45 protein-coding genes, 1 pseudogene and 1 riboswitch are annotated in these 49,862 nt (G+C 62.6%); of the genes and pseudogenes, 18 read left to right on the forward strand and 28 right to left on the reverse strand.

From position 1 onward, the window contains the following. Window positions 1-236: 236 nt before the first annotated feature. From QYE47_RS22160 to gspG, 5 genes are all read right to left on the reverse strand, one after another. The gene (locus QYE47_RS22160; RefSeq protein ID WP_014590826.1) at window positions 237-1,652 is read right to left on the reverse strand and encodes an efflux transporter outer membrane subunit; all 1,416 of its coding nucleotides are present in this window, start codon (window positions 1,650-1,652) and stop codon (window positions 237-239) included. Further along, window positions 1,649-4,828 carry an efflux RND transporter permease subunit gene (locus QYE47_RS22165; RefSeq protein ID WP_003253849.1) on the reverse strand — a complete coding sequence of 1,060 codons (3,180 nt, stop codon included), beginning with the start codon at window positions 4,826-4,828 and terminating at the stop codon, window positions 1,649-1,651. The genes QYE47_RS22160 and QYE47_RS22165 overlap by 4 nt, the downstream gene beginning before the upstream one ends. A 12-nt stretch (window positions 4,829-4,840) precedes the next feature. Next, window positions 4,841-6,082, reverse strand: a complete 1,242-nt coding sequence (gene mexE, locus QYE47_RS22170) for a multidrug efflux RND transporter periplasmic adaptor subunit MexE (protein WP_003253847.1) — start codon at window positions 6,080-6,082, stop codon at window positions 4,841-4,843. 191 nt (window positions 6,083-6,273) lie between these two features. Next, a complete protein-coding gene (locus QYE47_RS22175) occupies window positions 6,274-7,464 on the reverse strand; it encodes a type II secretion system F family protein (RefSeq protein ID WP_014590827.1) in 1,191 nt (396 codons plus the stop codon). 11 nt (window positions 7,465-7,475) lie between these two features. Next, entirely contained in the window at window positions 7,476-7,901 is a 426-nt protein-coding gene (gspG, locus tag QYE47_RS22180) for a type II secretion system major pseudopilin GspG (protein ID WP_003253843.1), read from the reverse strand. Between the two features lie 185 nt (window positions 7,902-8,086). On the opposite strand from gspG, the gene QYE47_RS22185 reads away from it, so the two are divergent. The 4 genes from QYE47_RS22185 (at window position 8,087) to QYE47_RS22200 (ending at window position 13,502) form a co-directional block, all read left to right on the forward strand. Beyond that, a complete protein-coding gene (locus QYE47_RS22185; RefSeq protein WP_014590828.1) occupies window positions 8,087-8,680 on the forward strand; it encodes a lytic transglycosylase domain-containing protein in 594 nt (197 codons plus the stop codon). A 174-nt stretch (window positions 8,681-8,854) separates the two neighbouring features. Next, the gene (locus QYE47_RS22190) at window positions 8,855-10,306 is read left to right on the forward strand and encodes a HAMP domain-containing sensor histidine kinase (RefSeq protein ID WP_014590829.1); all 1,452 of its coding nucleotides are present in this window, start codon (window positions 8,855-8,857) and stop codon (window positions 10,304-10,306) included. A 306-nt stretch (window positions 10,307-10,612) separates the two neighbouring features. Then, complete coding sequence (locus QYE47_RS22195; protein ID WP_014590830.1) at window positions 10,613-12,106, forward strand: HAMP domain-containing sensor histidine kinase; 1,494 nt, start codon at window positions 10,613-10,615, stop codon at window positions 12,104-12,106. Then, window positions 12,075-13,502: a sigma-54 dependent transcriptional regulator gene (locus tag QYE47_RS22200; protein WP_014590831.1), complete on the forward strand. Its 1,428-nt coding sequence runs from the start codon at window positions 12,075-12,077 to the stop codon at window positions 13,500-13,502. Before QYE47_RS22195 ends, QYE47_RS22200 begins: the two co-directional genes overlap by 32 nt. 14 nt (window positions 13,503-13,516) lie before the next feature. Here the strand turns inward: QYE47_RS22200 and QYE47_RS22205 are convergent, their stop codons facing one another. The 3 genes from QYE47_RS22205 to QYE47_RS22215 form a co-directional block, all read right to left on the reverse strand. Next, window positions 13,517-13,819 carry a hypothetical protein gene (locus QYE47_RS22205; RefSeq protein WP_014590832.1) on the reverse strand — a complete coding sequence of 101 codons (303 nt, stop codon included), beginning with the start codon at window positions 13,817-13,819 and terminating at the stop codon, window positions 13,517-13,519. A gap of 87 nt (window positions 13,820-13,906) precedes the next feature. Then, on the reverse strand, window positions 13,907-15,259 hold the full coding sequence (locus tag QYE47_RS22210; RefSeq protein ID WP_014590833.1) for a GntP family permease: 1,353 nt from the start codon (window positions 15,257-15,259) through the stop codon (window positions 13,907-13,909). Between the two features lie 114 nt (window positions 15,260-15,373). Continuing rightward, the gene (locus QYE47_RS22215; protein ID WP_014590834.1) at window positions 15,374-15,913 is read right to left on the reverse strand and encodes a gluconokinase; all 540 of its coding nucleotides are present in this window, start codon (window positions 15,911-15,913) and stop codon (window positions 15,374-15,376) included. 206 nt (window positions 15,914-16,119) lie between these two features. Between QYE47_RS22215 and QYE47_RS22220 the strand changes: the two genes are divergently transcribed. Together QYE47_RS22220 and QYE47_RS22225 are read left to right on the forward strand one after the other, a co-directional pair. Then, window positions 16,120-17,139, forward strand: coding sequence for a LacI family DNA-binding transcriptional regulator (locus QYE47_RS22220; RefSeq protein ID WP_014590835.1), 1,020 nt, complete (start codon window positions 16,120-16,122; stop codon window positions 17,137-17,139). A gap of 234 nt (window positions 17,140-17,373) precedes the next feature. Further along, on the forward strand, window positions 17,374-18,693 hold the full coding sequence (locus QYE47_RS22225; RefSeq protein WP_014590836.1) for a PAS domain-containing methyl-accepting chemotaxis protein: 1,320 nt from the start codon (window positions 17,374-17,376) through the stop codon (window positions 18,691-18,693). Here the strand turns inward: QYE47_RS22225 and QYE47_RS22230 are convergent. The 8 genes from QYE47_RS22230 to QYE47_RS22265 all read right to left on the reverse strand — a co-directional run bounded on the left by QYE47_RS22230 (window position 18,659) and on the right by QYE47_RS22265 (window position 26,072). Then, window positions 18,659-21,940 (reverse strand): transporter substrate-binding domain-containing protein, encoded by a 3,282-nt coding sequence (locus QYE47_RS22230; RefSeq protein ID WP_014590837.1) that lies wholly within the window; start codon window positions 21,938-21,940, stop codon window positions 18,659-18,661. The genes QYE47_RS22225 and QYE47_RS22230 overlap by 35 nt on opposite strands. 13 nt (window positions 21,941-21,953) lie before the next feature. Next, window positions 21,954-22,568 carry a response regulator transcription factor gene (locus QYE47_RS22235; protein WP_014590838.1) on the reverse strand — a complete coding sequence of 205 codons (615 nt, stop codon included), beginning with the start codon at window positions 22,566-22,568 and terminating at the stop codon, window positions 21,954-21,956. A gap of 220 nt (window positions 22,569-22,788) precedes the next feature. Further along, entirely contained in the window at window positions 22,789-23,031 is a 243-nt protein-coding gene (locus QYE47_RS22240) for a DUF1272 domain-containing protein (RefSeq protein ID WP_019437528.1), read from the reverse strand. Window positions 23,032-23,097: 66 nt separating this feature from the next. Further along, window positions 23,098-23,850, reverse strand: coding sequence for a precorrin-4 C(11)-methyltransferase (cobM, locus tag QYE47_RS22245; RefSeq protein WP_014590839.1), 753 nt, complete (start codon window positions 23,848-23,850; stop codon window positions 23,098-23,100). Window positions 23,851-23,884: 34 nt separating this feature from the next. After that, entirely contained in the window at window positions 23,885-24,271 is a 387-nt protein-coding gene (locus QYE47_RS22250; protein WP_014590840.1) for a cobalamin biosynthesis protein, read from the reverse strand. Next, a complete protein-coding gene (locus QYE47_RS22255; protein WP_014590841.1) occupies window positions 24,271-24,957 on the reverse strand; it encodes a CbtA family protein in 687 nt (228 codons plus the stop codon). Before QYE47_RS22255 ends, QYE47_RS22250 begins: the two co-directional genes overlap by 1 nt. A 9-nt stretch (window positions 24,958-24,966) precedes the next feature. Beyond that, window positions 24,967-25,155, reverse strand: a complete 189-nt coding sequence (locus QYE47_RS22260) for a CbtB domain-containing protein (RefSeq protein ID WP_014590842.1) — start codon at window positions 25,153-25,155, stop codon at window positions 24,967-24,969. Window positions 25,156-25,247: 92 nt separating this feature from the next. After that, a riboswitch (cobalamin riboswitch) is annotated at window positions 25,248-25,471 on the reverse strand. Window positions 25,472-25,592: 121 nt separating this feature from the next. Then, window positions 25,593-26,072, reverse strand: coding sequence for a GNAT family N-acetyltransferase (locus QYE47_RS22265; RefSeq protein ID WP_014590843.1), 480 nt, complete (start codon window positions 26,070-26,072; stop codon window positions 25,593-25,595). 124 nt (window positions 26,073-26,196) lie between these two features. Here QYE47_RS22265 and QYE47_RS22270 point away from each other — a divergent pair, with 124 nt between their 5' ends. From QYE47_RS22270 to QYE47_RS22285, 4 genes are all read left to right on the forward strand, one after another. Beyond that, window positions 26,197-26,826, forward strand: a complete 630-nt coding sequence (locus QYE47_RS22270; RefSeq protein WP_012052198.1) for a LysE family translocator — start codon at window positions 26,197-26,199, stop codon at window positions 26,824-26,826. 21 nt (window positions 26,827-26,847) lie between these two features. Beyond that, window positions 26,848-27,720 (forward strand): alpha/beta hydrolase, encoded by an 873-nt coding sequence (locus QYE47_RS22275; protein ID WP_014590844.1) that lies wholly within the window; start codon window positions 26,848-26,850, stop codon window positions 27,718-27,720. 96 nt (window positions 27,721-27,816) lie between these two features. After that, window positions 27,817-28,704, forward strand: a complete 888-nt coding sequence (locus QYE47_RS22280; protein ID WP_014590845.1) for a pirin family protein — start codon at window positions 27,817-27,819, stop codon at window positions 28,702-28,704. A gap of 297 nt (window positions 28,705-29,001) precedes the next feature. Next, window positions 29,002-29,262, forward strand: coding sequence for a DUF1652 domain-containing protein (locus QYE47_RS22285; RefSeq protein ID WP_012052201.1), 261 nt, complete (start codon window positions 29,002-29,004; stop codon window positions 29,260-29,262). 20 nt (window positions 29,263-29,282) lie between these two features. Here QYE47_RS22285 and QYE47_RS22290 read toward each other — a convergent pair whose 3' ends face one another. From QYE47_RS22290 to QYE47_RS22330, 9 genes and pseudogenes are all read right to left on the reverse strand, one after another. Beyond that, window positions 29,283-29,897 (reverse strand): Yip1 family protein, encoded by a 615-nt coding sequence (locus tag QYE47_RS22290; RefSeq protein ID WP_014590847.1) that lies wholly within the window; start codon window positions 29,895-29,897, stop codon window positions 29,283-29,285. Between the two features lie 86 nt (window positions 29,898-29,983). Continuing rightward, the gene (locus tag QYE47_RS22295; protein ID WP_003253801.1) at window positions 29,984-30,271 is read right to left on the reverse strand and encodes a hypothetical protein; all 288 of its coding nucleotides are present in this window, start codon (window positions 30,269-30,271) and stop codon (window positions 29,984-29,986) included. A gap of 169 nt (window positions 30,272-30,440) precedes the next feature. Continuing rightward, window positions 30,441-31,100 carry a DNA oxidative demethylase AlkB gene (gene alkB / locus QYE47_RS22300; protein WP_019437533.1) on the reverse strand — a complete coding sequence of 220 codons (660 nt, stop codon included), beginning with the start codon at window positions 31,098-31,100 and terminating at the stop codon, window positions 30,441-30,443. 146 nt (window positions 31,101-31,246) lie between these two features. Beyond that, a complete protein-coding gene (locus QYE47_RS22305; protein WP_014590849.1) occupies window positions 31,247-32,692 on the reverse strand; it encodes a curlin in 1,446 nt (481 codons plus the stop codon). A gap of 16 nt (window positions 32,693-32,708) precedes the next feature. Next, window positions 32,709-33,182 carry a curlin gene (locus tag QYE47_RS22310; RefSeq protein WP_014590850.1) on the reverse strand — a complete coding sequence of 158 codons (474 nt, stop codon included), beginning with the start codon at window positions 33,180-33,182 and terminating at the stop codon, window positions 32,709-32,711. A gap of 15 nt (window positions 33,183-33,197) precedes the next feature. After that, a complete protein-coding gene (locus QYE47_RS22315) occupies window positions 33,198-35,429 on the reverse strand; it encodes an Ig-like domain-containing protein (protein ID WP_014590851.1) in 2,232 nt (743 codons plus the stop codon). Window positions 35,430-35,461: 32 nt separating this feature from the next. Continuing rightward, window positions 35,462-36,790: a hypothetical protein gene (locus tag QYE47_RS22320; RefSeq protein WP_014590852.1), complete on the reverse strand. Its 1,329-nt coding sequence runs from the start codon at window positions 36,788-36,790 to the stop codon at window positions 35,462-35,464. Window positions 36,791-37,019: 229 nt separating this feature from the next. After that, window positions 37,020-37,592: pseudogene (locus tag QYE47_RS22325) on the reverse strand (PAP2 family protein); the annotation flags it as partial. A gap of 2 nt (window positions 37,593-37,594) precedes the next feature. Then, window positions 37,595-37,756: a hypothetical protein gene (locus QYE47_RS22330; RefSeq protein WP_237141822.1), complete on the reverse strand. Its 162-nt coding sequence runs from the start codon at window positions 37,754-37,756 to the stop codon at window positions 37,595-37,597. 297 nt (window positions 37,757-38,053) lie between these two features. Between QYE47_RS22330 and QYE47_RS22335 the strand changes: the two genes are divergently transcribed. From QYE47_RS22335 to QYE47_RS22370, 8 genes are all read left to right on the forward strand, one after another. Beyond that, window positions 38,054-38,800, forward strand: coding sequence for a gluconate 2-dehydrogenase subunit 3 family protein (locus QYE47_RS22335; RefSeq protein WP_014590855.1), 747 nt, complete (start codon window positions 38,054-38,056; stop codon window positions 38,798-38,800). Between the two features lie 3 nt (window positions 38,801-38,803). Further along, window positions 38,804-40,588 carry a GMC family oxidoreductase gene (locus QYE47_RS22340; RefSeq protein ID WP_041166960.1) on the forward strand — a complete coding sequence of 595 codons (1,785 nt, stop codon included), beginning with the start codon at window positions 38,804-38,806 and terminating at the stop codon, window positions 40,586-40,588. A gap of 12 nt (window positions 40,589-40,600) precedes the next feature. Beyond that, the gene (locus tag QYE47_RS22345) at window positions 40,601-41,848 is read left to right on the forward strand and encodes a cytochrome c (RefSeq protein ID WP_014590857.1); all 1,248 of its coding nucleotides are present in this window, start codon (window positions 40,601-40,603) and stop codon (window positions 41,846-41,848) included. A gap of 264 nt (window positions 41,849-42,112) precedes the next feature. Next, window positions 42,113-43,132, forward strand: coding sequence for a transcriptional regulator PtxS (ptxS, locus tag QYE47_RS22350; protein ID WP_070383946.1), 1,020 nt, complete (start codon window positions 42,113-42,115; stop codon window positions 43,130-43,132). 64 nt (window positions 43,133-43,196) lie between these two features. Next, a complete protein-coding gene (locus QYE47_RS22355) occupies window positions 43,197-43,976 on the forward strand; it encodes a sugar phosphate isomerase/epimerase (protein WP_014590859.1) in 780 nt (259 codons plus the stop codon). Then, window positions 43,969-44,919 (forward strand): sugar kinase, encoded by a 951-nt coding sequence (locus QYE47_RS22360; protein ID WP_019437542.1) that lies wholly within the window; start codon window positions 43,969-43,971, stop codon window positions 44,917-44,919. Before QYE47_RS22355 ends, QYE47_RS22360 begins: the two co-directional genes overlap by 8 nt. Window positions 44,920-44,974: 55 nt before the next feature. Beyond that, entirely contained in the window at window positions 44,975-46,267 is a 1,293-nt protein-coding gene (locus QYE47_RS22365; RefSeq protein ID WP_010954250.1) for an MFS transporter, read from the forward strand. Window positions 46,268-46,277: 10 nt separating this feature from the next. Then, complete coding sequence (locus QYE47_RS22370; protein WP_014590861.1) at window positions 46,278-47,240, forward strand: D-glycerate dehydrogenase; 963 nt, start codon at window positions 46,278-46,280, stop codon at window positions 47,238-47,240. Between the two features lie 42 nt (window positions 47,241-47,282). Here QYE47_RS22370 and QYE47_RS22375 read toward each other — a convergent pair whose 3' ends face one another. From QYE47_RS22375 to bamA, 3 genes are all read right to left on the reverse strand, one after another. Beyond that, complete coding sequence (locus tag QYE47_RS22375; protein WP_014590862.1) at window positions 47,283-48,248, reverse strand: endonuclease; 966 nt, start codon at window positions 48,246-48,248, stop codon at window positions 47,283-47,285. 14 nt (window positions 48,249-48,262) lie between these two features. After that, window positions 48,263-48,646, reverse strand: a complete 384-nt coding sequence (locus QYE47_RS22380) for a hypothetical protein (RefSeq protein WP_014590863.1) — start codon at window positions 48,644-48,646, stop codon at window positions 48,263-48,265. Between the two features lie 127 nt (window positions 48,647-48,773). Beyond that, a partial coding sequence (gene bamA, locus QYE47_RS22385) for an outer membrane protein assembly factor BamA (protein WP_301159130.1) occupies window positions 48,774-49,862 on the reverse strand: 1,089 nt, incomplete at its 5' end.

Here is a 49,862-nt window from a genome sequence, read left to right on the forward strand (position 1 = left end):
GCGTCGGGGCATCGGACGATCCGTGGGGGCGGGAAGGGCAGAGCTTGGGCCAGCCGGGGGGTAAATGCAACCGAACCGGGCACGCCGCTCGCCTGGCGCCAGGCCTGAGGTGGCATTCCATGCACTGCGTATTGGGGTGAATACGATGGCAAACATAAAAAAGCCCCGCGGGCCATGGCCTGCGGGGCAAACGGTTGGGGGAGGAGCCAACCAAAGGAGTCGTTGAGACAGTGGAATCAGTGTGCGCTGGCCACTGTCTCCGGTTGCCAGCCGCCACCCAGGGCCTTGTAGATCGAAACGATGCCGCGATAAAGGTCGACTTCACCCTGAGCTTGTGCATCTTCAGCACTTAGCCGCTCACGTTCGGCATCGAGCAGTACCAGGTAGTCCACGGTACCCTCGCGATATCGAATCGAGGCCAGTTCTGCAGCCTTGCGGCTGGCGTCGCTCTGGCGCATCAGCGACAGCAGACGCTGCTGGGTCTTGTCGTAATCGCTGAAGGCGTTGGCCGACTCTTCCAGTGCCAGCAGCACCTGCTGTTCGTAGTTGGCCAGTGCCCCTTCGGCATCGGCCTTGGCGCCGCGCAGGCGGGCCCGCACGCTGCCCAGGTCGAAGGCCGCCCAGGTGATGCTCGGGCCCAGCGCCCAGGCGTTGGCCGCCGACGAGCCGATCTGCGAGCCGCGTGCGGCGGTAAAGCCGAGGAAGCCACTGAGGCTGACGCGGGGGAACAGGTCGGCGGTGGCCACGCCAACGTTGGCGGTGGCGGCCGCCAGCTGGCGCTCGGCGCTGCGGATGTCCGGGCGGCGGCGCAGCAGCTCACCCGGGTCACCGACCGGCAGCGCCTTGGCGATGGCCGGCAGGGCCTTGGGCGACAGGTCTACGCTGAGCGCGTCAGGGCGCTGGCCGAGCAGGGTGGCGATGCGATGCCGCGCTCGTGCCTGTTCGGCTTGCAGTTGCGGCACGGTGGCTTCGACCCCGGCCAGGCGCGCATCGGCGCGCACCACGTCGAGGTCATTGCCCACGCCCGCATCGCGCAGGGTTTCGGTGATGGTGCGCGATTCCTGCTGGGTCTTCAGGTTGGCCAGGGCGATCTTCTCGCGCAACTGGGCACCGCGCAGCTGCCCGTAGGCATCGACCAGTTCGGCGATCAGGCTGACCTGCAACTGTTGCAGGTCGGCGGCGGCCACTGCTTCCTGGGCTTCGCTGGCTTCGATCTGGCGCTGGATGCGCCCGAACAGGTCAAGTTCCCAGGCCATGTCCAGGCCCAGGTCGTAGCGCTCACTATTGACCCGTTCGGTGGTCTGGCCGGGGATCTGACCCTTACCGATGTCGCTGCTGGCACGGCTGGTAACCACCGGGAACGGGTCGTTCTCGGCATCTTCTCGAATCGAGCGAGCGGACTTCAGGCGGGCGAAAGCCACGCGCAAGTCACGGTTGCCGTCCAGCGAAGCCTGCACCAGCTGGTTCAGCACCGGGTCGTCGAACTGCTTCCACCACAGGCTCTCGAAGCGGCTACGGTCGTAGGCCTTGGCCTGCACATCGCTGCCCAGTTGTGCAGGTTCGGTGGCTGGCGCCTGGTAGTCCGGGCCTACCGCACAGGCCGCCAGGGCCAGTGCCAGCAGGCTTGGGGTCAAGGGTTTGAGCAGGTTCATGCATGGTTCTCCAGCACTTGAGCGTGTTCAGCCTTGCGGGCCTGGCGACGCTCGACGAAACGGCGGATCAGGAAGAAGAACACCGGGGTCAGGAACAGGCCGAACACGGTCACGCCGATCATCCCCGAGAACACCGCCACACCCATGGCATGGCGCATTTCCGAACCTGCACCGGAGCTGAACACCAGGGGCACCACACCCATGATGAAGGCGATCGAGGTCATCAGGATCGGCCGCAGACGCAGGCGGCAGGCTTCCAGCACCGCAGCCAGCGGATCGAGGCCCTTGGCCTGTTCGTCCTTGGCGAACTCGACGATCAGGATCGCGTTCTTGCACGCCAGGCCAACCAGTACGATCAGGCCGATCTGGGTGAAGATGTTGTTGTCGCCACCCGATACGATCACACCGGTGATGGCCGACAGCAGGGTCATCGGCACGATCAGGATCACCGCCAGCGGCAGGCTCCAGCTTTCGTACTGGGCGGCCAGCACCAGGAACGCCAGCAGCACGCACAGCGGGAACACCAGCAATGCGGTATTGCCCGAGAGGATCTGCTGGTAGGTCAGGTCGGTCCACTCGAAGGTCATGCCGTTGGGCAGTTCCTCTTTCAGCAACTTCTCGATCGCAGCTTCCGCCTGACCAGAGCTGTAGCCCGGGGCGGCAGCGCCGTTGATCTCGGCAGTGATGAAGCCGTTATAGTGCATGACCCGGTCCGGCCCGGAGGTGTCGCTGACCTTGAGGAAGGTCGCCAGCGGGATCATCTCGCCAAGGTTGTTGCGCACCTTCAGTTGGCCGATCTGCTCGGCATCAAGGCGGAACTGCTGCTCGGCCTGGACGTTGACCTGGTAAGTGCGGCCAAAGCGGTTGAAGTCGTTGGTGTACAGCGAGCCCAGGTAAACCTGCAGGGTGTCGAAGATGTCGGTGATCGCCACACCGTGGGTCTTGGCCTTTTCCCGGTCGATGGCGGCATCGACTTGTGGCACGTTGACCTGGTAGCTGGTGAACAGGCCTGCCAGCTCCGGGACATTGTGGCTCTTGGCGATGATGTTCTGGGTTTCCTTGTACAGCGCTTCGTAACCCAGGTTGCCACGGTCTTCGATTTGCAGACGGAAGCCGCCAATCGTGCCCAGGCCCTGTACCGGCGGCGGTGGGAAGATCGCGATGTAAGCGTCTTGGATGTCGGCGAACTGGGCATTCAGCGCGGCTGCGATGGCTGCCGCCGACTGGCTCGGGTCCTTGCGCTCATCGAATGGCTTGAGCGGGGTGAACACGATGCCGCTGTTAGGGCTGTTGGTGAAACCGTTGATCGACAGGCCCGGGAAGGCTACCGAGTCGGCCACGCCAGGCTGCTTGAGGGCGATTTCGCTCATGCGCTTGATCACCGCTTCGGTACGGTCGAGGCTGGCCGCGTCCGGCAGCTGGGCGAAGGCCACCAGGTACTGCTTGTCCTGGGCCGGCACGAAACCGGTCGGCGTGGACGAGAAGCCGAGGTAGGTCAGGCCCATCAGGCCGGCATACACGAACAGGGCGATGCCGCTGGAGCGGATGACGCGGCGCACGCCACCGACGTAGCTGTGGCTGGCCCGGTCGAAGAAGCGGTTGAAAGGGGAGAACAGCCAGCTGCCCAGCAGCTTGTCGAGGAACCGTGAGAAACGGTCCTTGGGGGCGTGATGGTCCTTGAGTAGCACCGCGGCCAAGGCTGGCGACAGGGTCAGCGAGTTGAACGCCGAAATGACGGTCGAGATGGCGATGGTCAGGGCGAACTGCTTGTAGAACTGCCCGGTCAGGCCGGAAATGAACGCTGCAGGTACGAACACCGCGCACAGCACCAGGGCGGTGGCGATGATCGGCCCGGTCACTTCGCTCATGGCTTTTTGCGTGGCTTCCAGCGGTTTGAGGCCCAGCCCGATGTTACGTTCGACGTTCTCCACCACGACGATGGCATCGTCCACCACAATACCGATGGCAAGCACCAGCCCGAATAACGACAGCGCGTTGAGGGAAAAACCGAACAGGTGCATGACCGCGAAGGTACCGATCAGCGAGACCGGCACAGCCAGCAGCGGGATGATCGAGGCGCGCCAGGTCTGCAGGAACAGGATCACCACCAGCACCACCAGCACCAGGGCTTCGAACAGGGTGTGCACCACCGCTTCGATGGAGCCGCGCACGAAGATGGTCGGGTCATAGACGATGCTGTAGTCCATCCCTTCCGGGAAGTCCTTTTTCAGCTCGGCCATTTTCGCCCGCACTTCGTCGGAGATCTCGATGGCGTTGGAGCCTGGGCGCTGGAAGATCGGGATGGCCACCGCCGGCTGGTTGTTCAGCAGCGAGCGCAGGGCGTACTGGCTGGAGCCGAGTTCGACCCGGGCGATATCTTTCAGGCGGGTGATCTCGCCATCGGCACCGGCGCGGATGATGATGTTTTCGAACTCTTCCTCGTTGACCAGACGGCCCTGGGTATTGATCGACAGCTGGAAACTGGTCGAGCCTGGGGCAGGCGGCGCGCCCAGCTGGCCGGCTGCCACCTGGCGGTTCTGCTCGCGGATTGCCGCGACCACATCACTGGCCGTCAGGTTGCGCGAAGCGGTCTTGTTCGGGTCCAGCCAGACGCGCAGCGAGTAGTCGCCCATGCCAAACAGCTGCACGTCGCCTACGCCGCCCAGGCGCGCCAGTTCGTCCTTGATGTTGAGGATGGCGTAGTTGGACAGGTAGAGCATGTCGTAGCGGTTGTCCGGCGAGGTCAGGTGCACGACCATGGTCAGGTCAGGCGAGGCCTTGTCGACGGTGATACCGATACGGGTCACTTCCTCGGGCAGCTTGGGCTGGGTGCGGGTCACGCGGTTCTGCACCTGCACCTGGGCGTTGTCCAGATCGGTACCCAGGGCGAAGGTGATAGTCAGCGTCAGCTTGCCGTCCGCAGTGGATTGGGAGGACATGTACAGCATGTTCTCCACACCGGTAATGGCCTGCTCCAGTGGCGCGGCAACGGTTTCACCGATGACCTTGGGGTTGGCGCCGGGGAAGTTGGCGCGCACCACCACGGTGGGCGGTACCACTTCGGGGTATTCGCTGATCGGCAGCTGGAACAGCGAGATAGAACCCGCGATCAGCAGCACCAGCGACAGCACCGCGGCAAAGATCGGCCGGGTAATGAAGAATTTCGAGAAGTTCATCGGTAGGGTCCCTTAACCGCGTGGCGCCTGGGCGCTGGCGACTTTCACGTTGTTGCCCGCCACCTTCGGCGCCGGGTTGCTGGCCTCCAGGGCCTGACGCTGCTGGGCGAGGGCGGCGAGGGTTTGCTCGCTGGCCATCTGTGTTTCTTCCGGGGTTACCGGCGAACCAGGGCGCACGCGCTGCAGGCCCTTGACCACGATGCGGTCGTCCTTGCCCAGGCCGCTGCGCACGATGCGCAAGCCTTCCAGCTTTGGCCCCAGTTCCACGGCGCGATAGGTGGCTTTGTTGTCCTTGTCCATGACCAGCACAAACTTCTTGCCAAGGTCGGTACCCACGGCTTCGTCGTTGATCAGCATGGCGTCGTACTGGGCGCTGCCGACCAGCTTCAGGCGCGCATACAGGCCCGGGGTGAACTGGCCGTTGCTGTTGTCGAATACCGCGCGGCCGCGGATGGTGCCGGTGCGCGGGTTGACCTGGTTGTCGACGAAGTTCATCTGGCCCAGATGCGGGTTGCCGCTTTCGTTGGTCAGGCCCAGGTATACCGGGGTGCTCTGGCTCCGCTGGCCTTCACGGGCCAGCTGGGTGTACTTGAGGTACACGCGCTCGTCGGCGTCGAAGTAGGCGTAGACCTTGTCGGTGGACACCACACTGGTCAGCGGGGTGACATCGGCGGTAACGATGTTGCCGGCGGTGAACTCGGCGCGGCTGACACGGCCGCTGATGGGCGCGGTGACGCGGGTGAAGCTGAGGTTCAGGCGTGCCAGGTCGAGCTGGGCCTGGATCGCATCGACGCCGGCACGGGCTTCGGCGGCGGCACTGCTGCGCGATTCGGCCAGTTCGGCGGAGATGGCGTTGCTATCACGCAGGCGCTCGCCACGGCGGGCTTCGTTGGCGCTGCGGATGGCGGTGGCCTTGGCCTGTTGCAGTTGGGCTTCGAGGCGGCGGACTTCAGCCTGGAACGGGCGCGGGTCGATCTGGAACAGCAGGTCGCCTTTCTTGACCTGGGCGCCTTCGGTGAAGGCGACCTGGTCGATCTGGCCGGAGACCCGCGGGCGCACTTCGACGGTTTCCGGGGCTTCGAGGCGGCCGGTGAACTCGTCCCATTCGGTGATCGGTTGTTCGATCACCTTAGCCACACTTACCTTGGGCGCGGCGGGAGCCTGCACGGCGTCGGGGGTTCGACCGCAAGCGCTGATCACCACCACTGCCAGGGCAGCGAGGGGGAAGCGCAAAGGTTTGAGTGATTGTTCCATGGAGAACTCCGCCAAAGTATTAGTAGTGGGCGGAGTGTGAGTGTGTTGCGCGCGAGGCACGAATCGAACGGGACGAAGGTTAATATCACGCTGAATGATAAGTGGGGATCAACTATCGATGGCGGCCAGGGTTGGGCGCAGAACACCGCCTGCGCGGGCTCCGGGTTACGCGAAAGCCTGGGCCTGGCCATTCAGTGAATACTTGAGGCCAGCTCGAATATCGGCATGTACATAAGGATCACGATCAGGCCGATCAGCAGGCCGATGAAGGTCATCAGCAGCGGTTCGAACAGTTTGACGAACCATTCCACCCAGCGGCCGATTTCCTGGTCATGGAAGTCGGCGCAGCGCTCCAGCATCTCGCCCAGGTTGCCAGACTGCTCGCCAGCGCGCAGCAGGCGCAGGGATACCGGCGTCACCAGGTGCCCAGCGGCCAGTGCATCGGAAAGGGGCAGCCCTTCGCCCACGCGCTGGCTGGCCTGCTCCAGGCCCTGCGCTGCTGCGTTGCCGAGCAGGCCGCGGGCCATGCCCATGGCGGTGAGGATGGGGATGCCGCCTTGCAGCAGAATGCCCAGCGAGCGATAGAAACGCGCCAGCTCGTACATCATCAGGCGCTGGTGCAGTGTGGGCAGACGCCGCAGTTGGCAGGAGGCCCAATAGCGTACACGCGGGTGCCGGCGTAGCAGCCAAAGCGCCGCGACCCCACCGACGGTGCCCAGCGCCAGTGGCGCTTGCTGGGCATGCAGAAACAGGCCGACCTGCATCAGCACCCGTGACAGCCAGGGTAGCTCGGTGCCCATGCCCTCGAACACCTGGCTGAAACGCGGCACCACATATCCGAGCAGGAACAGCACCACACCGCCTCCCACCAGCAACAGCAGTAACGGGTAGACCGAGGCACCCACCAGCTTCTGCCGGACCAGGTCCAGGCGCTGACGATAGCTGATATAGCGGGTGAGGGCGTCGCCCAGAGCACCGGTGCGTTCGCTGGACTGCACCAGCGCTACATACAACGGCGGGAAAACCCGCGGTTGCTGGCCCAGCGCCTGGGACAGCGAGCGGCCCTCGTACAGCTGGCGCACCAGCTCGGCGAGCACCTTGCGCGCTGTCGCGGCCGGGCTCTTCTCCGCCAGGCTTTCCAGTGCGTCGATCAGCGGCAGGCCGGCATTGAGCAAGGTTGACAGTTCCTGGCTGAACAACACCAGGTCGAATGCCGCCTCACGGCGCCAGGCCATGCCGCGCAGGGCGCCGCTGCTGCTGCGCAGGCTGAGCACACGCAGGCCTTGGTCTTCGGCCTGGCGGCGGGCCTGGTCGGCGTCCTCGGCGTCGATCTGCAACTGCACCACGCCCTGCCTACCCAGGGCCTTGAGGCTGTAGCGCATGGCCGCTCTCCTTACTGCCAACTGGTGATTTCGGCGTTTTCGCCATCGCCGCCCGGCTGGCCGTCCTTGCCCATCGACAGCAGGTCGTACTCACCGCCGTTCTCACCGGGTTGCCGGTAGATATAAGGGCGGCCCCACGGATCTTGCGGCACGGCCTTCTGCAGGTACGGGCCGGTCCAGCGAGCCTCGCCACTGGGCGCGACCACCAGCGCCTGCAAGCCTTGTTCGCTGTTGGGGTAGTGGCCGACCTCCAGGCGATACAAGTCCAGGGCCTTGCTCAGCCCCTCGATCTGCGCCCGCGCTACCTTGGCCTCGGAGCGGCCGAGCTGACTGAAGTACTTGGGTGCGACGATGCCGGCCAGCAGGCCGAGTACCACCAGGACCACCAGGAGTTCAAGCAGAGTGAAGCCACGTTGCGGGTTGGTTCTGCGCTGCATGGTGAAACCCTCCACTGCATGGGAACAAGCGTTGACAGGCACCATGCAACAGCCGTGCACGTCTGCCTCGGGGCCTTGCGTCATGCGGCACAGGAAGCGGCACAGTGCTTGCGTCGTGGTGACTGTCCTCGGGTTTTCCGGGGCATTTCCCCCACATCGGGGGCCACGACGAAGAGGCGACCGGCATGCGTGGACTCATCCTTGGTTTGATCTGGCTGGCGGCAGGTGCTGCCCAGGCCGATGTGTACATCTCAATCGATGCCAAGGGTGGCTACGTACTGACCAATGTCCATCGACCCGGGCGACACTACGAGAAGGTGATCAACGAGCCGCTGGCCCAGGGTGGGCCGGTCAAAGCGCAGATGATCACCGGCCGCCCTTACGCCGAGGTAGTCGCCACGGCTGCGCGTGTCCACAACCTACCGCCGGCGCTGCTGCATGCAGTGATCAAGGCCGAGTCCGGCTACAACCCCAAAGCCCGTTCGCGGGCGGGTGCAGTGGGGTTGATGCAACTGATGCCGGACACCGCCCGCGAGATGGGGGTGCAAGACCGCCTCGACCCGGAAGACAATGTGCAAGGCGGGGCACGCTACCTCAAGCAGATGCTCACCCTGTTCGACAATGACATCACCTTGGCCGTGGCGGCCTACAACGCCGGCCCGGATGCTGTGCTGCGGCGCGGTGCCGTGCCGCCGTTTGCCGAGACCCGGCGCTATGTGCCCACGGTGTTGCGGGAGTATCGCAAGTTGCAAGGGTTGGCTGACGATTCGCCTTTGTAACGACTGGCTTGCAGCTCACGCATTCCCACAGGGTCTGCACCACCTTCAGGCTGTTTCGGGTAGGCGAAGTGAGGAGGGGTCAAATACCCTTCGGCGGATGCCATCAATTTAATACCATGGTTTCCCCAAGCCTGGGCTATAACCTTCTAAAGGTGACCAGCTGAGGTGTCCGTTATGGACGTCGCCCCTCGTTCCGACACTATTGACGTGCCTGCCGATAGCGAGTTGGCCGCCCCGCGCAAGCCATTCAACCTGCTGCGCTGGTATGCCTGGGTCAGTTTAGCCATCATCCTCTCGGTGGCTGCCGGGTTGGGGTTGATTTCCAGCCGCTTCATCATCGACGAGAGCGTCGAGCGCGATGCGTTACTCACCGCACAGTTCATCACCTCCATCGCCGATGCCGAAGTGCGCCATGTGTCGATCCCCAATGTGCGGACCATGGGCGAACTGCTCGACCCGCGCACAGACCGCAATAACTTGCCCGACGTCGACCCGCAAGCCCGGCGCAAGGCCCGCGGCGAGTTCCTTGACCATATCGCTCACCTGCCCGATATGTTGCTGGCCAATATTTATGCTTTGGACCATACAGTGATCTGGTCCACCAACCCGGCACTGATCGGCAAGCTGATTGAAGGCGACGAAGACTTGAATCGGGCTTTCGAGTACAAGATGCGGGTTTCGGCCAGCTACCAGAATTTCGAACAGGCCCGCTCCGAGCAGAAGTTCATCATCCCGCCCCGGCAGCTATTGATCGAGAACTATATTCCGCTGTTCGATGCCGATGGCGAGCAGGTCACAGCGATGGTCGAGATCTATAAAGAGCCCCATGACCTGATCGCACGCATCGAGCATGGCCTGGTCCTGATCTGGTTGGCCATAACCGTCGGCGCTGCACTGGTCTATGTCGGCCTTTACGGCATCATGCACCGCGCTGCACGGCTGCTGGCGGTGCAGCAGAAACGCCTGATCAGCAGCGAAACCTACGTGGCACTGGGTGAGGTGTCTTCGGCGGTGGCCCATAGCCTGCGCAACCCGCTGGCCAGCATCCGCTCAAGTGCCGAACTGGCCCTGGCGTTCGACGAAGGCCCGGCGCAACGCCAAGTCAACGATATCATCAGCCAGGTCGATCGCATGTCGCAGTGGATCCGCCAGATGCTGCAGTCACTGCGGCCGCTGAACGACGAGGCGTTGGCGGTGGACTTGCCGCAGGCGTTGCAGGAAAGCCTGCAGACCTACGCTGTGCCACTGGCGCGCGGCGGAGTAAGCCTGGACCTGCAACCGTTACCGGCCGTGCAAGTGTTGGGGCACCCGGTATTGCTGCGCCAGGTGTTCAGTAGCCTGATCGCCAATGCCCTGGAGTCGATGGAGCAGGGCGGGCGGTTGCGTATCGAGGTGGTACGTCACAACCGGCGCAGCTTGACCTTGCGTTTGTCCGACAATGGCAAGGGCATGAACGAAGAGCAGCAGCGTATGGCTTTTCGGCCGTTCTTTACCACCAAACAGGGTGGACTGGGGGTGGGGTTGGTGCTGGTGAAACGCATCATGGAACGTTTCGGCGGTACGGTCCGGCTCAGCAGCAGCGAAGGCCATGGCACGAGGGTTTCGTTAAGCTTCCGACTGGCCTGAGTACGTCAAATGACATCAATATAGTTTAGTAAGATGTTGATATGTAAAGGATTTACGGTTTTGGGTGAAAATCACCCAAATGTGGGGGATCTTCCTCTGATCACGTTTAATAAGTTCTGGCAACCTGCTGAAAAATAACGGTTTTAATTTAGCATTTTTCTGCTGGCCAAGTTTTTGCAGCGAAGTTTGTGAAGCGCGACACGCGACAAATGGCAGCTGCGACTGCCCAGGTGGATTGCTACCCAGTGGCTGCTGCCATTGGCCTTGATGCAGTTCTGAACGTATACCCTGCGCGGGAACCACGCGATGCAGATGCTGGAAGACGAAGCGCCCGACAAGGCCAATGCGACCGCCAGCGGACGGGCCGTACCCTTGCGTGAATTCAACCTGCTGCGCTGGTTTTCGGTGATCAGCCTGTTGATCATTGCCTCGGTGGCAGGTGGGCTTGGTTATGTGTCGACGCGCTTCGTGGTGCGCGATAGCGTGGAGCGCGATGCCATGCTTACAGCGCAGTTCATTCAGGCAATGGCCCAGGCCGAAGTGCGGCATTCGCAATTGCCGCCTGGCAGCACCATGGGCGATTTGCTGGACCCGCGGCTGGACCAGCAGCACTTGCAGTTCACCCCGGCCATGGCCGAATCGACCCGTATCGAGTTCCTCGATCATGTCGAGCACCTGCCGGACACCTTGCTGGCCAACGTCTATGCCCGCGACCGCACCATTGTCTGGTCCACCAACGTAGAGCTGATCGGCAAGCGGATAGAAGTTGATGGCGATCTTGAGCGGGCCTTCCGTTCGCGCAAGGCGGTGTCGGCCAGTTATCACAAGGCCGCCGAGGATCGCGAAGAGCAGAAGTTCCAGCGCGCACCACGCTACCTGTTCATCGAGAACTACATCCCGCTGTTCGACAGCCAGGGTAAGCAGGTACTGGCTATGGTGGAAATCTACAAGGAGCCGCAGGACCTCATCCGGCGCATCCAGCGCGGCTATGTGCTGATCTGGGCCTCGACACTGGTGGGTGGGGCGTTGATTTACTTCGGCCTGTTCTGGATCGTGCGCCGTGCGGCGCACATGCTGCATCTGCAGCAGGAGCGGCTGGTGGCAAGCGAAACCTACGTGGCGCTGGGAGCAATGTCGTCGGCCGTGGCTCACAGCATGCGTAACCCGCTGGCCAACATACGCTCCAGCGCCGAACTTGCCCAGGAAACCGCCAACGCTGCTGCGCAGAAGAACATCACTGACATCATCAGCCAGGTCGACCGCATGTCGCGCTGGGTGCGCGACCTGCTGGTGTCGTTGCGCCCGGCCAGTGACAAACCCGAGGCCGTGGACCTGGTAGCGGCCATCGAGGACACACACCTTGCCTTTGCCCGGCAGATCGAACGCAACGGCGTGCGCTTCCATTTCGAAGGGCCTGACGTGCAATGGGTGGTCAGCCAGCCGCTGCAGCTCACGCAGATTCTCAACAGCCTGTTTTCCAACGCCCTGGAGGCCATGCCCGCTGGCGGGATGCTCAATGCCCAGGTCAATGTGCAAGAAGGCCTGCGTGCCGAGTTCGTGCTGACCGACACTGGCAAAGGCATGAGCCAACAGCAGGAACGGATGGTGTTCAAACCGTTCTTCACGACCAAGCAGGGTGGCCTCGGTGTAGGCCTGGCCCTGGTCAAACGCATCATGGAACGTTTTGGCGGCTCGGTCAGCCTGAGCAGCCGCGAAGAGGAAGGAACCCGCGTCAGCCTTACATTCAATATTGCAGCGGGAGGGGAACATGGACCACAGCATCCTGGTCGTCGAGGATGATGAAATCCTTGCCGACAACATTCGCACCTACCTCAGCCTCAAGGGCTACGAAGTCATCGTGTGCCATAGCGCGGAGCTGGCGCTGGAGCACATAAAGCGGGCGCAACCTGACGCGGTGCTGACCGACAACTCGTTGCCAGGCATGAGCGGGCACGACCTGCTACGTACCCTGGTGGCCCAGGCGCCGGACCTGAAAGTGATCATGATGACCGGCTACGGCAATGTCGAAGATGCCGTGCAGGCGATGAAGGAGGGCGCGTTTCATTACCTGACCAAGCCGGTGGTATTGGCCGAGCTCAAACTGACCCTGGACAAAGCCCTGGCTACCGAGCGCATGGAGCGCACGCTGTCGTTCTACCAGGAGCGCGAGGCGCAGAAGTCCGGGTTGCAGGCTTTGATCGGCGAGTCGCCAGTGATGCTCACCCTCAAGCACACCCTGCGCCAGGTACTCGATGCCGAACGGCGCATGGCCAGTGACGACCTGCCACCGGTGCTGATCGAAGGCGAGACCGGTACTGGCAAGGAACTGGTGGCCCGTGCCCTGCATTTCGATGGTTCGCGCAGTAAGGGGCCGTTCATCGAGTTCAATTGCGCTTCGATCCCTGCCAACCTGCTTGAGGCCGAACTGTTTGGCCACGAGAAGGGCGCGTTCACCGATGCCAAGGAGCGCCGCGTAGGCCTGGTGGAGGCTGCCGATGGCGGTACCTTGTTCCTTGACGAGATTGGCGAAATGGACCTGGTGCTGCAGGCCAAGCTGCTCAAGTTGCTGGAAGACCGCAGCATCCGCCGGATTGGTGCCGTGAAGGAACGTAAGGTGGATCTGCGAGTGATCAGCGCCACCAACTGTAACCTGGAGCAAATGGTGCAGCAGGGCAAATTCAGGCGTGACCTGTTCTTCCGCCTTCGCATTATCGCCCTGAAGGTGCCGCGCCTTTATTCGCGTGGGCAGGACATCCTGCTACTGGCGCGGCATTTCCTTGCCCACCATAGCCGGCGCTATGGCAAGCCGAACCTGCGCTTTTCGGCCGAGGCTGAAAGCCTGCTGCTCGGTTATAGCTGGCCTGGCAATGTGCGTGAATTGCGCAACATGCTGGAGCAGACTGTGTTGCTGGCGCCGAACGAGGTGGTGCAGGCGCATCAGTTGAACCTGTGCATGACCTTGGTTGACGAGCCGTTGGCGCAACAGCCGATGGCGGCCATGTTCGAACTGCCGCGGCACGAGCCAGAACCGGGTACAAGCCTGCCTGACATGGAGCGCGACCTCGTCTGCAAGACCCTAGACCGCACCGACTGGAACGTGACCAAGTCGGCGCGGATGCTTGGGTTGTCGCGGGATATGTTGCGTTACCGGATCGAGAAGCTGGGGCTGACCCGGCCTGACAAGCGTCAGTGGTAGTACAGGCCGTGTCGTCAGGGGTTACCTGTGCCCGAGCTGCCTTCTCCTTGCCGGCCGGTACCTTCCGACCCACTGCCATCCATCCCCGGCAGATCGCGGTTGTCATTCTGCTTCGCCGGCGGGCTTTGCGGTTCGTTGCCCTGTATGCGCGGGTCGGTGTCCCGCGGCAAAGGCTTCTCGATCGGGTTGAGGGTGCTGTCCACGCCTGGCTGTGGCGCCGTATTGTGCGGGTCGTCGGGGTAGGTCGGACCTGTGCCGACAGCAAAGGCCAGCGGCGAGGCGAGCAGGGCAATCGACAGGATGATTGAGCGGGGCATGGCAGGCTCCTTTTGCTGTATGGGTAAGGCTCATACTTCTCTTCGGCCTTACCCGGAACGTCAAGGTGCCATTACCCCGATCAACGGTCACACCACCAGCGACAGCAACATGATGAAAATGATGCCGACGATGGACAGGATCGTCTCCATCATGCTCCAGGTCTTGAAGGTTTCTGCCACGGTCATGTTGAAGTACTGCTTCACCAGCCAGAAGCCGGCGTCGTTCACATGCGACAGGATCAGCGAGCCGGCACCGGTTGCCAGTACCAACAGCTCACGGTTCACCCCCGGCACCAGGTCGATCACCGGTGCCACGATACCTGCGCCGGTGATGGTGGCGACCGTGGCGGAGCCGGTCGCGATGCGGATCACCGCCGCCACCAGCCATGCCAGCATGATCGGCGAAATTTCTGCCTGCACCGCCATCTGCCCGATCACGTTGCCTACGCCGGTGTCCACCAGCATTTGCTTGAAGCCACCGCCAGCGCCGACGATCAACACGATGGCGGCAGTCGGTGCCAGGCTCTGGTCAAGCATCTTCATGATCTGCTGGCGGTTGAAGCCGCGGGCCGAACCGAAGGTGTAGAAGGCCAGTAACAGGGCGGCGAGCAGGGCGGTGATCGGGTGGCCGATCAGGTCCATCCACTGGCGCACGATGTGCTCGGCAGGCAGCACCACGTCGGCGAACGTTTTCAGCAGCATCAACGCGACCGGCAGCAGTACGGTGATCAGGGTGATGCTGAAGCTTGGCAGGTTGCCCTGATCGGAGTCCTTGGCGATCTGGTCCATCAGCTCCTGGGACGGGTTGCCTGGGATGTAGCGGGAAATGAAGTTACCGAACAGAGGGCCGGCGATGATCGCGGTGGGCAGTGCGACGATCAGGCCGTAGAAGATGGTCTTGCCAATGTCCGCGTGGAAAATGCCGATCGCCAGCAAGGGGCCCGGGTGTGGTGGTACCAGGCCGTGCACCACCGACAGGCCGGCCAGCAGCGGAATGCCGATTTTCACCAACGAGACGCCCGAGCGCCGGGCGACGATGAACACCAGGGGAATCAGCAGCACAAAGCCGATTTCGAAGAACAGCGGGATGCCCACCAGGAAGGCGGCGAACATCATCGCCCAATGCACGTTCTTCTTGCCGAAGGCGCGGATGAGGGTTTGTGCGATCTGGTCGGCACCACCGGAGTCGGCCATCAGCTTGCCGAGCATGGTGCCCAGGGCGAGCACGATACCGACGAAGCCGAGTACGCCGCCAAAACCGTCCTGGAACGATTTCATGACCTTGTCCACCGGCATGCCGGAAGTCAGGCCCAGGAAGCCGGCCGCGAGGGTGAGGGCGACGAAGGGGTGAACCTTGAAGTGGGTGATCAGCAGGATCAGCCCGACGATGGTAACCAGCGCGTCGAGCAGCAGGAAGGTATCAGTAGCCAGTCCGAACATGGTTTTAAGGCCTCGGTCTTATCGTTGTTTTGGGCGTAGCTTTTTGGAGAATTCGCCCGTGTTTACGGGTCGGGGTAGCGCTGTCTTTGGTGAGACGGAAAAAAGCCGCCGAGGTCAGGCGGTTTGTGCCAGGCCCGGCTCACCGCAGCGCTTTAGCCAGAGGTCCACCGCTTCGGCCAGTGCTTCGATCGGTTGGGTGGCGTCCAGTACAAGCGTAAGGGGTTCGCCGCGTGGCGATTCCAGGGCAGCGAACTGGCTGTCGATGAGGCTGGCCGGCATGAAGTGCCCTGGGCGAGCCAGTACGCGTTTTTCGGCCTCGGCAGGCGACAGTTCGAGGAACACGAACACCAGCCCGGGCATGGCCTCGCGCAGGGTGTCGCGGTAGCGGCGCTTGAGTGCCGAGCAGGTCAGGATCGGGCGTTCCCCGGCCTGGGTGGTGGTTTGCAACTCTTCACCAAGGCGTACCAGCCAACCGGCACGGTCGCTATCGTCCAGCGGGATGCCAGCGCTCATCTTGCGGATGTTTTCGGCAGGGTGGAAAGCGTCGCCTTCAATCAGGCGGCCGCCGCTTCTGGCAGCGATGGCGGCGCCGATGCAGCTTTTGCCACAACCGGCCACGCCCATCACTACAATGGCGGACAGGGGAGAATTCATCAGTACCTCCTGCGGGTGAGATAGCGCTGTCTCGCCGATGACGAACAGCCACCTCCCCGGTGTTATTGGTCTTGTCCTTACGCAGTATGGACGCCTGGTGGCGAGCGCGTGGTGGCTGCTACCAAAGATTACATTGCCTGCATCCTGAGACAGCGCTACCTTAGTGGCCGTTCCCTCTCCTTGCAAGTAGTAAAATTACAACATTCATGTCCCGCACCGGCTCCCGAACTACAGGTCGTCCCACCCTGGCTGAAGTTGCCAGACTTTCCGGGGTTTCCCCGATCACCGCTTCGCGTGCCTTGCGCGGGGTCAGCACCGTTGCGCCTGACCTGGTGGAAAAGGTCATCGCCGCAGCGGCGAACCTTGGTTATGTGGCCAACCCGGCGGCCCGGGCGCTGGCGTCGGCACGCAGCCAGTCGGTGGTGGTGTTGATCCCGTCGTTGTCCAACCAACTGTTCATCGACACCCTGGAGGCCATTCACGAGGTCATGCGCCCTCGTGGGCTAGAGGTGCTGATCGGCAACTATCACTACGACCTTGCCGAAGAAGAGAACCTGATCCGCAATTACCTGGCCTATCAGCCCTGCGGCATTTTGCTGACCGGCTTTGAGCGTAGCGATGCTGCCCGGCAGATGCTGGCTGCCAGCGGCGTGCCGTGTGTGCACATGATGGAGCTCAATGGCGAGCCAGGGGCTTTGTCGGTCGGCTTCTCGCAGCATCAGGCCGGGCGTGCTGCTGCACGGCACCTGATCGAGCGCGGGCGCAAGCGCCTTGCATTCATTGCCGCGCAGCTGGACCCGAGGGTGATGCAGCGTGCCGAGGGTTTCCGTCAGGCATTGGCAGAGGCCGGTTTGCAGGCCGCCGAGCTGGAGGTGTTGGCCCCGGAGCCATCGTCGATTGCCCTGGGCAGCGCGCTGTTCAGTCAACTGATGCAGCAGGCGCCGGATGTCGACGGCATCTTCTTCTGTAACGACGACCTGGCCCAGGGCGCGGTGCTGCAGGCCTTGCGTCAAGGGGTGGAGGTGCCACGCCAGGTGGCGATGGTCGGCTTCAACGATTTGCCTGCGTCGGCGCATATGGTCCCGCGGCTGACCTCCATTCGCACACCGCGGGCTGCGGTGGGTCGGGGCGCAGCACAGGCGCTGCTGGCGTTGCTGGATGGCAAGCGGGTGACGAATGCGCAGCAGGATCTGGGCTTTGAGCTGATGGTGCGGGAGAGCACCTGAGAGTGCCCGCCAAGGCCTTCTCGCGCGAATCCCACAGGAATGATTGGCCGAAAACGAAGGTGTAGCGGGTTTACCTGCGAAGCGTGCGTTGCGGGGCATGGCACCGGCTGTGCCGGTGTTCGCGGGTGAACCCGCTCCTACGGGGGCGCGCTGGTTCAAGACAGGCGCTGTAGATGCCACGACTTGCCAACGGCGATCTATGCTCAGAAAACCGCGCATAGGGAGCCCCGCGTCATGTTCGATTTCCACCGCAAGTCTGATTTGGCAGAAATCCAGCGCAGCCGCCAGGCGTTGGCCAATGCGCAAGCCAAACTGTCCGCAATCGGCCGTTCCATGGCGATGATCGAGTTCGCCCCTGACGGTACTATTCTCGACGCCAACGAGCGCTTCTGCCAGGCCATGGGCTACAGCGCCGACGAGCTGCGTGGCGAGCACCACCGGTTGTTCTGTGAGCCGGACTATGCAAAAAGCGCCGAGTACCAGCAACTGTGGCGCGAGTTGGGGCAGGGCAAGGCTATCAGCGGTACGTTCGAGCGTATCGACAAGGCGGGGCGCGAGGTCTGGCTGGAAGCCAGCTACATGCCCGTGCTGGACGAGCATCGGCAAGTCACCAGCGTAATCAAGGTGGCGTCGGACATCACCCAGCGGGTGGTGCTGGAGCACGAGAGCGAAAGCCTGCTCAAGGCCATCAGCCGCTCCATGGCGGTGATCGAGTTCACCCCCCAAGGCCGGGTGATCAAGGCCAACCGGAATTTTCTCGACACCATGGGCTACCGCCTCGATGAAGTGGTTGGCCGCCACCACGGGCTGTTCTGCCTGGCGCATGAACGCGAATCGGCCCAGTACCGAGAGTTCTGGGCTTCGCTGAACCGTGGCGAATACCACTCGCACCGCTTCGAACGCGTCAACAAGCAAGGCCAGACCGTTTTTCTGGAAGCCTCCTACAACCCGATCTTCGACAGCAAGGGCCGCCTGTGCAAAGTGGTCAAGTTTGCCAGCGACATCACCCATCAGGTCTGCACCCAGCAAAGCGCTGCCCATGCCGCCCATGCCAGCTCGGTGCAGACCGATGCCTGCGCGCGCAAGGGTACCGAAGTGGTGCAGCAGGCGGTGCAGGTAATCGAGCAGATTTCCCAGGAGCTTAACGACGCTGCGCGCAGCATCGACGCGGTAAACAAGCAGTCGGATGTGATCGGGCAGATTGTGCTGACCATTCGGGGCATCGCCGACCAGACCAACCTGTTGGCCCTTAATGCAGCCATCGAGGCAGCGCGTGCCGGCGAGCACGGGCGCGGCTTTGCCGTGGTGGCCGATGAGGTGCGCAACCTGGCCGCGCGAACCAGCAAGGCCACCCTGGAAATCGTCGATGTGGTGCGGCAGAACCACGACCTGTCGCTATTGGCAGTGGCCAGCATGCAATCGAGCCTCAACCGCACCGGTCACGGCGTGGCGCTGGCCAATGAGGCGGGAACGGTGATCATGGAAATCCAGCAAGGCTCACGGCACGTCGTGGACGCCATCAGCCAGATAACTTCGACGCTGCAATTGCATTGAGCGCCTCGCGCATCTCGTCAAGCAGTGCCTGCAGGCTCAGTTGCAGTTGCGCGCGTTGTTCGACGGTCGGCAGCCCTTTTGCGTGGGCGTGTTCGATAGCTTCACAGTCTTTGACCACAGTGCGCACCCTGATCATTTTGGCGCCACCCTTGATGCGATGGGCAAGGGCGCGCACGGTTTCATCAGGGGCGTCTGTTGCCAAGGCACGCAGGGCGGCCAGGTCTTCACCGACGCTTATCGACAATTGCTCCAGCAAATGCCGCGTCAACTGTTCGTCGTCCTGGGTCAGGTGACGCAGTTCGGCCAGGTCGAACCCACTATGGAAAGGCTCCGGCGACGGCTGCTGAGGGCGCACCTGGGGCAGATGGATCTTGAGCGTGCGCAGACCAATCGGCTTGAACAGGCATTCGTCCATGCCGCTGGCCAGGCAGCGAGTACGCTCCTCGGCCTGGGCGTTGGCGGTCACGCCAAGAATACGGCCTGCTGGCAGGCCGCGCTCGCCCTCCAGGCTGCGAATGCGCCGGGTGAGCTCATGCCCGTCCATGACCGGCATGCTGCAATCGGTGATCACCAGGTCGAAGCGCGCTTCCTGCCAGCGTGCAAGGGCGATCTCGCCATTCTCCGCCAGTGTCACATGGTGCCCCAGGGTTTGCAGTTGCCGTTCCAGCAAAAGCAGGTTGGCCGGGTAGTCGTCGACCACCAAGATATTGAGCGGGCCGCTGTTACTTTCATGTGTGGTGAGTTGTGGGTCCGCTTGTGCCGGTGCTTCGCAGACGGGTAACCGCAGGCTGACTTGTACCCGGGTGCCAACGCCCTCGACGCTCTGAAGGCTCAGGGCGCCGCCCATCAGTTCGGCCAGGGTACGGCTGATGACCAACCCCAGGCCTGCCCCTTGACGTGCCCTTGGGCCATCGACCTGAACGAAGGCACTGAACAGCCTGGCCTGGTCGGCGGGGCTGATGCCGATGCCGGTGTCGCGCACATCCAGCTCGATAGCCAGAATGCCGTGGCCGGCAACTTTGGGCAGCAGCAGGCATGCCTGCACTTCACCACGGTCGGTGAACTTGATGGCGTTGCTGATCAGGTTGGACAGAATTTGCTTGAGTCGCAGTGGATCAGCCAGCACCCATACCGGCTCTGCGGGCAGCTCGCCGTGTAGATGCAACCCTTTGGCCCGGGCATTGCCTTCGAACACCCGCAGCGTGGCGCGAACCAGTTCGACCAGATTGGTAGGCACTGGCTGCAGGCTGATGTGCCCGGATTCGATGCGGGAAATGTCGAGAATATCGCCAATCAGCTCAAGCAGGCCAATGGCCGAATCATGCGCGGTCTGCAAGGTCTGGGCGTCGCTGCGGCCGCTGCGGCTATCTTCCAGGGCCAGTTCCAGCAGACCGATCACGGCATTCATCGGGGTGCGGATCTCATGGCTCATGGTGGCCAGGAAGGTGCTTTTGGTCTGGCTGGCCTGTTCGGCATCGTCCTTGGCCTGGCGTAACTGTTCCAGCAGCCCGCGGCTCAGCGCGAGCTGTGCCTGCAGCGCGTGCTGTGCCTCGGTTCGCTGGTTGATCAGCTTGCGCAGGTAGCTGTTCCAGAACACCACCCCGGCCAGCAGCAGGGCCGACAGCACCAGCACCTGCAAAGCCAGGGTGCGGTAGTCGCGCCAGGGACTGTCGCTCACCAGTGTGCTGGTGCGCCAGCGGTTGATCAACTGGTCCAGTTCTTCAGGTGGAATGCTCAGCAGCGCCTTGTCGAGAATGGCCTGCAGTTGGGGCTGGTCGGCGGCTACGGCAAAGGCGGCAATGGCCGGGGCGTCGTCGAGCATGTTGGCGATGCGCAAACGGTCCTTGAACACATGGCTGATGTAATAGGCAGCATTGATATGGCTGCTCAGGGCCGCGTCGGCAACACCGTTGGCCACGGCCTCCATCTGGCCCAGGGGATTGTCAACTTCGACTATCTCGGCCTGCGGGTACCGCTGTTGCAAAACGGCCTGCTGCGGTGAGCCGCGCACCAAGGCGATGCGCTTGCCATCCAGAGCCTTGGCCTGTGCAGGTGATTCACCGTCGTTGCGGGTAACAAGCACGCGCGGGCTGACCAGGTAGGGGCGGGTATAGCGCAGTTGCTTCAAGCGGTCGGCACCATAGCCCAGCGCCCCGATCATCTGTGCCTCGCCCCGCACCAGGCGGTCGATCATGGCCTGCGATGAAGCACTCTCGACGGGTTTGAACTGCAGCCCCGTGCGCAGCGAGATCTGCTTGAGCAGGTCCAGGGTGATACCGCTAGGGCGGTGCTGGGCATCGTTGAACGTCAACGGTGCCAACGAGGTATTGACCAGTACGCTGATAGTGGGGTGGGCGGTGATCCAGGATTCTTCTTCTTCGCTCAAGGCTGTGAGGTGGCGCTGCAGCAGCAGGCTGGTGTTACCACTGCTCCAGCGGCGCAGAATGTTCAGGCGTTCACTTTCGCTTATGCGTGACAGCGCCTTGTCCACCAGCCGATGCAGGCGCGGGTTGTCGCTGGCGATGGCGAAGGCAAAAGCCTCTGGGGCCAATTGAGAGAAATGGTCGATTTTCAACGTGCCCTGAAAGCTTTTGCCGATCATGTAGTCAGTGCTGATGGCATCGCCCAGATAGGCGTCTGCCTCGCCCAGCGCCACGGCAGCGAGCCCGGCCAGGGTCGAGCGGTACAGGCTCAGTTGCGCCTTGGGGTACAGTGTGCGAACGCTGACGGCCGGCAGGTAGTGATCGACCATCGCCAGGCGCAGGCCGGCGAGCTCGGGCGTACTTTTCAAGCTGCGCCCTTCACGGGTGACGATCACTGGCAGGTCGTCGGCATAGGGGGTGCTGAGGCTTAGCTCGGCGTCCGCCGCCTCGAAGGCGTTGGAGCTACCCAACAAGTCGATACGGCCATCACGCAGGGCAGTGATGGCCTCGTGACGGCTGTCAAAACGACGTACTTCAATGGGGATGTCCAGCTGTTCGCCGATGATGCCGGCGTAGTCTGCGCTCAGCCCCTCATAGTCATGCTGGCTGACGTTGATTTCGAACGGGGGGTAGTCGGGGCGCGCACTGCCCAGTACCAGGCGTTGGCGTTGTTTCAGCCAGTGGCGATCATCGCCGGATAACGTCAGCGGGGCAGCGGCACTGATCGAGCGCGCCAGCAGGTGGCGTGGTTCACTGCTGGCCTGCAGTTCCGGGGAGTTGGCCAGGCCGATAGCCAGAAGGACGCTCGCCAGCAACTGTTTCATGGCAGCCGAGCGCTCAATAGACGCTGTTGCGCTTGGCCAGGTCGACCATTTCCACCAGCGACTCGGTCTTGAGCTTTTCCATGATACGGCCCCGGTAGGTGCTGATGGTCTTGGCGCTGAGGTTCATGCAAGTGCCGATGTTCTTGTTGTTCTCGCCGCGCGCGAGGCGCCGCAGCACTTCCATTTCTCGGTTGGAGAGACTGGCCAGGCGCACTGGCTCGCTCTCCAGCGAGTTGCTGTTGACCGACATTTGCGGAAAGGTCGAATAACCTTTGATCAGCGCCTTGAGGGCGAACAGCAGGGCCTCGTGGTCCTCTTCCTTGGTGACGAAGGCGCCTATTCCGGCATCCAGGCAGCGACGCACATACAGATCGGTGGCCTGGCCGGTCAGCACCATGATCTTCGGTACCGGCTCAAGGCTCTGCAATCGCTTGATGACTTCCATGCCGTCCAGGCCGGGCAGGCCGATGTCGAGAATGACTACGTCCGGGCGCAGTTCGCGGGCTACCTGAGCCACTTCACTGCCATTGCCGACCTCGCCGATGACATGGAAGCGCTCGCGCTCGAGCAGTAGGCGCAACGACAGCCGGACAATAGGGTGGTCGTCGACGATCAGCACGGTTGTCATGAGGAAAACTCCTGTAGGGATGTGGTCCGCTTCCTGGAACACTCAGGAATACGTCTGTAAGTGGGGTTATCGGAAGCGCTGCACGATACGACCATTCCCGAAATTTGGTAATGCCGAGTATAGAAGTGTTGAAATCCTCAGGGCATATTGTTGAAAAGTCCTACAAGAAACAGGAAAGACATCACCCTGAAAAAGCGGTGATGCCGGTCTTTGCAGTTGTTCAGGCGCAGGCAGCGTGCGGTTTGTGTATCCGCAGCGTGGAGGCAGGGTTGTTGGTCAATGCCTGCCCGACCCGCGTCGGGCGGGCTACCAACTGCCCGGTACAATTCGGGCAGCGGCCTTGGAAGCGGGTTTCGGCACAGGCACGGCAGAACGTGCATTCGAAGGAGCAGATCATAACGTCGGGGCTGTCACCCGGCAGGTCGGCATCACAGCACTCGCAGTTGGGGCGTAGTTCCAGCATGGGCATGACTCCTGTTCGCAGGCGGGAACCCGGAGTCTGCTACGCCCGAGGCAAGGCTGGCAATGTTCAGTCGCCAGGGCGGTAGAGGTGGGCATGCCCGGCACGGTACAACGCCGATTCAGCGAACGGTGTGTCACCCAGCACGTGGCCTACCAGGATCAGCGCCGTGCGCCGGAAATCCTTGGCCGCTACGCGTTCGACGATATCGCCGAGGTTGCCGCGCACCCAATCCTGGTCTGGCCAGGTGGCCCGATGCACCACCGCAACAGGGCAGTGCGCGCCGTAGTGCGGCATCAACTCATCGACAATGCGCGACAGGTGCTTGACCCCTAGGTGAATTGCCAGCGTACTGCCATGGCGCGCCAGGTCGCCCAACTGCTCACCCGGCGGCATGGGCGAGCTGTCACCATAGCGAGTAAGGATCACCGTCTGCGCCACTTGAGGCAAGGTCAGCTCGCAGCCGAGCAGGGCGGCGCTCGCTGCCGTGGCGGTAACACCGGGGATGATCTGGTAATCGATGCCCAGCGCCTGCAGGTGGCGAATCTGCTCACCGATGGCGCCGTACAGGCTGGGGTCGCCGCTGTGCACCCGGGCCACATCCTGACCTTTTTCGTGTGCGCTGCGCATGGCGGCGATGATCTGTTCCAGGTGCAGTTCGGCGCTGTTGATCACGGTTTCGGCCTGGTGGCCTTCGAGCACGGCGGCGGGTACCAGTGAACCGGCATAAATGATCACCGGGCACTGACGAATCAGCCGTTGGCCCTTGACCGTGATCAGCTCCGGGTCGCCGGGGCCGGCACCGATAAAGTAGATGGTCATGCAAAGTCCTGGCAAGAATGAGGGGGCGAAACGCTCAGCAGGCCAGGGCGAGCGTCGCCGGGCCCAGTACCTGGCGCGTCAGCAGCAGCCTGGCCGTACCCTGCCGCTGGTTGGCCAGGGCCAGTGCCGCGCTCTCGGCTACGCCCCAGCAGCCACTGTGCCGGTGGGTAGCGGCGGAACGGTGGCTGAGCAGTGGTTCATAGGGTTGCAGTTGCGCGCCATAGTACAGCACCAACGGCAAACCGAGGTGCTCTGCCAGTTGCAACAAGCCGGGCTCGTCTGCCTTCAGGCTGATGCTTGCGATGCCGCGCAGGTCAGCCAATGCCAGGCCCTGTTTGTCCAGGGCCTGGCACAGCAAGCGTTGCAAGGTATCCGCCGGGCAACCCCGGCGGCAGCCAAAACCGGCATAGAAGGCAGGCATCAAGCCTGGCTGGAACGGCGGAACAGCCAGGCGCTGAGCAGGCCCAAGGCCAGCCAGAAGGCGGCGTTGGTGAGCCAGGAGGCTACCTTGAACTGGGTTTCCAACGCTTCCGGGGCCAGGCTTTCGTGCACCTCGGGTTGCGGTGCACCGATCACATGAGGAATGACCAGCAGCACGGCGCCCAGCGCCTTCAGCAGCCAGTGCCGGGCGAACACCAGCAAGGCCAGGCCCAGCGCTGTGGCACTGGCTGTACCGACCCACCAGGTTTGGCGTTGCCCCAGGTCGGCGGCCGCCGTACCCGGCAGTTCTGGTGGCAAGCCCAGGGTTGGGGCCAGGCAGAAAACGGCGAAGCCAGCCAACCCCCACAGTGCGCCGGTGGCGGCGCGTTTGGGCTCGCGAAGGCTGTACAGGGCGGCGAGGATCAGGGCGAAGCCGACCGCGACCACCAGGTTGCCGCCTGTGGTGGACAGCACGCGCTGCCAGCCGTCTTCCGGCGACCAGGCTTCGGCGCTGTGTTCATGAGCGGCGACTTCGCCAACGTGTTCGTGGTGTGCGGCCGGGGCCGAGGACTCGTAGGTTTCCGCCTCCAGAATCAGCGGAGCCACCCAGAAGCTTTGCAGCAAGGTCAGCAACAGGGCTGCAAGGAGCCCGCTGAAGCCCGCAGTACGGGCAATGCGCGTGATCATCAGGCGTACTCAGTGGCAGGGGAAGGCGGCGCTGTGACGGGTGTCGTGGGCGGCGTTGTGCACGGCCTCGATGTGCGAGAACCCGGCAAAGTAGACCAGGCACAGACCCAACAAGCTGGCACCGACGGCGATGGTTACACGCTGGCTGAGCGTAACGGGGGTAGCAAGGCTGTGTTGTTTGGCGCTGGTGACGGGCATGACGCGATCCTCTGCTTTTTGTGGGCAATGGGCGAGCGCGGCAGCCCCGGACGTGGTCGCCCAAGGGAATGCAACAGCGCCCGCCCACCGCGGGGTGTTCATGAACGCCAGGCCGGTCTCCGGGCTTGCGAGGAAGAGCTGGGCTCCTGGAACGCGTCACCTTCCCATGCCGTACTACGAGGCACAGTGGTACAGACGCTTCACTCGCTTACCGTTGCGGGGGCAGCACCGGCATTGTCCGGCCCTGCTGAAGGGCCTGGGACGCACCGGTTTCCCGTTTCACCCCCTGAGGGGCACCTGAACGCGAGGCATAAGGAGAGCATGGGGCGGGCTTGGCGTCAATGTCATACAGCGCGCGAGGCCGTCGAACAGCAGGTACGACAGGCTCTCAGGCCTGCAGTCTTCTTCCAGCAGGCAGAAGTGCAGAAACCGGGCGATCACCCGCGGGCGAATGCCGCCAGCTTGTCGCCATCCAGCCGGTAGCGCACCCACTCATCCTGCGCCTCGGCCCCCAGCTTCTGGTAGAAGCCGATCGCTGGCTCGTTCCAGTCCAGCACACTCCATTCCAGACGCCCACAGTTGTTCGCCACCGCTTCGCGGGCAATGTGCTGCAACAACTGCCGGCCGGCACCATCGCCGCGTTGTTCGGGGGTTACGTACAGGTCTTCCAGATAGATGCCATTGCGCCCGAGCCAGGTCGAGTAGCTGTAGAAGTACACGGCAAAGCCGATTGCACGGCCATCACGCTCGCACATCAGGGCGTGCACAGTGCTGCCTTCGTCGAACAGGCTGTGCTCGATGTCGGCAAGGGTGGCGACCACCTCGTGGCGGGCGCGTTCGTACTCGGCGAGTTCGGTGATGAAGGTGAGGATCTGCTCGGCATCGGTACGCACGGCAGGGCGAAAGGTGAGGCTCATGGTGACGGCTTCCTTGGTCCGGATTGGCGATACAGTGATTTGTATCTGCATAATTTAATCAAACTGTAACGGTCGCTGGGAGAGGCGACTCCGGTAGTGTGACAGCACCTATAAAGAAAGTGGAATGCCCGCCATGCTTGCCTCTGCCGACCTGCTGACCGCTTTTGTGCTGTTTGCCTTCGTATCTTCCATCACGCCTGGCCCCAACAACACCATGTTGCTGGCCTCGGGGGTGAACTTCGGCGTGCGCCGCTCGGTTCCTCATGCCTTGGGTATCAGTTTCGGGTTCATGATGATGGTGCTGGCTGTCGGCCTGGGGCTGGGGGAGGTATTCAAGGCCTGGCCACCACTGTACACGGTGCTGCGCTACGCTGGCGCCGCCTATCTGCTGTACCTGGCCTGGAAGATCGCCACTTCCGGGCCGGTCGGCACGGCCGCGTCCAGTGCCCGCAAACCGCTGGGCTTCTGGGGTGCGGCGGCGTTCCAGTGGGTCAACCCCAAGGCTTGGGTGATGGCGGTGGGGGCGATTACCACCTACACGCCAGCGCAAGGCTATGTAACCAACGTGATCGTCATTGCGGCCTTGTTCGCTTTGGTCAACTTGCCCAGCGTGGGGGTATGGGTGATGTTCGGCAGCGCCCTGCGCAACCTGTTGCAAAATTCGCGCTGGCTGATGCTGTTCAATGTCGTGATGGCCCTGTTGCTGGTGATTTCCCTGTACCCGCTGCTGTTTGTAGAATCAGCGTTTTCCTGACCCCGAGAGTACAGTAAGCCGATGCAGTTGATTCCCTGGTCCCACGAATGCGCCGAAGGTTTCACCCTGCGTGGCTGGCGAACTCCGGCCAGTGGCAAACCGCTGCTGCACTTTCTGCATGGCAACGGCTTCTGTTGCCTGGCCTACCAACCGTTGCTGATGCGCCTGGGCGAGCATTTCGACCTGTGGCTTTGCGACGTTCAGGGCCATGGGGACAGTGATCATGGCGGGGTGTTTCGCGGCTGGAACCGCACTGCTGCCTTGGCGGTGGAGGCCTTTCAGGGTGGACGTGGCGAGTATGGCGACGTTCAGCGGTTTGCCGCAGGGCACAGCTTTGGTGGCGTGCTCACGGGGCTGATCCTGGGCAGTGAGCCGCAACTGTTCGCACGTGCCGTGCTGCTCGACCCGGTACTGTTCAGCCGACGCATGATCGGCGTGATGGGGGCGGCAGCCCTGGTCGGCCTGCATCAGCGCCACGCCCTGGCTCGCAAGGCTGCCAGCCGCCGCAGCCACTGGCCCGATCGCGAGTCGGCGTTGGCCTCGCTGGAAGGGCGCGGCATCTTCAAAGGCTGGACCCATGCGGCACTGCAGGCCTATGTCGAGCATGCCATCGGTGAGTGTGGCGAGGCCGTAGTGCTCAAGTGCCGGCCCAGCCGTGAAGTGGAGATCTTCAGTTCGTTCCCTAAACGCATGTGGGCCAGTCTGGCCGCAATCAGGACGCCGACACGAGTGTTGTACGGAGAAGACACCTATCCCTTCGTGCCACACTCGGTGAATCGCCTGGCGCTGCTCAACCGCAATGTGACCGCACGGCAAGTTCCCGGTGGGCACTGTTTCATGCAGGAAGACCCGGCCATGGCGGCCGAGCAAGTGCTCGATTTCTTGCAGGGTTGACTGTTCCGCAGGTGGGACGATGCATGCCATTTTAGCCATCTACCGCGTGATTAACATCATTGATAAGGTTATCTCAGCCAAGAGAGGAGCCTTCTCATGAAAACGATTCTGGGTATTCACCGAAGCCCCCACGCCCATTGGGTGGGTGATGGTTTCCCGGTGCGCAGCCTGTTCACCTACGACAACCTGGCCAGCCGGATCAGCCCGTTCCTGCTGCTGGATTACGCTGGCCCGCATGATTTCGCCCCTACCCAAGCACGACGCGGTGTAGGCCAGCATCCGCATCGCGGCTTCGAGACCGTGACCATCGTCTACCAAGGTGAACTGGAGCACCGTGACTCCACCGGTGCTGGCGGCTTGATCGGCCCAGGTGACGTGCAGTGGATGACGGCGGCCAACGGCATCATTCATGAAGAGTTTCATTCCCCCGACTTTGCACGCAGTGGCGGCACGCTGGAAATGGTCCAGCTGTGGGTGAACCTGCCGGCGCGGCACAAGCGTGCAGCGGCCGGCTACCAGACGCTGTTGGCCGGCGACATTCCGGTGGTAGCGCTCGACGGTGATGCCGGGAGCTTGCGGGTGATTGCCGGTGACTATCACGGCCACCAGGGGCCGGCTCGAACCTTCACCGCGATGGACGTGTGGGATTTGCGGCTCAACGCCGGCGCGGCCTTGCAGTTGCCGGTTGCTGCCGGTCGCAATGCGGCGCTGGTGGTGATGCGTGGTAACGTTCGAATCAATAGCGAGCGCGAAGCAGGCCCGTCGAGCCTGGTGCTGCTCGACCGGGAGGGTGTAGACGTAGCTGTCGAGGCGCTGGACGATGCAAGTGTGCTGCTGCTCAGCGGTGAGCCAATCGATGAGCCGATCGTCGGCTACGGCCCGTTCGTGATGAACAGCCAGGCAGAGATTGCCGAGTCGTTCGATGATTTTCATGCCGGGCGGTTTGGACAGATGCAGGACGAGAGGGGAGGCGCCGCGCACTGATCCTGTTAATTTGTTGGCCTGCTCCGGCCCCTGTCGCTGGCAGGTCTTCTCCCACGGCGACCCGGCTGTACATTGGTCAACGCGTTGCTGACCAAGACCACTCGTCGTCAAGTCTGCTAATGCAGTCGAACACTCGGCCCCCGCGGAGAATCTTCCACTAAGGTGCTAAAGGATCCCCCGCAAGCTCATTGCCCGGGCGCATGGACAGCTGGCCGAGCATGCGCAATATCAATTGGCGCCCCGCCCGACAAAGGCGTACTCCCAAACAACAGGCCATCCCACAGAGAGGGTCGTACCATGTCGTTGATAGGCGTTTCGATACTAGAGATGCGGCAACTGATCGAGCAGGCCTGCTTGCCAGACCGCTGTGAAGTCAGCTGCCCGGACGGCGCCCACCTGACCATCCGCCTGGGTCAGGGCCAGGATCTCGATCAGGGCGTGACGCTCAGCGGGGTCGCGCTGCAAAACCTCAACAGTTGCCGTGATCTGGTCAACCTGGTGGACCAGCTGCATGCGCTGCGTGACAACCACCCGGCGCCGCTCAAGGCGATCGCCTGAACGCGCCTGTCGTGCCCCGGTCAGTCCAGGCTGGCCGGGCGTACGTATTCCGGCATCAGGCCGTTGAACCAGAACAGGATCATTGCCACAAGGATGGTCACCAGCAGTAGCAACCCTACCCCCCAAACGCACGTTGCAAACAATAACGCCTGCTCTTTCTTCAGCCGCATGAAAGTCTGCAACCCGCCATATAGCAACACGCTGGCATACACAGAGGCAGCCATTAGCGCGGCAAAGGCGAGCCAACGAATTGGCATCAGACCAACCACTCCGGCAAAGAACCACGGCGTGGCGCAATAGGCGGCAAAACCGATACACTGGTTCAGACTGGGCTGTGTATCGAACCCTCGTGACATCCAGCGGATCATCACTCCCATCAGCATCACACCTATCACAGTGGTGGTATACAGCAGGCCTGCCAATTGCGCGGCGCTGCCGATGCTAAGGCGTACCCGCTCCTCGGCCGCCAAGCTCCAGCCGAAGGTGGTAGTGCCGACGAAGAGGCACACGGCGGGTATCAGCGCCAAGGCTAGCAGGCGTGGCAGGTATTGCTGTGGGTTGTCTTCCTCGGCCCGGCGGATGTCCAGCCAGGCGTCGGCGGGGTGGGTGAAGAGCTTGAATAACGGACTGTTCATAGCGTTCTCCGGTAGGCAAGAGCCCTTTTGCTATGGAGACACGCGGCTGTCAGCCAGTTCAGCCTGGATGGCCGCCGTTGATCGGCTTATTGCAGTTCCAGCAGCAGGTTCAGGCCACCGTCGCCGCACTTTCCCTTCTCGCGAACCACGCCGTGGTAACTCCGCCCATCCCAGACGAAGGCCACACTGTGAGCTCGGTCGATCTTGTCAGGCAGTGGGGGGCAAACGTGCAGGCGCAGCCCTGGGCGACCCTGCAGGTTGAGGGCGGCGAGTTGGCATTGGCATTCCACTCGTTGCGCCACCGGGCCGAACAGGGTGTCGCGTACGTAATCGAGCTGCAGCGAAGCATTGGGTGCGCGGCCAGGCATCTTCATCGGTACATGGCTCCGTTGCAACGGCTCGAAGAACCAGGCGGGTTGGGCATGGCAGGCTCCAGACAAAAGAAAGGCGGCTTATCATTCGAAGCTTGCCTGGCCAAGATGTTCAATGTGTTTCATGTGCGTTCATCTTGTTTTGCGCTGGATGGCAGATGACGGCCTCTGTTCAGGCACCCGCCTTGCGCAAGGTCAGGTTGATCCGCCGTTCGCCCAGGCGCGGATGCACACCGGGTTTGATCGGTAGCACGCCGTGGAAGCGCAAGCGGTCTTCGCCGCCCCAGACCAGCACATCGCCGTGGCTCAGCGCAATGCGCTGAGCCTTGTCGGCACGCTGCAGGCCGCCGAACAGGAACACCGCCGGCAAGCCCAGCGACACCGACACGATCGGCTGGCCGAAATCCTGCTCGTCGCGGTCCTGGTGCAGACTCAGGCGTGTGCCCGGCAGGTAATGGTTGACCAGGCAGGCATCCGGCACGAAACCGTCAAACCCGGCCATGGCTGCAGCGCGGGAGGCCAAGGCGAGCAAAACCGGGGGCAGGGCGGGCCAGGGCTGGCCACTGAGTGGGTCGGTGGGGCTGTAGCGGTAGCCATGTTGATCACTCACCCACCCCAGCGTACCGCAGTTGGTCAGGGCCACTGCCATGCGCAGACCTCCAGGGGTGTACATGTGCCGGAACGGCGCAGCACGCAGCACCGGACGCAGGGCATCGAGCAGCGCCTCGGTTTCGGCCAGGGCGAAGCCGGGCAGCAGCACGGTGTGGCTGGCCAGGCGTTGCGGCTGGGTGCCGAACAGGTCGAGGTCGGACTGGATCATGCTGCTGCACATCTTCGAGCGGTTTGCCATTGTACCCGACAGATACACGTCAGGGGATTGCACACGCCGGCCGGATCGAATGATGGCAGAGGGCGGGATAACAGAAAAAGGAACCGCGGCACCAGGGAGAGAAGCACCGCGGTTCAAGGGGGAGCGGCTTACTGCTGGGTCACAGTGGCCAGGTTCGCGCTGCCCAGCTGGGTGATGGTGGCGGATTGGGCGACACCACTCTGGTCGACGAACGCCTTGTTGCTTTGGCCCCCCTGGGTCACGTAGGCGACGTTGATGCTGTCGGTCTGTTTGATGGTGGCTTCGTTTCCGCTTCCGTAGAGTTGGTTGGTGTAGCTCTGGTTGCTATAGCCGGACTGGTCGAGCGTGATGGTGTTGCCGGTGCCCTGGCTGCTGCCGTAGGCATAGTTGTCGGTACCACGCTGGTCGGCGATCAGAATGTTGTCAGTGCCGTTTTGTTCGAAGTACAGCTCGTTGCTGACGTCATCCTGCTTGGTCGACATCTGGTTGCCTGTACCCGTCTGGCTCAGCGTGGCCTGCTGGTCAGCGCCCTTCTGGGTCAGATTGACGCCGTTGCCATTGCCCGTCTGGTTGATGGTGGCGTTCTGGTTGGTGCCGAACTGGCCACCCATCTTGGCGCCTTTCCAGTTACTGGCGGTGATGCTGTTGCCATTGCCTTGGGTGTTGATGGTCAGGTTGAGGTTCTCACCATTCTGATAGGTGAAATGCAGGTTGTTGTTGCCGGTCTGGGTAATGGTGGTGGTCGAGTTGTTGGTCTCGAACTGGTCCGACCAACTGGCGTTGGCATTGCCTTGCTGCGACAGGCTGACCTTGTTGCTGACGCCGAAGCTCTGGTCGATATAGCCTTCGTTCGACTGGCCGGTCTGGACCACGGAGGCCTGGCTACCGATCTGTGTGTCCTGCCACACTTCCACGGAGTTGCCGCCCCCGTACTGGCCAATGGCAATGGTGCCACCTGTGCCTTCGCGCTGGTCGCCATAGGCCCAGTTGCCGTGGCCATCCTGATAGACCTGGATATCGCCATCGACCTGGTTCAGGTGCTCGGCGGTGGCGTAGTTGTCCTGGCCGGCCTGGTTGACGGTGCTGCGATTGTTGCTGCCACCGAAGGTCTGTTCGATGAACGCCTCGTTGCGCTGGCCGGATTGCAAGCTGGTGGCTTTGCTGCCTTCCTGGCTGTCCTGCCACACGGTGGATTTATTGCCGACGCCTTGTTGGGTTTGCAGCGATTCGTTATTCGACCCTATCGACTGGCTGGCGAAGGCATCGTTGTAGCTGCCTCCCGCCTGCTGGGTGATCTGGCTGCCGTTCTCGAACAGTTGCTCAGCGTAGCCAGCGTTGTACTGGCCGGTGGCACTCTGGTGTATATCGCTGGTGCTTTCGGCCTGCACGGCGAGGTGGTTGTGGCCCTTGCCAGTCTGGTTCTGGGTGGCCGAGGCGAAGGATGCCTGGGTCTGAGAGACCTCGGCGATGTTTTCCTTGCCGTCCTGGGTCTGGGACGAGGTGCTGTCAGCAGCCATGGCCTGACCTGCGAGGGCCAGGACGATAGCGGCACTTAACGGAGCGAGCTTGTACATGGTGGTGCCTCCAGGTCTATCGGTATTGGGTGATCTGAACATGCTGGCCATTGCCAGCCTGGGTCACGGAGCTGTTGAGCCCTGAGCCGGACTGCACGATGCTGGCGCTGTTGTCGTTGCCGATCTGCTCGATGGCGGCGTTGTTGCTGCTGCCGCTCTGGCGAATCGACGCACTGTTGCCATTTCCCTGTTGGCTGATGATGGCCATCAGGTCACTGCCTTCCTGCAAGATGTACGCTTCCTGGGCACCGCCGGACTGGACGATACGGCCCAGCAGGGCCTGTCCGTTCTGGTCGAGGGCGGCGCGGTTGCCTGACCCTTGCTGCTCGATCACCGCAGCCTGGCCGGCACCGGCCGGCAGCAGGCGGATGATCACTGGTTCACCGAGGTCGTTGCCGGGTGCAAGGTCGGCATTGTCCATCAGGTCCTCTGCCCAGCAGGCCTGGCCCACCAGGGCCAGGCAGAGCAACAGGGAGTACAGCCGTTTCATCGAAGCCTCCGGCTTTTACTGCACGACTACGTTGACGGTGCGCGTGGTGCCTTGGCTGGTGGTGATCGTCGCCGTCGGTGCAGCAGTCGGGATGATCGTGGTGCTATTGCTTACCACCAGGCGCCAGCGGCCGGTCAGCGCTACCGTGGCCGTCCCCAAGGTCTGGACGCCCGTGGTAGTGGTTACCTGCACGGTTACGGTATTGCCGGTGGTCACCGACGAGGTGCCACTGATGTCCCAGTTGTAACGGTTGTTGGAGCGCGCCGTGACCGTGGCTGTCGTGACGGCGAAGGTTTCAGCGGCAGGCCGAGGCGACACGTTGACGGTGACCGTACTTGGGGTGGACAGCCCCCCCAGCGAGTCACGTGCCTGGTAGGTGAAGGTGGTGGTGAAGGCTGTGGTTACAGTGGCCGGTGGGGTATAGGTCACGGTTGTGCCGTCGGTGCTGACCGTGCCACGGCCGGCGGCCGGCTGGGTGATGTTGGCCACACTCAGCGGTACGTTGCCTTCTGGATCGGTGTCGTTGGCCAGCACGTTGATGGTCAATGGCACGCCCAAGGTGGCGACGGTTTCCGGGTTGGCAGTCGGTGCCTGGTTAGGTGCGACGTTGATGGTGACCGTGGCCGGTTCCGACTTCAGGCCCTTGGCATCCACCGCCCGGTAGCTGAAGTTGGCTACCAGCGGTTGTGTGGCCCCGGTCGGCGGTGTGTAGGTAACCGAGGTGGTGCCGTTCAGCACGACGCCGCCAAGGCCGGTCCCGGGTTGGGTCAGGTCGCTGATGGTCAGCGGCACGTCGCCATCCGGGTCGCTGTCGTTCAGCAACAGGTTGAGTGTGATCGGTACACCGACACTGGTGCTGCCGACATCGGCCTGGGCCAGCGGTGGCTGGTTAGCGGCCTCGACCGGGGCGCTGCCGACCACGATCACCGGCTCCACATCACTACCGCCATGGGCAGACTTGACCGTAACGGTAGCGGGCGGTTGAGCCAAATCGTTGACCGTGATGCTTTGCAGTGTGCCCGATTTCGACATGCGGCCGTAGCCTTGGGCGAGCAGGTCGGGGACCGTTATTTCGTCGCTGGAGCTGGCCTCGATCAACAGACGTTTGTTGGCCCAGTCATAGCGTGCGGTGCTGACTTTGACCACGTCGCTGAGCTTGCTCGAGAGCGCAGTCGGCTGGGTGCCGCCGACTGCGTTGCTGGCGGTGACAACCACCACCGCTGGCGGCACCGACTGGTTGAACTGCTGGCTGAAGAACAACCCGTTGTTGTCCGAAGTCAGGGTGAACTGACAAGGCGAAGGCGGCGTGCCGATCAGTGCCAGGCCATTGCGCATGCACAAGCTGGCCTCACTCGGGGCCTTGGCGAACACTTCCACGCGGGTGCCGCTGCCGTTGCGCGAATAGGTGGCGCGCTCCAGGGTGACCGGGGTTTGTGCTCGCTGGTCCAGCACCTTGCCAGACACGGTGAACGTGTTGGTTTGAATGGCGCCCGCGGGCCCTTCGATGCGCACGAAGTTGGTATTGAAGGGGCTACCCGTGACCGCTTCGGTGATATTGGGGTCGCCGATGTAGGTTTCGGTGGTGCCCGTGTCAGGATTGACCTCGGTATATGGCCCGCCAACCCCCTTCAGCCAAGGGCCGATCGCTCCCCCCAGCGCCCCCTGGAAGTTGCCCGGAGCACCGATACCGATGTCCCGGGTGATGTTGATTGCGCGACGACCTGCCGTGGTGACGTTGACCGTCTCCACCCCGTAAGGGTGCGTGATGGTGTAGGTACCGGTGCGTGGGACCGATGCGCGGATACGGATGCGGGCGAAACTTTGCTGATCACCGTCTACCGGGTTTTCAGCAGCGAAGGCTGCCTCTATACCGGCAACGTAGACCTCCAGTTCATATCCGCTGTTACCCACTTGTGGTATCGAGGTTTCGGCCAGGAACCAGAACATCTCGGGTGGCCAGTTATCTGGAAATACCAGCGGCAGGGCATCGTCATAGATCCCGGGCTCGGGCAACAAGGTGCACATGTAGGCGGGCGCCCCTGGTGCGCCTGGCGCACGGGTGCTGGTGGCACGCGACTGGCACAGCTCCAGGGATTGGTCGAGGCTGTCCTTGTACCACATCGGATAGCCACCTGTGGCGAAAGTGTAGGGCCCCGGATCGACATCAGACAGCGCGGCGAACGCGGCGCTGGTTACGGTAAGAGAGAAACCGGCGGCCAACAGCGCACGGCGCGACCAAGTGTTCATGCTGCCTCCTTGAAGGCTGAGCCTTTGTCTGTTCATGGCACCAGCACCACGTCTTCGGTGTCGCTACCACCGTTGGCGCTGGTGACCTGCACCTTGGCCGGCGGAATGGGCGAGAGGGTCATGCTCAACGTCTTCACGGCGCCGGTACCGCCCAGGTTGCCGATCAGTGTGCCGTTGCCGGTATGTGCGGTAAGTACTGGAGGTGTTGTTTCGTCACTGGTGCTGGCCACCAGGGTCAGCTCGCCGGTGGACAGGCGGTACTGGGCTTGCGTGATGGTGACCAGGTCGGTCAGGGGAACGTTGCTGGTGGTCAGGCTGCTGGTCGGGATTGCCACGCTGTTGTCAGCGGACAGTGTCACGATGGTTCCGGCCGCCGGGTTGAGGGCTGACTGGGCGTACCAGGCGCCGGTGCCGTTGGCCTCGGTGAGGCTCAGGTTGGGGGTCTGGCTGGTCAGGGTGACGCTTGCCGGTGGCGGCGGGGCCAACACGAAGATGTCTTGCTGGGCGATCAGGTCGCCGTTCTCGGTATGGCGTGAGTAAGTGCTGCGTTGTGGCATCAGCGGGGTGGGCAGGGCCACTTCGGAAAGCTTGCCCGAGACAGCGAAGAGCTCGGTGCGCAGGTCGATGCCACCAGGGCCTTCGATGCGTACGTAGTTTGTGTTGAATGGGCTGCCCGTCACCCGTTCTTCCAGGTTCGGGTCACCGATGAAGCGCTCGTTGCCTTCGGTGTAGGGGCCGTTGACACTGCGCAGGAACGGCCCGACATCGCCCTTGAGTGCGCCGGTGAAGTCGCCTGCGCCGGCGATGCCGATGTCGCGGGTCATGTTGATCGCCCGGCGCCCTGCAACGGGCACATCGAACACTTCAACACCATAGGGGTGGGTGACCACGTAGGTGCCCGCGGTGGGTACGTCGACCCGGATACGGACCCGGGCGAAGCTGACCTGGTCACCCTCGACAGGTTCTTCGGCGGCGAATGCCGCTTCGATCGCGGTACCGTAGCTGAGGTCGATGCCACTGGCGGCGTCGACGATGGCAGCGTCAGCAGTGAACCAGAACGCTTCGTCAGGGAAGTTGGTGGGGAAGACGATGGGTTGGGTATCGTCGAACACACCAGGCGTGGGCAGCAGCGTGCACATGTATGAAGGTGCGCCGGGCGCGCCGGCGACCCGGGAGCTGACCGCCTTGGTCAGGCACAGGTCGAGGGTACGACCGTGGCTGTCCTGGTACCAGGCGGGGAAGCCGCCATTGGCTGGGACGTAAGCGCCTGGATCGACAGCGTTCAAGGCGGCTTGCGCGGGAAGCTGGAGCATGCCGGCGAAAATCGCCACTGCCAGCGGGTGGGGTATCGGTCGGTGCATGAGTCAATTCCTCCTGCAAACGGGCCCATGGACTTGGGGCGTCTGGGAGGAGATCGGCAAGACCTGTGCCAAACCCTGAAAAATGCTGTGCAGGCCTTGTGGGGCAGGGGGTTCAGATTTTCAGTAGGGCTTTATGCCAGCGGCTGGCGGTGGGCAGCGTTCCCCCAAGGTTGGGGATTGGGGGCCGGTAATTTCAACCCGGTATTCGATGCAGAGCCGAGTTCTGAGCGAAATACAGCGCCAGCAGCGTAAACCCGCTGGATGCATGGCCACCCGGCCAGCAACGGCCATCGCCGGGCTTGCTCCATAAAGAGAAGTTTTCGAACCATTCGACCCGGGGCTGCGAACCGCCATACAACGTGGTTTCCACAGGGCAATACACGCTGGTATGGCTTTTCAGGTAGTGAATCACGGTGGTGCTCAGTGCGAACGCTACCACCACGAACAACAGGTCGCGTCGGTGTTGGGTGGCAAAGCGCAGTACCGGTGCAATACGGACCTTTTCCAGCGCCTGGGCAAGGCCCAATTGGAGGCGGTTGGCCAAGCGCGGCCAGATGAACGACAGCAAACTGCCTATGACGGCCAGTTCACCGGTCCAGTCCGGCAGGATGCGTGGCCATTTGTGGGTGATTCTCTCGAATAACGGGTTGTGCAGCAGCGGGAACTGGCCAGTGGCCGGGTCAAGCAGCAGGTTGCTGATCCAGCGATCGAAGTCTGTGAGGTCGAAGGCCATGAACACAATGGCGGCCAGCAATAGCGGCAGCAGCAGGTTGTTGCGGTAGAAGGTGGCGCGGGAGGGAATGCTCAGAGTTCCTTGGCATCAATGAGTGTGTGCCATTCATTGGCCGCCATCTGGCCGAGCACCTTCGTCTTGCCATCGTTGCCACGCGTAATGAACAGGGCGCTGGCATAGCTGTTCGCTGTTGCGCTAGAAGGCGCTTTGAGCGCCTGCTCCAGTTGTTCCATGCAGCCACTGTGGCTGACCAGCACGAGGGTGTGGCCTTCAGGCAGGCATCACTGGAGCGGTCGCAGCGTTCGGCATGGCGCAGGCAGAGGGTGAGGCTGGTATGGAAAAAGCCTTGGCCGTTAGGCGTGCAGTGGAGGTCAAGCCAGGTAAGAAGGCAGAAATGAAACCGGTTTCAAAACATGTCTGAACGCGCTAGATTATTCGGCTGTCTTCTTGGTGGCCTATCAAGATCACCTCTCAATTGAAAATCAGATGGCGCTTATCAAGGCCACCCCCACAGCCGATGAGGATTCGCAATGCCTGAGCATGCCCCAGACAACCCGCGCAGGGATTTTCTGCGCAAGACCTTGACCCTGATCCCTGTCGTTACAGTGGCCAGCACGGGGCTTGGCGTGGGCGCCAGCCAGCTGCTTGCGGCCCCGCAACCGCATCAGCAACCGAAAGTGCCGGCCACGCCGCCTGCGGGTAATTATCAACCGACATTCTTCAGCGCCGAAGAATGGGCTTTTGTACAAGCCGCCGTGTCGCGCATCATCCCGGCCGATGAGCTTGGCCCAGGGGCACTCGAAGCTGGCGCTGCCGAATTTATCGACCGGCAAATGAACACCCCGTACGCGACTGGCGCACAGTGGTACATGCAAGGGCCGTTCAACGCCGACGCCGCGCCCGAGCTGGGCTACCAGCTGCAGCTCAGCCCGCAACAAATCTACCGCCTGGGCATCGCTGCCGTGGACGGCTGGTGCAAGGCCAATAGCGGACAGGTTTTTGCTGCGCAAGATAGCGCTACCCGGGACCGCATTCTCAGCAAGTTGGAGGCAGGAGAGCTGGTTTTCGACACCGTTCCGGCCAAGGTGTTCTTCAGCCTGCTGGTGCAAAACACGCGTGAAGGGTTCTTCTGCGACCCGATTCATGGCGGCAACAAAGGCATGGTCGGCTGGACCCAGATCGGCTTCCCCGGCGCCCGCGCCGACTTCATGGACTGGGTCGAGCGCAATGAGCCTTACCCGTTCCCGGCTGTATCGATCCGTGGTGAGAGGGCCTGAGGCATGGCGACTGTGTTGAACAAAGTGGATGCGGTGATCGTCGGCTTCGGCTGGGCCGGTGCGATCATGGCCAAAGAGCTGACCGAGGCCGGGCTGCACGTGGTAGCCCTGGAGCGGGGGCCGATGCAGGATACCTACCCCGAAGGCAGCTACCCACAGGTGATTGATGAGCTGACCTACAGCGTGCGCAAGAAGCTGTTCGTCGATGTATCGAAAGAAACCGTCACTGTCCGCCATAGCGTGAATGATGTGGCATTGCCCAATCGCCAGCTGGGCGCATTCCTGCCGGGCAAGGGCGTGGGGGGCGCGGGCCTGCACTGGTCGGGTGTGCACTTCCGGGTCGACCCCGTCGAGTTGCGCCTGCGCAGCCACTATGAAGAGCGCTACGGGCGCACGTTCATTCCCGAAGGCATGACCATCCAGGACTTCGGCGTCAGTTACGAAGAGCTGGAGCCCTATTTCGACTTTGCCGAAAAGGTCTTTGGCACTTCAGGCCAGGCCTGGACCGTCAAAGGCCAGGTGGTCGGTGAAGGGAAGGGCGGCAACCCCTATGCGCCGGACCGTTCCAACCCGTTCCCGCTGCCTGCGCAGAAGAACGTTGTATCGGCAAGGCTGTTCGAAAAGGCTGCCACCAGCCTGGGCTACAAACCTTACAACCTGCCGTCGGCCAACACCTCGGGGCCATACACCAACCCCTACGGGGCGCAGATGGGGCCGTGCAACTTCTGCGGTTTCTGCAGCGGCTACGTGTGTTACATGTACTCCAAAGCCTCGCCCAACGTGAATATCCTGCCGGCGCTGCGCCAGGTGCCCAACTTCGAGTTGCGGCCCAATGCCCATGTACTGCGGGTGAACCTGGACGACAGCAAGCGCAAGGCCACCGGCGTGACCTACATCGATGCCCAGGGGCGCGAGGTGGAGCAGCCGGCAGAGCTGGTGATTCTGGCGGCTTTCCAGTTCAACAACGTGCGTCTGATGCTGCTTTCCGGCATTGGCAAACCTTACGATCCGGTGAAGAACGAGGGTGTGGTCGGGCGTAACTTCGCCTATCAGAACATGGGGACAGTCAAGGCGTTCTTCGACAAGGACACCTACACCAACAACTTCATCGGCGCAGGTGGCAATGGCATTGCCATCGACGATTTCAACGCCGACAACTTCGACCATGGCCCGCACGGCTTCGTCGGCGGTTCGCCAATGTGGGTGAACCAGGCCGGCAGCCGGCCGATTGCCGGTACCTCCAACCCGCCGGGCACACCGGCCTGGGGCAGTGCCTGGAAAAAAGCCACGGCCGACTACTACACCCACCAGGTGTCGATGGACGCCCACGGCGCCCATCAGTCCTACCGTGGCAATTACCTGGACCTGGACCCCACCTACCGCGATGCCTACGGTCAGCCGCTGCTGCGCATGACGTTCGACTGGCAGGAAAACGACATCAAGATGAACCAGTTCATGGTCGACAAGCTGAGCAAGATCGCCCAGGCGATGAACCCCAAGGCCATTGCTGTGCTGGGCAAGCAGGTCAAGGACCACTTCAACACTACCAGTTACCAGACCACCCACCTGAACGGCGGGGCGATCATGGGCACCGACCCCAAGACCAGTGCACTGAACCGCTACCTGCAAAGCTGGGACGTACACAACGTGTTCGTTCCGGGGGCTTCGGCGTTCCCGCAGGGGCTGGGTTACAACCCGACCGGGCTGGTGGCCGCACTCACGTACTGGTCGGCTCGCGCCATCCGTGAGCAGTACCTGAAAAACCCCGGTCCGTTGGTCCAGGCTTGAGGAGCGATGAGCATGAAGACACTGTTGATCGCAACCTTGGTGCTGGGTGCCGGCGCGGCTGCACAGGCCGTAGCGAATGACGATGCGCAGGTACGCCTGGGCGAGTACCTGGCCCGCGCCGGTGACTGCGTGGCCTGCCATACCGCCAAAGACGGCAAACCCTTTGCCGGTGGGTTGCCGATGGAAACGCCGATTGGCACGGTGTACTCCACCAACATCACCCCGGCGGCCAGTGGCATTGGCCAGTACAGCTTCGAAGACTTCGACCAGGCCGTGCGCAGGGGTATCGGCAAGGACGGCAGTACGCTCTATCCGGCCATGCCATACCCGTCGTATGCGCGGGTCAGCGAGCAGGACATGCAGGCGCTGTACGCCTATTTCATGAAGGGCGTGGCGCCTGTCGAGCAGGCGAACAAGGCCTCTGACATTCCCTGGCCGCTGAGCATGCGCTGGCCACTGGCAATCTGGCGCGGCCTGTTCGCACCAGAGGCCAAGCCCTGGCAGGCATCGGCGACAGCTGACCCTGTGGTGAACCGCGGTGCGTACCTGGTCGAGGGCCTTGGGCATTGTGGCGCTTGTCATACACCGCGGGCGCTGACCATGCAGGAAAAGGCCCTGAGCGCTGCTGATGGCGAGCAGTTTCTGGCCGGCAGCGCACCGCTGGAAGGCTGGATTGCCAAGAACCTGCGTGGCGATCACAAAGACGGCCTGGGCAGCTGGAGCGAAGCGCAGTTGGTGCAGTTTCTCAAGACTGGGCGCAGTGATCGCAGCGCCGTGTTCGGCGGCATGAGCGATGTGGTCGAGCACAGCATGCAGCACATGAGTGATGCCGACCTGACCGCTATCGCCCGCTACCTGAAAACCCTGCCGCCGAGTAATCCGGATGACCAGCCGCATGTGTACGACAAGCGGGTCGCGGATGCGCTATGGAAGGGTGACGACAGCAAGCCTGGGGCGGCGGTGTACATCGACAACTGCGCGGCCTGCCACCGCACCGACGGGCAAGGTTACACCCGCGTATTCCCGGCCTTGGCCGGCAACCCGGTGGTGCAGACTGCGGATGCCACGTCGCTGATCCATGTGGTGCTCGCCGGTGGCACGGTACCGGCAACGCACAGTGCGCCGTCGAACTTCACCATGCCGGCTTTCGGCTGGCGTCTGAGTGACCAGGAGGTTGCCGAGGTGGTGAATTTCATTCGCAGCAGCTGGGGTAACCAGGGCAGTGCGGTCACGGCCGGTGATGTGAAGTCGCTTCGCTGACATGTATTTCTGCGCCCTCGCCCGTAGGAGCGGGTTTACCCGCGAACACGGGCGAAGCCCGTGCCATCCCTAACGTAATCAGATTCCAGGACAAGCCCTGCCGACAGATATAAATCTATTAATATCAATTGTATATGCAATATTCTTAATGCGATTTAACATTTTATGTCTCCGTGTCCGACCAACGGCCTGTTGACGAACCCGCGCATTTTTGCTGTATTGAAACCGGTTTCATCACTATTAAAACAATCATAAGGAAAACCCATGACCGACGCGCCCGCCCATACCCGCGAACGGGTCACCATCAGCGAAGTGGCGCGTGTTGCTGGCGTTTCCAAAGCCACCGTCTCCCGTTACATCGGTGGCGACCGCCAATTGCTGGCCGAAGCCACGGCCAAGCGGCTGGAAGAGGTCATCGAACGCCTTGGTTATCGTCCCAACCAGATGGCTCGCGGCCTCAAGCGCGGCCAGACGCGACTGATCGGCATGCTGGTGGCCGATATCCTCAACCCCTATTCAGTGGCCGTGATGCACGGCGTGGAAACCGCCTGCCGTCAGCATGGTTACAGCCTGGTAGTTTGCAACACCAACCGCGACGACGAGCAGGAGCGTCACCACCTGGTGGCCCTGCAGAGCTACAACGTCGAAGGGTTGATCGTGAACACGCTCGGTCACCACCCCGGCGAACTGCTCAACCTGCAGCGTGACATCCCCATGGTGCTGGTCGACCGCCAATTGCCCGAGCTGAATGTGGACCTTGTCGGCCTGGACAATGCTGATGCAGTCGAGCAGGCCCTGGACCACCTGCAGGCCCAGGGCTACCGCGACATCCTGGCGGTCAGCGAACCCCTCGATGGCACCAGTTCACGCCTGGAGCGGGTGCAGGCGTTCGGCGCATCGATCAGCCGTCGGCCAGGCATGCGTCAGCAGGTACTCGAAATCGGCGCCGGGCTGCAGGGCCAATTGGCTTCGTTTCTTGCCCACAGAGGTCATGGTCTGCAAGCCATCTTCACCTTCAACGGCGTTGCCACCTTGGCGGTGACCCGGGCCCTGCTCGAGGCCGGGCGCAACCTGGTTGCCGATGTCGGGCTGATCGCCCTTGACGACCTCGACTGGTACCCCTTGGTCGGCAAAGGCATCACCGCACTGGCCCAGCCCACCGAGCGTATCGGCGTGGCGGCATTCGAAAGCCTGCTCGGTCGTTTGCGCGGCGACAGCGGCGCAGCCCGGCGCATCGACTTCAAAGCCAACCTGATCATCCGCGGTTCAACCCAACCCCAGTAAGAAAACGGCAGGCTTGTGCCTGCTGCTGATCAAAAATGAAACCGGTTTCATAAGGACAAGAACAATGCAAGCGAACCCCGTTTCCATCAGTCTCTCCAGCTACGGCGCCGACTTTGTGCGCCAACGTGGCCAGGAGCAGTTTCTGGACCTGCTGGCAGCCGCTGGCGTCAGCCGCGTCGAATTGCGCGAAGAATTGTTCGCCAGCGCACCGGACGCAGCTGCGCTCGGTAGGGTCATTGCCGCGCTGCGCCTGGAATGCCTGTACTCCACCCCCCTTGAACTGTGGACCGCTCAAGGCGTGCCCGACCCGCTGCTGGTGCAGAAGCTGGAAATTGCCCGGGCGCTTGGCGCGGTGGCGCTGAAGGTTTCCTTGGGGCACTTCGATGAGCACTGCGATGTGACGGCCCTGGCGTCGCTGCTGCCTGCGCAGGGGCCTCTGTTGCTGGTGGAAAACGATCAGACCGCACAAGGTGGCAGGATCGAACCGATGCTGCAGTTTTTCCAGCGTGTCGACCCGCTTGGGCTGCGCCTGGGCATGACGTTCGATATCGGTAACTGGCAGTGGCAAGGCGAGCCTGCGCGGCAAGCTGCAAGGCAGCTAGGCCGTTGGGTGCGCTATGTGCATTGCAAGGCTGTGCAGCGCCGGGCCGATGGCCGTCTGGTGGCCATACCGCCGCAGGCTGCGGACCTGCAGGAGTGGGCAGCGCTGATGGCCGAGTTCGCACCGGGCGTGGTGCGCGCCGTCGAGTACCCCCTGGTGGGCGAAGACCTGTTGGCGCTGACGCGGGCCCAGGTGCGTCACCTTTCTGCACTGGGCGCGGCGCAGGAGCTGGACCATGCATGAACATGACGTGCTGTGTTTCGGCGAGACCATGGCCATGTTCGTTGCAGAGCAAGCCGGTGACCTGGCCGGTGTCGGACAGTTTGGCAAACGCATCGCCGGCGCCGACAGCAACGTGGCGATTGGCCTGGCGCGGCTGGGTTTCAAGGTGCGCTGGCTGAGCCGGGTAGGTGACGATTCGCTGGGCCGTTTCGTTCTCGACAGCTTGCGCGGCGAAGGCCTTGACTGTTCCGGCGTCGAGGTGGATGCCAACTACCCGACGGGTTTTCAGCTCAAGGCCCGCAGCGATGATGGCAGCGACCCGGCAGTGGAGTACTTTCGCCGCGGTTCGGCGGCCAGCAGGCTGTCACCTGCGATGGTGAGCCCCGTTTGGCTGCAGGCTCGGCACGTGCACGCTACCGGTATTCCGCTGGCGCTGTCGGACAGCTCGCGGGCGCTGTCCCACACGCTGCTGGATGCAATGCGCGCAGCCGGGCGCAGCATATCGTTCGACCCTAACCTGCGCCCCTCGCTGTGGCCCGATCAAAGCAGCATGGTGCGTGAAATCAATGCCCTGGCGGCCAAGGCCGACTGGGTTTTACCGGGGTTGGAAGAGGGGCGGTTGCTGACTGGTCAGCACACCCCGGCCGATATCGCCGCGTTCTACCTGGACCAAGGGGTGGAACTGGTGGTGATCAAGCTGGGCGACGCTGGCGCCTACTTCCGCAGCGCCAAGGGCGAAGGGCAGGTAGCCCCCGTGCCAGTCAGCCGCGTGGTGGACACCGTCGGTGCAGGTGATGCCTTTGCCGTCGGTGTGCTCAGTGCGCTACTGGAGGGCCGTCCGGTAGCCGAGGCGGTAGCGCGCGGCAACTGGTGCGGCAGCCGTGCCGTGCAGTCGCGGGGCGACATGGAAGGGCTGCCGCTGCGCGATGAACTGGAGGCCTACGACCTGCGCAGAAGCGCATGAGCCGATCCCGAAACACCTGTTGCAACAAAAACAACAAGCTCAGGAGAAACAATCCATGCAAAGCCAAAGCCTGGCACCTCGCCGCTGGTGGTACATCATCCCGATTGTGTTCGTCACCTACAGCCTGGCGTACCTGGACCGCGCCAACTACGGCTTCGCCGCCGCCTCCGGCATGGCCGAAGACCTGCACATCACCCCGGTGCTGTCTTCGTTGTTGGGTGCGCTGTTCTTTCTCGGTTACTTCTTCTTCCAGGTGCCCGGCGCCATCTACGCTGAAAAGCGCAGCGTGAAGAAGCTCATCTTCGTCTGCCTGATCCTGTGGGGTGGCCTTGCCACGCTTACCGGCATGGTCAGCAACGTCTACATGCTGATCGGTATCCGCTTCCTGCTCGGGGTGGTGGAGGCTGCGGTCATGCCGGCCATGCTGGTGTACCTGTGCCATTGGTTCACCCGGGCCGAGCGTTCGCGCGCCAATACATTCCTGATGCTGGGCAACCCGGTGACCATTCTGTGGATGTCGGTGGTGTCTGGTTACCTGATCAAGCATTACGACTGGCGCTGGATGTTCATCATCGAAGGCCTGCCCGCCGTGATCTGGGCGTTCTTCTGGTGGCGCCTGGTGGATGACCGCCCGGCCCAGGTGGCTTGGCTGAGCGAGCAGGAAAAGGCCGCCCTGGCGCAGGCACTGGCTGCCGAGCAGCAGGGTATCAAGCCTGTAAAGAACTACCGCGAAGCGTTCCGCTCGCCGCAAGTGATCATCCTGGCGCTGCAGTACTTCTGCTGGAGCATCGGCGTGTATGGCTTCGTGCTGTGGCTGCCGTCGATCCTCAAGCAGGCGGCGAATGTCGATATCGTGCAGGCCGGCTGGCTGGCCTCGGTGCCCTACCTGGCGGCGGTGCTGGCGATGGTGGGCGTGTCCTGGGCGTCCGACCGCCTGCAAAAGCGCAAGCGCTTCGTCTGGCCGCCGCTGCTGATTGCCGCGTTGGCGTTCTATGGTTCCTACGCCTTGGGCAGCGAGCATTTCTGGCTGTCGTATGCATTGCTGGTGGTTGCTGGCGCCTGTATGTACGCACCCTATGGCCCATTCTTCGCGATCGTGCCCGAGATCCTGCCGGCCAACGTCGCAGGCGGCGCCATGGCGCTGATCAACAGCATGGGGGCGCTGGGCTCGTTTGGCGGTTCGTGGCTGGTGGGCTACCTCAATGGGGCTACGGGCGGGCCCGGCGCCTCTTATCTGTTCATGTGCGGTGCGCTACTGACGGCAGTGGCGCTTACCGCTGCGCTCAATACTTCCCAGACCTCTGGCCGGGCAAAGCGCGATAGTTCGCGCCTGGCCATGAACCATTAGGAAACCTGCAATGAAGAAGCGAATCGTCCTGTATAAACGCCTGTCCGAAGACCTGATGGCACGCCTGCAAGATCGCGTCGAGGTGACCTGGGTGGATACCACCCAGCCCGATGGCCTGGCCCGCCTGCGCGATGCATTACCGGGGGCGCATGGGTTACTGGGGGCCAGCCTGCGCCTGGATGCCAGCCTGCTCGACCTTGCCCCGCAACTGGAAGTGGTGTCGAGCGTTTCGGTAGGCGTGGACAACTACGACATTGCTGAACTCAGCAGGCGTGGTGTGATGCTCACCAACACGCCCGACGTGTTGACCGAAACTACGGCCGACACAGGCTTTGCCTTGATCCTGGCTACCGCCAGGCGGGTGGTGGAGCTGGCGAACTGGGTGCGTGACGGCCGTTGGCAGGCCAACCTGGGGCCGGCGCATTTTGGCAGTGATGTGCACGGCAAGACGCTAGGCATCGTCGGCATGGGCCGCATTGGCGAGGCCCTGGCCCGGCGCGCGGCCGCTGGTTTTGGCATGCGCGTGCTGTATCACAGCCAGCGTGCCAAGCCCGAGGTGGAAGCACGCTATGCCGCATGCCAGTGCAGCCTGGATGAGCTGTTGCAGCAGGCAGATTTCGTTTGCCTGACGGTGCCATTGAGCGCCAGCACCGAAGGCCTGATAGGCGCACGGGAACTCGCGTTGATGAAGCCTGAGGCAATCCTGGTGAACATTTCACGCGGGCGTGTGGTGGATGAGCAGGCGCTGATCGAAGCGCTGCGGGCCAGGCGCATCCGAGGTGCGGGGCTGGACGTGTTCGTGCACGAGCCGCTGCCGACCGATTCGCCGCTGTTGCAGCTGGATAACGTGGTAGCGACCCCGCATATCGGCTCGGCGACCGAGGAAACCCGCCAGGCCATGGCGCGTTGCGCGGTGGACAACCTGCTCAGCGCGCTGGCCGGTGAACGGCCGGTAAACCTGGTCAACGGCTGACGCGCCCCCGTTCCCACAGGGGCCGCGCAGCCTTTGAAACGATCAGCGGCAGTTGCCTGCCTTGCGATACCCCGCTGCCTGCGCTTCACCTTCGTTTGCGAAGGTAACCTGGTTCTTCGCTGCAACCTGGTTGTAGCCCGGGCAGCCGACTGACAAGTGATAGACGTGGCTGTTGCGGTTGCCAAGCACGGCGCCGACCGAACCGGCACTGGCAAGGCTTGGTTTGGCCTCTGGCTTGGCCGCTTTTACCGGCACCGCCTGTACCACGCCGCTGCCAACCGGCTTGTAGCCGGCGGTCCACTTGCGTTCGCCGCTTACGAACGGGTTGGCATGGCCCATGATCGCGGCAATGCGCCGGTCGCGTTCTTTCTCCCAGGCCGACACCGGGTGTTGCTTGTCCCAGGCCATCAGCAGCTGTTGCTGTTGGCGCGACATGTTCAGCTTGTAGCGGTCGAACATGTAGAACGTGGTGCGGGCCACCAGCCCTTTGACTTCGTCACGCGGTTCGGCGGTGCGCTGGACGAAATCGACCTTGGTGGTGCATTGGCCGTATTCGCCGGCATTGCCAGTGACCATGCCGTAGTTGAAGTTACTGCGGTCACCGTTGACCTCACCCACGGCCGGGTAAAGGTTGAACAGGTCGGCCTCCATGGCGCGGAACACCGGGTCGTTGTCCACGCAGTGCTCACGGCCGCCGTTCTTCCAGCACTGGCGCTGGTTGCCGAAGGTGTGGGCGGGCACGATGTGTTCCCACTCGGTGCGTTCGGCACGGTTCTGCTGCTTGCGCGTCTGGTAACCACACGAGGCGGCATCGATGCGTCCGCCAGACTTGCCCACCCAGGTCCATTTGCAACCGCAGTACAAGTCGCCCATGGCACTGCTGGCCTGGTCCAGGTAGACCTTCTGCTTGGCCACCACCTTGGCTTCGGTGAAGGTGGCCGGCGGATTGGCCAGAGCGGGGAGGGTAAAGGAAAATAATAAGGTTATGGCGTAAAGCAGTGATTTCATGGGGAAAACATATTTCAGGTTGGGCCGGGCATTGTAATGGTTTCCCCGGGGCTGACCAGCTCACGGAGCCATACCAATGGTCGGCCAGGGTCGTCGCTGCCCATACGGCTGAATGTGGCTGAGTCGAGCATGTCCCGCACTTGGGTGCCCATGCGCAGCAGGTGCTCGACGAAACCGGCACCGATGTCACCGTAGTCCTCCAGGGAAACCCCGCTCTGGTTGTGCTGGATTGCGAGGTGGTAATGACTGACACCATCGCCGTTGCCGCTACCGCCCAGTACCACCGTGAAGCGTGGGCCAAGCAGGGCGGCCAGGCGTTCCCGCACCAGATCGAGCAGGGCGAGGGGTATTTCATTTTCGCGCAGTGATGTAGGGAAACAGGGTGTGAACGGAGGCATGAGGGTGTCCTGCTGGGCGGGGTTCGAGTGCTGGCCAGCTTAGGCAAGGTGACTGTCAACTTGGGTAAAGCGGGGGTAAAAGCGGGTAATGCTCAGCCCCGCTGCGCGGTTCATTTCAAGAGCAGCCTCAGAAGGTCTGCCCCAACGAGAACTGGAACACTTGGGTTTCGGCGTTATCCGGCTTCTTCAATGGCGCCGCCAGGCTGAAACTCAGCGGCCCCATCGGGCTGTACCAGGTCACGCCAACCCCCAGCGACACAGCCATCTGCGCCAGGTCGACGCTGCCGCAGCCTTGAGTGGTGGACAGGTAGCAGGTGTCGGCATATACGTTGCCGGCATCGACAAACACCGAGCTGCGCAGCTGGCTCTGGTCCTGCACGAAGGGCAGCGGGAACAGGTACTCGGCACCGCCGGTAATCAGGATATTACCCCCCAGCACATCGGTGTCGCGGTCGGAATAGTAAGCCTGCCCAGCGCTGGAATAGGCCCCGGTAGCCGGCGTGCTGCGCGGGCCGAGGGTGCCGTCCTTGAACCCGCGTACCGACCCCTGCCCACCGGCGTTGTAGCTTTCATAGAACGGCAAGCCGTCGGTGGAGCCATAGCCGTTGCCGTAGCCCAGGTTGGTGTGCAGGCGCAGCGTGGTGTTGCTGGTGACCGGCAGGAAAGCCTGGCCGTTGTAGTCAAGCTTGTAGAACGAAAGGTCGCTGCCAGGGGTGGTAGCCATCAGCGTCAGGCTCTGCGAGTGGCCGCGGGTGGCTAGCACGCCTTTGTTGAGGGTAGATTCCGACCAACCGATCGACGCCTTGAGGTTGTTGAAGCTTTTGCCTTCGCGGGAGATGAAATCGTAGATCTCGTCAGCGCTGTAGGTGCCGGGCGAAATGTCGTCGTGCTGCAGGGTCAGGCCGTAGGTAAGACGCGAGGTTTCGTTGATCGGGTAGCCGAAGCTGACCCCGGCGCCGTAGCTGTTGATTGCATAGTACGAAACCCCATCGTCGTAGTAATCGCTGTAGTCGGTGCTGTTGTAGAACAGGTTGTAGCCCAGGCTGACGCCGTCGGCGGTGAAGTAGGGGTCGACGAAGCCGAAGTTGTACTTGGTCTGGTATTCCGAACGGGTCAGGCCGATGGATACCTTGTTACCGGTACCGAGGAAGTTGCTCTGGCTGATCGAACCACCCAGGATCAGGCCGGCGCTCTGGGCGAAACCGACGCTGGCGGT

This window comes from Pseudomonas sp. 2,4-D (genome assembly GCF_030418155.1).
GTDB classification, from domain to species: Bacteria; Pseudomonadota; Gammaproteobacteria; order Pseudomonadales; family Pseudomonadaceae; genus Aquipseudomonas; species Aquipseudomonas alloputida.

Coding starts and splice junctions, on each gene's coding strand:
- QYE47_RS22160 (WP_014590826.1), bottom strand. CDS start 1,652: ATGAACCTGCTCAAACCCTTGACCCCAAGCCTGCTGGCACTGGCCCTG.
- QYE47_RS22165 (WP_003253849.1), bottom strand. CDS start 4,828: ATGAACTTCTCGAAATTCTTCATTACCCGGCCGATCTTTGCCGCGGTG.
- mexE (WP_003253847.1), bottom strand. CDS start 6,082: ATGGAACAATCACTCAAACCTTTGCGCTTCCCCCTCGCTGCCCTGGCA.
- QYE47_RS22175 (WP_014590827.1), bottom strand. CDS start 7,464: ATGCGCTACAGCCTCAAGGCCCTGGGTAGGCAGGGCGTGGTGCAGTTG.
- gspG (WP_003253843.1), bottom strand. CDS start 7,901: ATGCAGCGCAGAACCAACCCGCAACGTGGCTTCACTCTGCTTGAACTC.
- QYE47_RS22185 (WP_014590828.1), top strand. CDS start 8,087: ATGCGTGGACTCATCCTTGGTTTGATCTGGCTGGCGGCAGGTGCTGCC.
- QYE47_RS22190 (WP_014590829.1), top strand. CDS start 8,855: ATGGACGTCGCCCCTCGTTCCGACACTATTGACGTGCCTGCCGATAGC.
- QYE47_RS22195 (WP_014590830.1), top strand. CDS start 10,613: ATGCAGATGCTGGAAGACGAAGCGCCCGACAAGGCCAATGCGACCGCC.
- QYE47_RS22200 (WP_014590831.1), top strand. CDS start 12,075: ATGGACCACAGCATCCTGGTCGTCGAGGATGATGAAATCCTTGCCGAC.
- QYE47_RS22205 (WP_014590832.1), bottom strand. CDS start 13,819: ATGCCCCGCTCAATCATCCTGTCGATTGCCCTGCTCGCCTCGCCGCTG.
- QYE47_RS22210 (WP_014590833.1), bottom strand. CDS start 15,259: ATGTTCGGACTGGCTACTGATACCTTCCTGCTGCTCGACGCGCTGGTT.
- QYE47_RS22215 (WP_014590834.1), bottom strand. CDS start 15,913: ATGAATTCTCCCCTGTCCGCCATTGTAGTGATGGGCGTGGCCGGTTGT.
- QYE47_RS22220 (WP_014590835.1), top strand. CDS start 16,120: ATGTCCCGCACCGGCTCCCGAACTACAGGTCGTCCCACCCTGGCTGAA.
- QYE47_RS22225 (WP_014590836.1), top strand. CDS start 17,374: ATGTTCGATTTCCACCGCAAGTCTGATTTGGCAGAAATCCAGCGCAGC.
- QYE47_RS22230 (WP_014590837.1), bottom strand. CDS start 21,940: ATGAAACAGTTGCTGGCGAGCGTCCTTCTGGCTATCGGCCTGGCCAAC.
- QYE47_RS22235 (WP_014590838.1), bottom strand. CDS start 22,568: ATGACAACCGTGCTGATCGTCGACGACCACCCTATTGTCCGGCTGTCG.
- QYE47_RS22240 (WP_019437528.1), bottom strand. CDS start 23,031: ATGCTGGAACTACGCCCCAACTGCGAGTGCTGTGATGCCGACCTGCCG.
- cobM (WP_014590839.1), bottom strand. CDS start 23,850: ATGACCATCTACTTTATCGGTGCCGGCCCCGGCGACCCGGAGCTGATC.
- QYE47_RS22250 (WP_014590840.1), bottom strand. CDS start 24,271: ATGCCTGCCTTCTATGCCGGTTTTGGCTGCCGCCGGGGTTGCCCGGCG.
- QYE47_RS22255 (WP_014590841.1), bottom strand. CDS start 24,957: ATGATCACGCGCATTGCCCGTACTGCGGGCTTCAGCGGGCTCCTTGCA.
- QYE47_RS22260 (WP_014590842.1), bottom strand. CDS start 25,155: ATGCCCGTCACCAGCGCCAAACAACACAGCCTTGCTACCCCCGTTACG.
- QYE47_RS22265 (WP_014590843.1), bottom strand. CDS start 26,072: ATGAGCCTCACCTTTCGCCCTGCCGTGCGTACCGATGCCGAGCAGATC.
- QYE47_RS22270 (WP_012052198.1), top strand. CDS start 26,197: ATGCCCGCCATGCTTGCCTCTGCCGACCTGCTGACCGCTTTTGTGCTG.
- QYE47_RS22275 (WP_014590844.1), top strand. CDS start 26,848: ATGCAGTTGATTCCCTGGTCCCACGAATGCGCCGAAGGTTTCACCCTG.
- QYE47_RS22280 (WP_014590845.1), top strand. CDS start 27,817: ATGAAAACGATTCTGGGTATTCACCGAAGCCCCCACGCCCATTGGGTG.
- QYE47_RS22285 (WP_012052201.1), top strand. CDS start 29,002: ATGTCGTTGATAGGCGTTTCGATACTAGAGATGCGGCAACTGATCGAG.
- QYE47_RS22290 (WP_014590847.1), bottom strand. CDS start 29,897: ATGAACAGTCCGTTATTCAAGCTCTTCACCCACCCCGCCGACGCCTGG.
- QYE47_RS22295 (WP_003253801.1), bottom strand. CDS start 30,271: ATGAAGATGCCTGGCCGCGCACCCAATGCTTCGCTGCAGCTCGATTAC.
- alkB (WP_019437533.1), bottom strand. CDS start 31,100: ATGTGCAGCAGCATGATCCAGTCCGACCTCGACCTGTTCGGCACCCAG.
- QYE47_RS22305 (WP_014590849.1), bottom strand. CDS start 32,692: ATGTACAAGCTCGCTCCGTTAAGTGCCGCTATCGTCCTGGCCCTCGCA.
- QYE47_RS22310 (WP_014590850.1), bottom strand. CDS start 33,182: ATGAAACGGCTGTACTCCCTGTTGCTCTGCCTGGCCCTGGTGGGCCAG.
- QYE47_RS22315 (WP_014590851.1), bottom strand. CDS start 35,429: ATGAACACTTGGTCGCGCCGTGCGCTGTTGGCCGCCGGTTTCTCTCTT.
- QYE47_RS22320 (WP_014590852.1), bottom strand. CDS start 36,790: ATGCACCGACCGATACCCCACCCGCTGGCAGTGGCGATTTTCGCCGGC.
- QYE47_RS22330 (WP_237141822.1), bottom strand. CDS start 37,756: ATGGAACAACTGGAGCAGGCGCTCAAAGCGCCTTCTAGCGCAACAGCG.
- QYE47_RS22335 (WP_014590855.1), top strand. CDS start 38,054: ATGCCTGAGCATGCCCCAGACAACCCGCGCAGGGATTTTCTGCGCAAG.
- QYE47_RS22340 (WP_041166960.1), top strand. CDS start 38,804: ATGGCGACTGTGTTGAACAAAGTGGATGCGGTGATCGTCGGCTTCGGC.
- QYE47_RS22345 (WP_014590857.1), top strand. CDS start 40,601: ATGAAGACACTGTTGATCGCAACCTTGGTGCTGGGTGCCGGCGCGGCT.
- ptxS (WP_070383946.1), top strand. CDS start 42,113: ATGACCGACGCGCCCGCCCATACCCGCGAACGGGTCACCATCAGCGAA.
- QYE47_RS22355 (WP_014590859.1), top strand. CDS start 43,197: ATGCAAGCGAACCCCGTTTCCATCAGTCTCTCCAGCTACGGCGCCGAC.
- QYE47_RS22360 (WP_019437542.1), top strand. CDS start 43,969: ATGCATGAACATGACGTGCTGTGTTTCGGCGAGACCATGGCCATGTTC.
- QYE47_RS22365 (WP_010954250.1), top strand. CDS start 44,975: ATGCAAAGCCAAAGCCTGGCACCTCGCCGCTGGTGGTACATCATCCCG.
- QYE47_RS22370 (WP_014590861.1), top strand. CDS start 46,278: ATGAAGAAGCGAATCGTCCTGTATAAACGCCTGTCCGAAGACCTGATG.
- QYE47_RS22375 (WP_014590862.1), bottom strand. CDS start 48,248: ATGAAATCACTGCTTTACGCCATAACCTTATTATTTTCCTTTACCCTC.
- QYE47_RS22380 (WP_014590863.1), bottom strand. CDS start 48,646: ATGCCTCCGTTCACACCCTGTTTCCCTACATCACTGCGCGAAAATGAA.